General features: G+C 59.1%; 31 protein-coding genes (1 of these 31 cut by a window edge). 14 read left to right on the top strand and 17 right to left on the bottom strand.

Annotated features, from left to right (window positions below):
* Positions 1 to 448 carry the beginning of a glycerate kinase gene (locus tag AW06_RS06385; protein WP_138677257.1) on the bottom strand. It extends 767 nt beyond the left edge of the window, so the window shows 448 of its 1,215 coding nt (coding positions 1-448); the start codon lies at positions 446 to 448; the stop codon falls past the left edge of the window.
* A 343-nt stretch (positions 449 to 791) separates the two neighbouring features.
* Here AW06_RS06385 and urtA point away from each other — a divergent pair, with 343 nt between their 5' ends.
* The 8 genes from urtA to AW06_RS06425 all read left to right on the top strand — a co-directional run bounded on the left by urtA (position 792) and on the right by AW06_RS06425 (position 11,635).
* Entirely contained in the window at positions 792 to 2,060 is a 1,269-nt protein-coding gene (gene urtA / locus AW06_RS06390) for an urea ABC transporter substrate-binding protein (protein ID WP_034947471.1), read from the top strand.
* An 84-nt stretch (positions 2,061 to 2,144) separates the two neighbouring features.
* On the top strand, positions 2,145 to 3,740 hold the full coding sequence (gene urtB / locus AW06_RS06395) for an urea ABC transporter permease subunit UrtB (RefSeq protein ID WP_034947361.1): 1,596 nt from the start codon (positions 2,145 to 2,147) through the stop codon (positions 3,738 to 3,740).
* A gap of 87 nt (positions 3,741 to 3,827) precedes the next feature.
* Positions 3,828 to 4,919: an urea ABC transporter permease subunit UrtC gene (urtC, locus tag AW06_RS06400; protein ID WP_246148256.1), complete on the top strand. Its 1,092-nt coding sequence runs from the start codon at positions 3,828 to 3,830 to the stop codon at positions 4,917 to 4,919.
* Positions 4,916 to 5,758: an urea ABC transporter ATP-binding protein UrtD gene (gene urtD / locus AW06_RS06405; RefSeq protein ID WP_034947368.1), complete on the top strand. Its 843-nt coding sequence runs from the start codon at positions 4,916 to 4,918 to the stop codon at positions 5,756 to 5,758. The genes urtC and urtD overlap by 4 nt, the downstream gene beginning before the upstream one ends.
* 7 nt (positions 5,759 to 5,765) lie before the next feature.
* A complete protein-coding gene (urtE, locus tag AW06_RS06410) occupies positions 5,766 to 6,458 on the top strand; it encodes an urea ABC transporter ATP-binding subunit UrtE (RefSeq protein ID WP_034947371.1) in 693 nt (230 codons plus the stop codon).
* Positions 6,459 to 6,870: 412 nt separating this feature from the next.
* The gene (locus AW06_RS06415; protein WP_034947474.1) at positions 6,871 to 9,075 is read left to right on the top strand and encodes a SulP family inorganic anion transporter; all 2,205 of its coding nucleotides are present in this window, start codon (positions 6,871 to 6,873) and stop codon (positions 9,073 to 9,075) included.
* 394 nt (positions 9,076 to 9,469) lie between these two features.
* Positions 9,470 to 10,375 carry an ROK family protein gene (locus AW06_RS06420; RefSeq protein WP_034947374.1) on the top strand — a complete coding sequence of 302 codons (906 nt, stop codon included), beginning with the start codon at positions 9,470 to 9,472 and terminating at the stop codon, positions 10,373 to 10,375.
* A 60-nt stretch (positions 10,376 to 10,435) separates the two neighbouring features.
* Positions 10,436 to 11,635, top strand: coding sequence for an MFS transporter (locus tag AW06_RS06425; RefSeq protein WP_034947376.1), 1,200 nt, complete (start codon positions 10,436 to 10,438; stop codon positions 11,633 to 11,635).
* Between the two features lie 69 nt (positions 11,636 to 11,704).
* On the opposite strand, the gene AW06_RS06430 is transcribed toward AW06_RS06425, so the two are convergent.
* The 10 genes from AW06_RS06430 to rsmB form a co-directional block, all read right to left on the bottom strand.
* On the bottom strand, positions 11,705 to 13,057 hold the full coding sequence (locus tag AW06_RS06430) for a hypothetical protein (protein ID WP_034947379.1): 1,353 nt from the start codon (positions 13,055 to 13,057) through the stop codon (positions 11,705 to 11,707).
* Between the two features lie 27 nt (positions 13,058 to 13,084).
* Entirely contained in the window at positions 13,085 to 14,623 is a 1,539-nt protein-coding gene (locus AW06_RS06435; RefSeq protein ID WP_273704444.1) for an exopolyphosphatase, read from the bottom strand.
* 265 nt (positions 14,624 to 14,888) lie between these two features.
* The gene (locus AW06_RS06440) at positions 14,889 to 16,886 is read right to left on the bottom strand and encodes a primosomal protein N' (protein WP_034947382.1); all 1,998 of its coding nucleotides are present in this window, start codon (positions 16,884 to 16,886) and stop codon (positions 14,889 to 14,891) included.
* Between the two features lie 342 nt (positions 16,887 to 17,228).
* On the bottom strand, positions 17,229 to 18,305 hold the full coding sequence (gene hemE, locus AW06_RS06445; RefSeq protein WP_034947385.1) for a uroporphyrinogen decarboxylase: 1,077 nt from the start codon (positions 18,303 to 18,305) through the stop codon (positions 17,229 to 17,231).
* A 60-nt stretch (positions 18,306 to 18,365) separates the two neighbouring features.
* On the bottom strand, positions 18,366 to 19,820 hold the full coding sequence (locus AW06_RS06450) for a potassium transporter TrkG (RefSeq protein ID WP_034947388.1): 1,455 nt from the start codon (positions 19,818 to 19,820) through the stop codon (positions 18,366 to 18,368).
* A gap of 11 nt (positions 19,821 to 19,831) precedes the next feature.
* On the bottom strand, positions 19,832 to 21,271 hold the full coding sequence (gene trkA, locus AW06_RS06455; protein ID WP_324545106.1) for a Trk system potassium transporter TrkA: 1,440 nt from the start codon (positions 21,269 to 21,271) through the stop codon (positions 19,832 to 19,834).
* A gap of 26 nt (positions 21,272 to 21,297) precedes the next feature.
* Positions 21,298 to 22,560, bottom strand: a complete 1,263-nt coding sequence (locus AW06_RS06460; RefSeq protein ID WP_034947393.1) for a response regulator — start codon at positions 22,558 to 22,560, stop codon at positions 21,298 to 21,300.
* 2 nt (positions 22,561 to 22,562) lie between these two features.
* The gene (locus AW06_RS06465) at positions 22,563 to 24,716 is read right to left on the bottom strand and encodes an ATP-binding protein (protein ID WP_034947396.1); all 2,154 of its coding nucleotides are present in this window, start codon (positions 24,714 to 24,716) and stop codon (positions 22,563 to 22,565) included.
* A complete protein-coding gene (locus AW06_RS06470) occupies positions 24,713 to 25,336 on the bottom strand; it encodes a DUF4390 domain-containing protein (protein WP_046535051.1) in 624 nt (207 codons plus the stop codon). Before AW06_RS06470 ends, AW06_RS06465 begins: the two co-directional genes overlap by 4 nt.
* Complete coding sequence (gene rsmB, locus AW06_RS06475) at positions 25,311 to 26,546, bottom strand: 16S rRNA (cytosine(967)-C(5))-methyltransferase RsmB (RefSeq protein WP_034947398.1); 1,236 nt, start codon at positions 26,544 to 26,546, stop codon at positions 25,311 to 25,313. Before rsmB ends, AW06_RS06470 begins: the two co-directional genes overlap by 26 nt.
* Before the next feature lie 217 nt (positions 26,547 to 26,763).
* Between rsmB and AW06_RS06480 the strand changes: the two genes are divergently transcribed.
* Both AW06_RS06480 and AW06_RS06485 read left to right on the top strand, forming a co-directional pair.
* Positions 26,764 to 27,663: a cation diffusion facilitator family transporter gene (locus AW06_RS06480; protein WP_034947483.1), complete on the top strand. Its 900-nt coding sequence runs from the start codon at positions 26,764 to 26,766 to the stop codon at positions 27,661 to 27,663.
* Positions 27,653 to 28,588: a S1/P1 nuclease gene (locus AW06_RS06485; protein WP_273704445.1), complete on the top strand. Its 936-nt coding sequence runs from the start codon at positions 27,653 to 27,655 to the stop codon at positions 28,586 to 28,588. Before AW06_RS06480 ends, AW06_RS06485 begins: the two co-directional genes overlap by 11 nt.
* 67 nt (positions 28,589 to 28,655) lie before the next feature.
* On the opposite strand, the gene htpX is transcribed toward AW06_RS06485, so the two are convergent.
* The 3 genes from htpX to def all read right to left on the bottom strand — a co-directional run bounded on the left by htpX (position 28,656) and on the right by def (position 30,999).
* Positions 28,656 to 29,504 (bottom strand): zinc metalloprotease HtpX, encoded by an 849-nt coding sequence (gene htpX / locus AW06_RS06490; protein WP_034947485.1) that lies wholly within the window; start codon positions 29,502 to 29,504, stop codon positions 28,656 to 28,658.
* A gap of 68 nt (positions 29,505 to 29,572) precedes the next feature.
* Complete coding sequence (gene fmt, locus AW06_RS06495) at positions 29,573 to 30,499, bottom strand: methionyl-tRNA formyltransferase (RefSeq protein ID WP_034947406.1); 927 nt, start codon at positions 30,497 to 30,499, stop codon at positions 29,573 to 29,575.
* Positions 30,496 to 30,999, bottom strand: a complete 504-nt coding sequence (gene def, locus AW06_RS06500) for a peptide deformylase (RefSeq protein ID WP_034947409.1) — start codon at positions 30,997 to 30,999, stop codon at positions 30,496 to 30,498. The genes fmt and def overlap by 4 nt, the downstream gene beginning before the upstream one ends.
* Positions 31,000 to 31,170: 171 nt before the next feature.
* Between def and AW06_RS06505 the strand changes: the two genes are divergently transcribed.
* From AW06_RS06505 to AW06_RS06515, 3 genes are all read left to right on the top strand, one after another.
* A complete protein-coding gene (locus AW06_RS06505) occupies positions 31,171 to 32,187 on the top strand; it encodes a LysM domain-containing protein (RefSeq protein WP_034947412.1) in 1,017 nt (338 codons plus the stop codon).
* 2 nt (positions 32,188 to 32,189) lie between these two features.
* Positions 32,190 to 33,278 carry a DNA-processing protein DprA gene (gene dprA / locus AW06_RS06510; protein ID WP_034947415.1) on the top strand — a complete coding sequence of 363 codons (1,089 nt, stop codon included), beginning with the start codon at positions 32,190 to 32,192 and terminating at the stop codon, positions 33,276 to 33,278.
* 89 nt (positions 33,279 to 33,367) lie between these two features.
* Positions 33,368 to 35,968 carry a DNA topoisomerase III gene (locus tag AW06_RS06515; RefSeq protein ID WP_034947418.1) on the top strand — a complete coding sequence of 867 codons (2,601 nt, stop codon included), beginning with the start codon at positions 33,368 to 33,370 and terminating at the stop codon, positions 35,966 to 35,968.
* 73 nt (positions 35,969 to 36,041) lie between these two features.
* Here the strand turns inward: AW06_RS06515 and AW06_RS06520 are convergent, their stop codons facing one another.
* Positions 36,042 to 36,953, bottom strand: a complete 912-nt coding sequence (locus AW06_RS06520) for a hydrogen peroxide-inducible genes activator (protein ID WP_034947421.1) — start codon at positions 36,951 to 36,953, stop codon at positions 36,042 to 36,044.
* A gap of 70 nt (positions 36,954 to 37,023) precedes the next feature.
* Positions 37,024 to 37,731, bottom strand: coding sequence for a 16S rRNA pseudouridine(516) synthase (locus AW06_RS06525; RefSeq protein WP_034947424.1), 708 nt, complete (start codon positions 37,729 to 37,731; stop codon positions 37,024 to 37,026).
* Between the two features lie 97 nt (positions 37,732 to 37,828).
* Between AW06_RS06525 and AW06_RS06530 the strand changes: the two genes are divergently transcribed.
* The gene (locus tag AW06_RS06530) at positions 37,829 to 38,164 is read left to right on the top strand and encodes a DUF1840 domain-containing protein (RefSeq protein WP_034947427.1); all 336 of its coding nucleotides are present in this window, start codon (positions 37,829 to 37,831) and stop codon (positions 38,162 to 38,164) included.
* A gap of 98 nt (positions 38,165 to 38,262) precedes the next feature.
* On the opposite strand, the gene thiC is transcribed toward AW06_RS06530, so the two are convergent.
* Positions 38,263 to 40,179 carry a phosphomethylpyrimidine synthase ThiC gene (gene thiC / locus AW06_RS06535; protein ID WP_034947430.1) on the bottom strand — a complete coding sequence of 639 codons (1,917 nt, stop codon included), beginning with the start codon at positions 40,177 to 40,179 and terminating at the stop codon, positions 38,263 to 38,265.
* Between the last annotated feature and the right edge of the window lie 393 nt (positions 40,180 to 40,572).

Below are 40,572 nucleotides of genomic sequence, written 5' to 3' on the forward strand. Positions count from 1 at the left end.
CGAGTGCACGCGCCATGCCAGCGCCACCGTCGTTGGTGGCACTGCCGCCGATACCGATGATGATCTTGCGCAGGCCGGCATCGAGCGCCGCGCGGATCAATTCGCCAGTGCCGTAGGTACTGGTGACGCGCGGGTCGTGGCGGCTGGCATTCAGCAGCGTCAGGCCCGAAGCGGCCGCCATTTCGATCACCGCGCTCTGGCCATCGCCGAGAACTCCCCACTGGGCGGTGATTTTCTCGCCGCGTGGGTCGCTGACCTCGTGCACGCGCAGTTGGCCTGCGGTAGCGCTGACCAGCGCCTGTACGGTTCCCTCTCCGCCGTCGGCGATCGGGATCTTGCGCACTTCGGCCGTCGGGAAGACCTGCAGGATTCCTCGTGCCATGGCCTCGGCAACCGCCATCGCCGACACGCTGCCCTTGTATGAATCCGGTGCCACCACGATACGCAACATGTCTGCTTCTCCAGCTACGATTGAAAAGGATGATCTCCCTGGCAAAGAGAATCGCCCAGAGGCAGCCAACGATGAACACCGAGAGTTTGCCGTCGCCGGTCCCAATCCTGGCGCCGTCAGTTCCCTCTGGCCTCCAATTGTCTCATCCTGGTGCCCGTTTTGGGGCTACGCACCATTATGGTGCGCGATTCAGCTACCAGACCGGGCAAGGACACCCAGTCATCCCTCTGCTAGCATCCATTAGTTTCCGTGAAGGTCTGGCATGGTGGTTGCTTTGTTATCCGGACAGGAAGATTTCTTCCTTTCTTCCCAGTTCTTAACCTTCGAGGAGCCAAAACAGATGCTACGTCGTAATTTCATGAAGACGCTTTCAGCCGCCGCCATCACCACCGCTTTCGGACTCACCTCGGTCAGCGCACTGGCTGCGGAGACGATCAAGGTCGGGGTTCTACATTCCCTTTCTGGGACAATGGCCATTTCCGAGACGGCGCTCAAGGAGACTGTCCTGATGGCCATCGACGAGATCAACAGCAAGGGTGGCGTGCTTGGCAAGAAACTCGAACCGGTGGTTGTCGACCCGGCCTCGAACTGGCCGCTGTTCGCCGAGAAGGCACGCCAGTTGCTGAGCAAGGACAAGGTCGCGGTCACTTTTGGCTGCTGGACCTCGGTGTCACGCAAGTCGGTGCTGCCAGTCTACAAGGAACTCAACGGTCTGCTGTTCTATCCGGTGCAGTACGAAGGCGAGGAACTCGAGTACAACGTCTTCTACACTGGCGCTGCGCCAAACCAGCAGGCGATTCCGGCGGTCGAGTATCTGATGAGCAAGGACGGCGGTGAAGCCAAGCGCTTTGTCCTGCTCGGCACCGACTACGTCTATCCGCGCACCACCAACAAGATTCTGCGCGCCTTCCTCAAGTCGAAGGGCGTCGCCGATGCCGACATCATGGAAGAGTACACGCCTTTCGGTCATAGCGACTACCAGACGATCATCGCCAAGATCAAGAAGTTCTCCAGCGAAGGCAAGAAGACGGCGGTGGTCTCGACCATCAACGGCGACTCCAACGTGCCGTTCTACAAGGAACTCGGCAATGCTGGCCTGAAGGCCACCGAAGTGCCGGTGGTCGCCTTCTCGGTCGGCGAAGAGGAACTGCGCGGCGTCGATACCAAGCCGCTGGTCGGGCACCTGGCGTCGTGGAACTACTTCATGTCCTTGAAGAACCCCGAGAACGACAAGTTCACCAAGCTGTACCGCGCTTGGGCGGTCAAGCAGAAGCTGCCCAACGCCGACAAGGCGGTGACCAACGACCCGATGGAAGCGACCTATATCGGAGTCTATATGTGGAAGCAGGCGGTCGAGAAGGCCAAGTCTACCGACGTCGACAAGGTGATCGCGGCGATGGCGGGGCAGACCTTCAAGGCGCCGTCCGGTTTCACAATCAAGATGGACGAGAAGAACCACCATCTGCACAAGCCTGTATTCATCGGTGAAATCAAGGCCGACGGGCAATTCAATGTCGTCTGGAAGACTCCTGGTCCGATCAAGGCTGCACCGTGGAGCCCGTACATTCCGGGTAACGACAAGAAGAAGGATCAGCCGGAAGGCAAGTAAGCAGCGCGTGAGTCGCGGCCGCGACTCACGCAGCTTCCTCTGCCCCTCCCGGCTCCGGAAGAGGCAGAGGGATTAGGAGAAAGCATGCGCACCACTGGATTACTGCTTTGCGGATGGCTGTTGAATACGGCTTGCCTGGCGGCGATTGACCCGACTCTGCTCAAGCCACTCGCGTCCGAAGACTCGGAGACCAAGATCGCCGCGATTGCCGCGCTGGCGCAAGCAGCACCCGACGAAGCGCTGCCCGTCCTCAAGGCACTGGCCGACGACTCGCTGGCGCTGGCCGGCGAGCGGGTGGTGATCGTCGACGGCGCGCGTGTCCTCGACGCAGCCAGCCACACCGAAATCAAGCCGACACCTGCGGCGACCGAGACGATCGGCATCAACAACCGCGTGCGCCGTGAGCTGTCGGGCGCCCTCGCCGCGCTGCGGCTGTTCTCGAACGAACGCGCAATGCGCTGGCAAGCTGCCCAGGAGCTGACATTGAGCGCAGACGCCAAAATGCTGCCGCTGCTCGACAGGGCGCTGGCCATCGAAACTGACCCCGAGATCAGGACCCGCCTGCAATTGGCGCATGCGCAAGCCAGCCTCGGTTCGACCGAGGCTGAGGTGCGACTTGCCGCTGTCCGTATCCTCGGCGAAAGCAGCGACCCCAACGTCCGGCAAATGCTGCTGCCGCTGACCGAAAAGCGCGGCGACGCCTGGATCGAGCCCGACAGCGCAGTGCGCGCCGCGGCGGGGACATCGATCCGTTCGATAGAGCAGCGGCTGGCTTGGGCTGACAATCTCGGCCGCGCTTTCACTGGCCTGTCGCTCGGCTCGATCCTCCTGCTCGCCGCCCTTGGCCTGGCGATCACCTACGGCGTCATGGGTGTCATCAACATGGCACATGGCGAACTGCTGATGGTCGGCGCCTATTCGGCATGGGTGATGCAGAGCGTATTTCGAGCCCATCTGCCGGGGCTGCTCGACTGGTATCTGCTGGCGGCAATCCCGGTCGGCTTTATATCGGCAGCACTGGTCGGCATCCTCATGGAACGGATCGTCATCCGCCACCTCTATGGCCGCCCACTGGAGACACTACTCGCCACTTGGGGAATCTCGCTGTTTCTGATGCAGGTGGCGCGCACGCTATTCGGCGCGCAGAACGTCGAGGTCGCCAACCCGGTATGGATGGCCGGCGGCATAGAGGTCTTGCCCAACCTGATGCTGCCCTGGAACCGGATCATCATCGTCGGCTTCTCGATTGCCGTGCTCGCCGTGATGTGGGCGATTCTCAATCTCTCTCGCCTAGGGATGTTCGTCCGCGCGGTGACGCAGAACCGTGCCATGGCCGGCTGCGTCGGCGTGCCGACCGGGCGCGTCGATACCCTGGCCTTCGGCCTCGGTGCAGGGATCGCTGGACTCGGCGGCGTGGCACTGTCGCAAATTGCCAATGTTGGCCCCGACATGGGGCAGGGCTACATCGTCGATTCATTCATGGTCGTCGTTCTCGGCGGGGTCGGGCAGCTTGCCGGCGCAGTCTGGGCAGCCTTGGGTCTGGGCGTGTTCACCAAGTTTCTCGAGGGCTGGACGGGGGCAGTGGTCGCAAAAATCGTCGTGCTGGTGTTCATCATCATTTTCATCCAGAAGCGTCCGCAGGGGCTTTTTGCCCTCAAGGGCCGCTTTGTCGAATCCTAAAGTCCGGGAGATTTCATGCGCCCTTCGCCTGCACGAACCCCTTTGATCGTCCGCATAGGTCAGAGCTTCGACGCGCGCAGCTGGCAGATGGCGGGGTTGTTCGCAGCGTTCGCGCTGCTTGCCGTTCCGATCATGCACCTCGCGCTGCAACCCGACCATCCGCTGCATCTGTCGACCTACTTCATCACCCTGATCGGCAAGATTCTCTGCTACGCGATCGTCGCCGTGGCCATGGATCTGATCTGGGGGTACGGCGGCATCCTCTCGCTCGGGCACGGCCTGTTCTTTGCGCTCGGCGGCTACGCCTTCGGGATGTACCTGATGCGTCAGATCGGCCGTGACGGCAGTTACCAGAGCGACCTGCCGGATTTCATGGTCTTTCTCGACTGGAAAGAATTGCCGTGGTTCTGGGTCGGTAGCGACAGCTTCTTGTGGGTAGCGCTGCTGGTACTCGTGGTGCCGGCACTGATCGCTTTCGTGTTCGGTTACTTTGCTTTCCGTTCACGCATCAAGGGCGTCTATTTCTCGATCATCACCCAGGCCCTGACCTATGCGGCGATGCTGCTCTTCTTTCGCAATGAAACCGGTTTCGGCGGCAACAACGGTTTCACCGACTTCAAGCGCATCCTGGGCTACTCGATCACTGCCCCCGAGACGCGCGTCGTCCTCTTCGGCCTTTCAGCGCTGGCGTTGCTCGGCACCTTGCTGCTCGCCCGTACCCTGGTGACTTCGAAATACGGCCGCATCCTGACGGCAATCCGCGACGCTGAATCGCGGGTGATGTTCATCGGCTACAACCCGCTGTGGTACAAGCTTTTCGTGTGGACCTTGTCGGCGGTGTTGTGCGCCGTTGCCGGTGCGCTGTATGTGCCGCAGGTGGGAATCATCAACCCGTCCGAAATGTCGGTCGCCAATTCGATCGAAATCGCCATATGGGTCGCCGTCGGCGGGCGCGGGACACTGATCGGTCCGGTGATCGGCGCGTTCATCGTCAATCTCGCGAAGAGCTGGTTTACAGTGAGCTTTCCCGAATACTGGCTGTTCTTTCTCGGCACCCTGTTCATCGTCGCGACACTGTATCTCCCCCAGGGCATCGTCGGCCTGTGCCGGAAACTGCGCGCCGGGATGAAGCGTGATAGCCATCCCCTGGCACCGGCAGCAAAAGGAGTCCAGGCATGAACGCCATTGATCTCCAGTTGAACAATCATGACAACCCCGACTGGGACAGCGGCACCGCCGAACTCGGACACCTGCTCAAACCGGGTGAACTCGACCTGTCGCACAAGGTCATCCTATATCTCGAAGACATCACGGTCAGCTTCGACGGTTTCCGGGCGCTGAACAAGCTGTCACTGGCAATCGACGCCGGCGAGCTGCGCTGCATCATCGGGCCCAACGGCGCAGGCAAGACTACGATGATGGACGTGATCACCGGCAAGACGCGGCCCGACGAAGGAAGTGTCTTCTTTGGTCAGACGATTGATCTGGCGCGTCTCTCCGAACCCGAGATTGCGCATGTCGGGATCGGCCGTAAGTTCCAGAAGCCGACGATTTTCGAGAATCACACGGTCTTCGAGAATCTCGAACTGGCGATGAAGACCGACAAGCGTGTCTGGCGGAGCCTTTTTGCACAGCTCGATTCGGCGGCCGGCGACTGGATCGCAGAAACGCTGCAGTTGATTCGTCTCGATGCCCAGGCAGACCGGCTGGCCGGTCTGCTGTCGCACGGCCAGAAACAGTGGCTGGAGATCGGCATGCTGCTGATGCAGGAACCGAAGCTGCTGTTGCTCGACGAACCGGTCGCCGGCATGACCGATGAGGAAACCGAACGTACCGGCGAACTCTTCCTGTCGCTCGCCGGCAAGCATTCACTGGTCGTCGTCGAGCACGACATGGCTTTCGTCAAGCAGCTCGGCAGCAAGGTCACCGTCCTGCACGAAGGCAGCGTCCTTGCCGAGGGAACCCTCGAGGAAGTCCAGTCCGATGCGCGCGTGATTGAAGTCTACCTGGGGCGTTAGAACCACCATGTTAAATGTAGACAATCTGAATCAGTACTACGGCGGCAGCCACATCCTCCGCAACCTCAGTTTCACTGCCGAAGCCGGCAAGGTGACGGCGATTCTCGGGCGCAACGGCGTTGGCAAATCAACGCTGCTGAAGTCGTTGATGGGCTTGCTGCCGGCGAAGAGCGGGCGTATCGAGTTCGCCGGCCACGACCTCACCCGCGCCGCCTCGCACCAGCGCGTCAAGGCCGGCATCGGCTACGTGCCGCAGGGACGCGAGATCTTTCCGCGTCTGACGGTACAGGAGAATCTGCTGATGGGACTCGCCATCTGTCCAGGCCGCACGCCGATTCCTGAGCGCATCTTCGAAATGTTCCCGGTATTGCGGCAGATGCTGCGCCGACGCGGTGGTGACCTCTCGGGTGGGCAGCAGCAGCAACTCGCGATTGGGCGCGCGCTGGCGATGGCGCCGAAACTGCTGATTCTCGACGAGCCCACCGAAGGCATCCAGCCATCGATTATCAAGGACATCGAGCGCGCCGTACGCTCACTCGCCGCCAGCGGCGAAATGGCGATTCTGCTTGTCGAGCAGTACTATGATTTTGCCCGCTCGCTGGCGGATCAATATCTGGTCATGGAACGAGGCGAGATCATCATGCGCGGACGCGGCGAAGACATGGATAAGGACGGGGTCCTGGCGGCGCTGGCGGTTTAGCGGCAACCGCAACAAACGAGGAAGCGGAACAGCGCGCCCATTCGATCACCGAGACGACAGCCCCACCGTCACGTTTCTCTGGTCTCTCTATCTTCCGGCAAGCACACTGGGCGACGATAACATTCGTCGGCTCTCTGCCCGAACGTTCCATCGAAGAATCAAAATACTGACCGCTTGCCCGGATCCGTCTGACGATCGCTGGCTACCATCCACTGATGACTGCGATCAGTTCCAGTCATCGCCCGCTCTGGCGTCAAAAACCTGATCCGCCGGTGACACCGTGATACGATCGTAATTTGCTAGGCGAAATGCCTGGTCATTTGTCGCTTGTGCTTGAACAAGGGAGGGTATCGGAAAGAGGGTTTTTTGATAGCAAGAGTCTGAATGGAGGGCCTGTACCATGGATCTGGCAATGAGTTTCAAGAATGACAAGCTGGTCGGCGATTTCTGGGGAGGCCTCGCGGCGATGCTCGTCGCCCTGCCATCGGCGATCGCTTTTGGCGTCACCATTTATGCCTCGATTGGTCCAGCTTATGCCGGTTTGGGCGCACTCGCAGGGATTCTCGGAGCGGCCGCCCTCGGCCTGGTGGCGCCGAGTCTGGGAGGCACCAATCGACTGATCACGGCGCCGTGTGCACCCGCAGCAGCGGTACTCTCGGCGTTTGCCATCGAACTCGTCCAACAGGACGTAGACCCGGCGTTCATCGTGCTGCGGCTCACTGCCCTCGGCCTGGTGGCCGGACTGATTCAGCTTCTTCTGGGCTTGATGCGGATCGGCAGCCTAATCAAATACATTCCGTTTCCGGTGGTCAGTGGCTACCTGACCGGGGTGGGCCTGATCATCATTGGCAGCCAGATTCCAAAATTCCTCGGCGTGTTCGGCAACCAGTCCTTGTGGCGGACGCTGACCTCACCGCAGACATGGCAATGGCAGAGCGTACTGATCGGCGGCGTCACGGCAACTGTGATGCTTGGAGCGCCTTTGCTTACCCGCGTTATACCCGCAGCCATCCTCGGCCTGCTGGCTGGAGTGCTCAGCTATTTCGGATTGGCACTCTTCGTGGACGAGTCGATGCTGGTCCTTGAAGGCAACAAACTGATCATCGGGCCACTTGGCGGTTCCGCTGCTGGCATGCTTGAGGCGGTTACCGGACGTTGGCGGGACATCGGCGAACTCAAGCTCGGCCAGATCGCTTCTCTCATGGGGACTGCACTGACGCTGGCCGTGTTGCTGTCCATCGATACGCTCAAGACGGCCGTCGTGCTCGATGCACTCACGCGCAGTCGCCACGATTCCAACCGCGAACTGATCGCGCAAGGTCTCGGCAATGTCGGCTCGGCCTGTATCGGCGGAATGCCAGGGGCAGGACAAATGGGCGCGACCCTGGTCAATCTTGCGAGTGGCGGTCAGACACGCATCTCCGGAGTCGTTGAAGGCGTACTGGCGCTGCTCGCGTTTCTCGCCCTGGGAGCGTTCATTGCCTGGATACCGGTCGCTGCCCTGGCGAGCATTCTGATTGTCGTGGGGATCAGGATGATCGACATCAAGAGCCTCCACCTGCTCGAATCCTCGTGGACGATGCTTGACTTCGCGGTGATCATGGCCGTGGTAGCCGTGGCGCTCGCCTACAGCCTGATCGCAGCGTCAGCGGTGGGCATTGCCCTGGCGATGTTCCTGTTCATTCGCGAGCAGTTGATGAGCACGGTCATTCGCCGCAAGGCCAGTGGTAGAGAACGTTTCTCGAAGCGGGTGCGTCTGGGACAAGAGATGGACCTGCTCGAACAGCGCGGAGACCGGACCACCATCCTGGAACTGCAGGGCAGCCTGTTTTTCGGCACCAAGGACCAGCTTTACACTGCCCTCGAGCCTGAATTGAGCAAGCGCAACTACATCGTGCTCGACATGCGCCGTGTCCAGTCGGTTGACGTCACGGCGGTGCATCTCCTGAGTCAGATCAGGGACTCATTGATTGAACGTGAGGCTTTCCTGGTCTTCAGCGGCTTGACGCATACCCTGCCCAACGGAAAGAACCTTGCCGAACTGTTTGAACAGATGGAACTCACGACCAATACCGATCATGTCAAGATATTCGGAGAACTCGACGATGCGGTCGAATGGGTTGAAGATCAGGTTCTCGCGGAGAACTTGATGCAGGTTGCCGAGGTGCCGCCGCTCGAGATCTATGAAATGGAAATCTTCAAGGACTCCAAGGAAGATTCACTGATCGCGCTTGTCGAGTGCCTCGAACGTTGTTCGGTGGCCAAGAACGAGAAGGTGTTCTCTACCGGCGATGCGGCGGATCGTTTGTTTCTCATACGCAAGGGTGCCGTGCGCATCACCACGCCCGTTCCCGGGACGAGCAGCAGCCGCCACCGCCTGACCTATGGGCGTGGCGATTTTGTTGGCGGCCTGTCCTTCGTCACTCGGGCGGTCAGCTTCAGCGCCGATGCAACGGCCATGGAGGATACCGAACTCTACGTGTTGCACCGGGAGAGCTTCGAGAAACTGTGCGAAGAGCACCGACGGCTCGCCTTTCACTTGATGCAGGCCATTGCCCAAGTGCTGGCATTGCGCCTGAGCTACGCCGACAAGGAACTGCTCGCGATGCAGGAGTAGAAGAGACCTGGCGCATCATCGGGTTGGGGGCCGGCATAATGATCAAGGCCAGCAAGTCAATCTGATGAGCGACCATGGGTTTTCTCCCAGAGCCATGGCGATGAGCATCCCGCCAAAGGTACTATAGTCCAATCCCGCCGCTGTGCATTGTAGTAACAGCAATCATGGATCCCTCGCGGTACCGAAAGTCTGAGGTGATAGAGACGAACATGGCGCAGACCAGCGCAATGATGCGGGCGTTATTCGAGTACTGACAGTTGCCGAGGAACTGGGGAACAGCGTCCTATTGCAAGGCTCGCAAGACAACTGCGAAATTCACGACTGCGCGTGCTATCGTAGCAAATCTCCAATCCACCCATGCCGAATAGGGCTATCCTTATCTATATCATTCATCATGTTACGAATTGGAATCGACCTCGGCGGCACAAAGATCGAACTGGTGGCCCTGGATGAATCGGGTCGCATGCTACTACGTCGACGCCGGGCAACGCCGCAGGGCGATTACCAGAAGACCATCGAAGCAGTCGCGGAAATGGTTGAAGCGGTCGAAAACGAACGTGCGCAAAGGGATAGTCGTGTCGGCTTGGGCATCCCCGGTGCCGAGTCTGCGCTTGACGGCAGAATCAAGAATGCCAATTCCACCTGCCTGATCGGCAAGGCGCTGCGGTACGACCTGGAAGAGCGCTTACAACGCAAGGTCCGCTTGGCCAATGATGCCAACTGTTTCGCTCTCTCGGAGGCAGTCGATGGTGCCGGATATGGCGCAGAAGTTGTATTCGGGGTCATCCTGGGAACCGGCGTGGGCGGTGGCATTATCGTTCACCAGCGCGTACTCACTGGCGCCAATCGCATTGCTGGCGAATGGGGCCATAATCCGCTGCCGCTGCTTGAGGAGGAAAACCAGATGCCGCCAAAGTGTTACTGTGGACGCTACGGCTGCATCGAAACTTGGCTCTCGGGTCCGGGAATGTGTGCTGACCACCTGCGTCATGGCGGTCCATCGCTAGCAGCGGAGGAAATCGTGGCGCGTGCCAGTGCAAGAGACCCCAGCAGTGATGCCACACTCGGACGCTACGAGCGGCGTCTGGCCAAGGCACTCGCGCAGGTGGTCAATATCATCGATCCGGACGTGATCGTGCTCGGCGGAGGCCTATCGAACATCGATCGCCTCTACCGCAGGGTTCCAGAACTGTGGGCCGCGCATGTCTTTTCCGATGTGGTAAACACGCGCCTGTTGCGCAACGTTCATGGCGATTCCTCCGGCGTGCGGGGTGCCGCCTGGCTCTGGAACGAGCGTTGAGGTGGCAACCGTCCAGTTGCTCGGCGGCGGACTGACGGACATCGACGCAGGAACTCTGACATGCTGTGGCTGAAGCTGTTCCTGCCCTTTGCGGGCGCCTACTTCCTTTCGTATCTCTACCGGACGGCCAATGCGGTGATCGGTCCGGTACTGACGCAGGAACTCACCCTGGGCGCGGGTGGACTGGGCCTGCTGACCAGCGCCTACTTCCTCTCCTTCGCTGCTGCACAACTTCCCCTCGGCATGCTGCTCGACCGTTTTGGGGCGCGCCGTGTCGAATCCGGTCTGTTGTTGATTGCCTCGGCTGGCGCCACGGTTTTTGCCCTTGGTCAGAGTGTTGCTGAACTGGCGATTGGCCGCGGTTTGATCGGTCTCGGCGTTTCGGCATGCCTGATGGCCGCGTTCAAGGCGTTTTCCCTGTGGTTTCCCCCCTCTCGACAGGCTTCACTGACCGGCTGGATCATGACTTCGGGTGGCCTCGGAGCACTGGCGGCCACGGCACCGCTTGAATTCGCCCTGCAGGTTTCCGGCTGGCGTGAGATTTTCTTCGCCTTGGCCGGCCTGACTCTCGCCGTCGCCATCTGGCTATTCTTCAGCATTCCGGAGCAGTACAGCCAGAGCAAACCCGAGTCCCTTGCTGCACAGTTGGCCGGCGTCAAGGCGGTGTTCGGGAGCGCACATTTCTGGCGCTTCGTGCCCATAGGCCTGACGCTGACCGGTGGCTTCATGGCCGTGCAAAGCTTGTGGTCGATTTCCTGGCTGATGCAGGTGAACGGCTACAGCCGCGCAGCCGCCGCCGACCATATGGCCGGCATGAGCGTCGCCATGTTGACTGCCTATATCCTGATTGGCCTGCTGGCGACCGGTCTGGCCAGACGTGGCATCCAGCCGGTGATGCTGCTCGCTGCCGGAGTCGGCCTTTCCTTGCTGATGCTCGCCCTGATCGCCACCGAAGCGCTTTCCCAAACACACCTGCTCTGGATCGCCTACGGCACTTTCTCGAGCTTTGGCACCCTGGTCTATTCGCAGGCGGCAGCCGGTTTCCCGGTAGCGCTCTCGGGTCGAGTCAATACTGCCCTGAACCTGATGGTTTTCATCGGCGCCTTTGGGGTGCAATGGGGACTCGGTCTGTTGATCGACCTGCTACAACAGCTGGGGCAAAATCCGGCCCTGGCTCACCGCAGCGCTTTTCTGGTCCTGCTCGGAATACAATCGACCGCCTATGCTTGGTTCTGCATTGCCAGCCGCCGACCGCGCTAAGCAGACGCGGCAGGAACCGTGGATCGGAATCCGGATGCTTCGCGAGAACCCCGAAGCGCAACAGTTCAGTCAGCGATACAGGGGCAGATCGGCCAGGCGACGCTCGATCTCGGCCGTCTGTTGTGAATAGGCATTCGGGTCGCCAAAACGGCGCTTGAACTCGGCTTCCGACAGGTACTCGGGAAACCCGGCAAGGGAGGGAAGCAGGTCCGCGTCCGTCACGGTCCCGCTTAGCACCTTGTACAGGCGCGGATAGTCATCGACCACAAGCTCGCCAAAGCGTGTTCCTGCACGATCTGCCGCCAGATCGGCAAACGAGAATCCGCTCCCTTTCCGGGAGTCATCGATTTCCTTGTAAACCCCGATCGCATTCGCTGCCGGCTCGCCGGCCCAGGCAGCCAAGGCAGCCGAAATTCCGAAATGCTGGGCACTGTCTTCACGGCCGAGCAGGGTCAGTTTCACTCGGCGCGCACGCGGCCACCCTGTTGCTTCCGGCAGCAGCATCGCCAAGTTCTTTTCCGCCAGATAGCTTGCCAGAACCAGCAGTGTCGCGCGGTTATCCGGAAGGGTCCGGTCGCTTGCGGGGGCCAGCAGCGGAGCCAGGATTTGGCTCAAGGGAACACGAGCGCGTGCAGTATAGTGGTCGAGAAGGCCCGCTAGAGCCATCTGGGCAGCGTACATGTGAACGATATCCTGCGGCGTGAACGCCATCGACCTGGCACGGTCGAGCAGGCGCGGTTCCCAAACGTAGGTCAGCTCGACACTGTCACGAGCGGGCTCGAAGGCCAGACGCCGGATGGCCTGCCGGGCAATCGTCCACTCCTCCGAAAAACCGGCGATACTGATTGCCGAGGCGATCAACCATTCGGCCAGCGCAGATGGGATCGGGAAGGCGCCAAGCGAAGCGGCGACTATCCGTGGTTCACCCCTTGCCTCCTGGAAGAGCGCGCTCAGATTGAAGTAGCGGGGTCCAGAAATTCCAGGTGCCCGAATGGTCAGCCGGATTTCGGCGTGATCATCACCCAGGATGAAGGCAGCGCGCCCCCGCAGGCTGCGGCTTGCGAAATAGTTGATCGCGGTATCAATCAACGCCGCTGGAATGACTGCCGTTCGCTCATCACCCCGCCGAAGCCGGCGCGGGTCATTGCTGACCAACAGGCGTCTGGCTGCGGCAACCGACGTTGGCAAGATCGCTTCGTCTCGGCTGACCAATGGTGCCGGATCACTGGCGGCGAGCAAAAAGAAACTCATGGCGATAGGCAGCGATAGCAGCGCAAACACCCAGCGACGACGACACATCAGAGATACGGCCCAGTACCGGGCAGGGACGTTGTCATCGCAGGCGCAATCGGCGGCGGCCCTCGCCCTGACCAGGAAACGCACGGCCAGGTTGACACGGCCGATGTGCTGGCACGCTGGCATACAGCAGAGTCGGCACGTAGCGCGCACTCATTCTGAGGCATCTGACGAGAGTGCAGGCAGCGATAGCGCCGCGGCACTGCCAAGCTGCAACTCGAAGCCGGCCTTGCCAAGCAGGCGAGCTTCGATCTGCAGGTCGGCATGGGTCAGCGGGTGTTTGTCCAGCCAGGCTGGCGGAAAAGACAAGTACATTCTCTGCTGCTCCACCTGTAGACCGATCGCTGGCAGTGGATCGTTGCTGCGACCGCGATGCAGCACTACCGCCAGACGCAATAGGGCGCACAGACGAAGGGCACGGCGCTCCCAGTCCCTGGGCAGATCGGCAAAGGCGTCGGAGGGAAATGAGCGTCGGTGGCGTCTGACCAGCGCCGCCAGTAACTGCTGGTCGTTACGCGAGTAGCCAGGCAGCTCGGCATGTTCCAGTACATAGGCCCCATGCTTGTGGTACTGGTCATGGGTCAGCAACAAGCCAACCTCGTGCAGACGCGCCGCACGTTCGAGCACGCTCCGGGCTTCCTTACCGGCCAGCTTCCAGGGTACGCGAACCTGCCGCAGCAGATCGAGCGCAGACGCGCTCACGCGCTCCGCCTGGGCCTCGTCGAGATCGAAGCGCCGAATGACGTCAGCAATGGTGCGGTCGCGGACATCTTCATGGCGGATGCGGCCGAGAAGATCATAGATCAGGCCTTCGCGCAGGGCCCCTTCCGAAACATCCATCTGTGCGACGCCAAGCGCCTCACACAACCCGTGCAGGACCACGAAACCGCCCACGAAGACGCGCGCACGCGCCGGTTCCAGATGCCACCGGCGAGCCACCCCCGTGCTGTCGCGTACTTCGAGCAAAGCCGCACGCAGCTGCCGCAGTCCTTCGAGCGTGATTCCCTCGCGGCTCCAGCCTTCGCTGATGAGGACATCCTGGATGGCCTTGATCGATCCGGATGCGCCGGTGACTGTCTGCAGGCCGTGTACCAGGTACTCCTCACGAACGGGTTCGAGGTTCAGTTGGACGAGCAGTTCAGCCTTGCGCAGACGCGCAGCGGTAACTCGACCGTCGGTGAAGCAGGCACGGGTCAGGCTGACGCAACCCATGCGCAAACTCGCCAAGTGTAGGGGGTCGAACTGTTCGCCGATGATCAGTTCCGTGCTGCCGCCACCAATATCGACAACTAGGCGCTGAGCGGCAACGTCGCCGACGCTGTGCGCGACGCCAAGATAGATCAGCCGCGCCTCTTCCTGACCGCTGACAATCTCTACCCGGTGGCCGAGAAGTTGTTCTGCGCGGGCGACGAATCCGGCGCTGTTGCGTGCCTGTCGCAGTGTGTTGGTACCAACGATGCGCAGGCGCGCCGCCGGAATGTGCCGCAGTCGCTGGCCAAAACGTGCTAGGCAATCGAGCGCCCGCTGTTGCGATTCCGCGGATAGTCGGTTGTGTCTGTCCAGACCAGCAGCAAGCTGAACCATCTCGCGCAAACGGTCAAGAATCTGCACATGTCCATTACTGATGCGGGCAACGATCATGTGAAAGCTGTTCGAGCCCAGGTCGATTGCCGCTACAAAATTGGATGACACCTTGGCTTTTCTCCAAATGGTTCAAGCAATACCACTATTCGGCTCCTGCACTGCCAAGTCTGAGCAGCACAGAACATATCTCTAACCTAAGGATCAGTAAGCATAAGGGCTCGGTTCTCGCCACAACGTGAAATTCCGCACATTCAAAAGCAGCCATGCGCATCCTTAGCAGGAGTATCTCTACCCCCGGGCCGAAGTCAATCTCGGCGGCCGTAGGCACTGCCGGGAAATGCACAAAGCCTCGGCGACGGCTCTCAGGCAACGCTCAGAACTCCAGGGGGTCGACTTCCAGGTGCCATCGTAGTCGGGAGGGTGCCCTGATGGTTTCGAGCCGGGTCACCCAGCGGGCGAGGAATCGCTGTAAGACTCGCCGTGATGGCGACTCGACCAGCAACTGAGCTCGTTCAAGGCTGGCTCGTCGCGCAAGGCGCATGGGCACTGGATCGTAATGGATTACCAGCGGGTCATTTTCCGACTCCGGGCAGGCGCGTGCAGCAGCAAGAAAGTTCAGAGCTTCAGCCATCCGGGGAGCTTCTGCGCGCAGCATGGCTTGATGGGTATAGGGCGGAAAGCCGGCACTTTGCCGCTCCTTGAGCTGCGTGGCAGCGAAAGCCGGATAGTCATGTCGAACCAGCGCGGCATAAAGCGGATGTTCTGGAAACTGTGTCTGCAGTAACACTTCTCCTGGTCGGTCTGCACGGCCAGCACGGCCAGCCACCTGCATCAACTGTGCGAACAGTCGCTCTGGGGCACGCCAGTCTGCGGCAAACAAGGCGGCATCCGGAGCGATTGCTCCTACCAGTGTGAGTTTCGGAAAGTCATGTCCCTTGGCCAGCATCTGTGTGCCAACTAGAATGTCGGCTTCGCCCCTCTGAATAGTCGCCACGGAGGCTTCCCATTGCTTGCGGCTTCCTGCGGAGTCACGATCGACGCGCAGGATGCGTGCCTGCGGGAAGCGCTCGGCAAGGACCGCTTCGATCCGCTGCGTACCACGACCGAAGGTATTTAGGTCCTGGTTTCCACAGGTCGGGCATGGTTTTGGGATGCGCTCCTCGAAGCCACAGTGGTGGCAGCGCAGGCAGTGGTCAGCGAGATGCAGAACCAGGTTGGCGGCACAGCGATGGCAACGAGATGTCCAGCCGCAGGCGGTACAGGCCATCACCGGAGCATATCCGCGCCGATTGAGGAAGATCAGACTCTGCTCGGCACGCTCCAGACGTTGCTCGATGGCCAGCAGCAATGCTCCGGAGAGTCCATCCTTCAACTTGTCGAAGCGCGTATCGATACATCGCAGTAACGGCAGGCGAGCACCTTCGAAGGCCCGCTCGCGAAGCGAGAGCAGGTGGTAACGGCCGGTCCCGTCATTGGCGTTGGCCCAACTCTCCAGTGAGGGAGTCGCTGACCCGAGGACGATCGGAATGGCACTATCGTGGGCTCGGAATACGGCCAGGTCACGTGCCGAATAGCGAACCCCATCCTGCTGTTTGAACGACGGGTCATGTTCTTCATCGACGATGATCAGACCAAGCTCGGGCAAGGGAGTGAACACTGCAAGGCGGGTGCCCAGGACGATACGCGCCTCGCCGGTCAGTGCGGCCCGCCAGTTACGGCTGCGTGCAGTCTCGCCCAACTCGCTGTGCAGGCTGACCAGCCCAGCATTCGGGAAGCGAACCGTGACCCGGGCTTCGAGTTGCGGTGTCAGGTTGATTTCCGGCACCAACAGGAGAGCCTGTCGTCCTGCCGCCAAGCAGCGTTCGATCAAGCGCAGATAGATTTCGGTCTTGCCACTGCCGGTCACACCGTGCAACAGGTAGGCACGGGCATCCCCTGCTGCCAGTAGAGTCAGCGCGGCTTTCTGTTCGCAGGTCAGAACCGGCGCCGGCTGTGCTGGCAGGTCACCGATCCGTTGACAGCGTGGCCTGGCTTTCGGTGGAGCAAGCGAACGCAGTCCGGCTGGCAAGGTAGACAGCATCACCTGCCCAAGCGGCGCGTGATAATAGTCCGCACAGAATTCGGTCAGACGGAACCAGGCGGCCGGCAACGGCGGCAACTCGCGAAGAATGCTGTAAACCGGTTTGAGTTGTGCACGCGGAACGTCCGTTGCGGTGGGGATCCCGACAAGGATACCGATCTTCTGGCGTAGACCGAAAGGTACACGAACCCTACAGCCAATGTCCGCCACCGACAACTGCTCTCCTTCGGGAACTTGGTAGTCGAAGAAGCGGCGCAGCGGCACGTCAAGAGCGACACGGGCAATCTGCATGCAATGGATCCGATCCGGGAAATGCTGATTTGCTGGGGGTCATCGCGCTTTTCCAGCAGGGAAAAGATCTCTCTACTCCTCGTGATGCGAGCTAAGGCATTCAGTTATCTCAGCTTTCCGGCCTATACACAATTCTGTGGATAACTCTGTGGATCAGCTTGCCGAAAAGTGGAGCAAAGGCTCTGTTCACAAGGGTTTCAGCCGATCGCTGGAAAAATAGGCGATTACAAAATCATTTTAAATCAATAAACTAAAAAAACATGCCGGGGGTTCCAAGGGGCTCTCAGCAGACAGCAAAAGTGGTGGGCATTTCTGTGAATAAGTCAACCGGTAGACCACGATTTATTCGTTTTTTATACGCAGGAGACGGCTATGGGTATGTACTGCATCGACCAGAGCGGCCACGTTTTCGGGTGGCGTAAACTGGGAAATCCCGTGCCCAAGATTAAAGACATGACCGGTGTTGTACGGACCGTAACTGTCCAGCACGCTCCTGGCCTCGGCGGCTATCCGATCGGGAGAGGCAAAGAGCACGCCAGGATCGAGATTGCCTTGCAGGGCGACCCGCTGACCCACCCGCCGGCGCGCGTCACCTATATCGATCATCCAGTCGAGGCCGATTGCATCACAGCCGATGTCTGCAATCGATTCCAGCCACAGTCCCCCTCCTTTGGTGAACACGATCGACGGAACATATTCCCCTGCTCGTTTGCGGATCAGACTACCGACGATGCGTCGCAGGTAGGGTAACGAGAATTCCTGATAAGCGGCTGCCGAAAGCGAGCCGCCCCAGGAATCGAAAATCATCACTGCCTGTGCTCCGGACTCGATCTGGGCATTGAGGTAAGCGCTGACGGCATCGGCAGTGACCGACAGAATGCGATGCAGCAGGTCCGAACGATCGTAGAGCATGCCCTTGATGCGCCGGTAATCGCTACTCGCGCCACCTTCGACCATGTAACAGGCGAGAGTGTAAGGGCTGCCGGAGAAACCGATCAGCGGCACGGTATTGTTCAGCGCCCGTCTTATTTCAGCGACGGCGTCCATCACGTAACGCAGATGATCCCAGGGGTCCGGCGCGGTCAGATCGCGGATCGCCCATTCCTCGCGCAGCGGACGTTCGAAGCGTGGTCCTTCACCGTCGGTGAAATAAAGCCCGAGTCCCATTGCATCGGGCACCGTCAGGATGTCCGAGAAAAGGATTGCAGCGTCGAGATTGTAGCGCGTGAGCGGCTGCAGGGTGACCTCGCAGGCCATGGCCGGACTCTTGCACAACTGCAGGAAACTGCCGGCACGCCGGCGCGTTTCGCAGTATTCGGGCAGATAGCGGCCCGCCTGCCGCATCAGCCAGACCGGGGTGTACTCGGTCGGTTCCTTGAGCAGGGCGCGCAGGAAAGTGTCGTTGCAGGGTCGGGTCACATTGGGCTCCGCCGCAGCGGGAAATATGCTGCGAAACCGCGATTATCCGCTTTTTCGCTTCTACTTGCGCCAGAAAGCCGGAGTCATGACCACCAGCAAGGTGAAGATTTCGAGGCGCCCAAGCAGCATGGCGAAGGTACACACCCAGGTCTGGAAGTCGCTCAGACCGCTGAAGTTGTTCGCCGGACCGACTTCGCCGAGACCTGGCCCAGTATTGTTGATGCTCGCGACGACCGCCGAGAAGGCGGTGATGATCTCGAGCCCGGAGAAGGAAAGCGCCAGCGTCATCGAGACAATGCACACCATGTACATGAAGCCAAAAGCTAACACCGCGAAGAGAATGTTGGGAGGCACCACTTCGCTGCCGATTTTGATCGGATGCACGGCGTTGGGATGCATGGCGCGTGTCAGTTCGCGGTAGACCTGCTTGTAGAGCACAATGGCCCGGATCATCTTGATACCACCCCCTGTCGAACCCGCGCTGGTCGCAAAGCTCGACAGAAACAACATCCACAACGGAGCAAACATAGGCCACAGGGCATAGTCAGTGTTGGCATATCCCGTGGTCGTCGCGATCGAGACGACATTGAAGGCGGAAAACCTGAGCGCATCGACAAAGCTCGGATAAACCTCATGCTCATAGAGAAAGACGGCGATCGCGACGACACTGCCGAGGGTGACCAGGAGAAAGGACCCGGCTTCCGGATCGGTCACATAAGGGCGCAGCGAACGACCTGAAAGAACGATGTAGTGGGTCGCGAAATTGCAGCCCGCGATCAGCATGAACGCGATACTGACGGCTTCGATCGTCGGCGAATCAAAGAATCCGAAGCTCGCGTCGTGGCTGGAGAAGCCGCCGAGCCCCATGGTGCTGAACATGTGCATGATCGCATCGAGCCAGGACATGCCGGCCCAACGGTAGCCCAGAATGCAGCCGATCGAGATCAATGTGTAGACCAACCACAGGCCCTTTGCCGTTTCAGCCATGCGCGGAGTCATTTTCGAGTCCTTCATCGGCCCTGGAGTTTCCGCCTTGAACATCTGGCGGCCACCGATTCCGAGTAAGGGCAGGATCGCCACCGCCAGAACGATCAAGCCCATGCCTCCGAGCCAGACCAGTTGGCAACGCCAGAAATTGATCGACACAGGTACCGCGTCCAGTCCCTCGAAAACCGTTGCACCGGTCGTGGTCAGACCAGAGACCGCTTCAAAATAGGCATCCGTAAAACTCGCACCAAGTTGTAAGACCAAGGGCAGTGCGGCGTAGACCGGCAAGACCGTCCATACCAGCGCGACCATCAGGAAACCGTCGCGAATCGTCAGGTCACGCTTTTCCCTGCGAGTCGCATACCACAACCCAAGACCGGTCCCGACCGTCAACACGACAGCCTCGTCGAAGGCACTCTCGGCACCGTCCTGCGTCGCCCAGGACAAGGCCAGGGGAAGCAGCATGGTCAGGCCAAACATGCAGATCACCAGCGAGAGAACCCGAATCACCGGATAATAACGTTGCATGGCGGGGCCTCTCAGAAGAAATGGAAACCGACTGCGAACAGTTTCTCCACCTGCTTGACCACCTTCTTGTCGAGGCAGAAGACGATCACGTGGTCTCCGGACTCGATCATCACGTCCTTGTGGGCGATCAGTACGTGGCCCATCTGCTTCTGTCTAGCCAGGCCGAAAAAGCCGACCTCCTGGCTCTTGTCGAGATCGCGTACGATCGCCGCGATGAATGCGCCCGCAATCTCCGGCAACTCACCGATGCGCCGGCCAACCACTTTCGAATTCTTCTGCTCACCGTGTGCGACGATCTCGAGCGCTTCGGCAGCACCACGGCGCAAGCTGTGAACCTGTGCCACATCGCCATGACGGACGTAGGTAAGTAGTGTACCGATCGATACCTGTGCCGGCGAAATCGCGATGTCGATCGGCCCGCCCTGGACGAGTTCGGCATAAGCGCGCCGGTTGATCAGCGCCACCACGCGCTTGCTGCCCATCCGCTTGGCAAGCGACCCGGCCATGATATTATCTTCATCGTCGTTGGTGAGCGCCAGGAAGAGATCCATTTCATCGATCGCTTCCTGCTGCAACAACTCCTCGTCGGTGGCGTCACCGCTGAGTACCAGCACCGATTTTAGAGCGGAGGCGACAAACTCAGCTCGGCGGCGGTCAAGTTCGACAACCTTTACCTCGCACTTGCTCTCGAGCGCCTGGGCGACACGTAGCCCGATATTGCCACCGCCGGCGATCATCACCCGCCGGACAGGCTCCAGAGAGCGCCGGAGTTCTCTCATCATGGTCCGGATATGTTCTTCGGCTGCCAGCAGGAAGACTTCATCTCCATCTTCGATGATCGTTTCGCCGGTCGGCGTGATTGCCCCATCGCGACGAAAGATCGCCGCGATGCGCCCTTCGATTCCCGCCGGCAGATGATCGGACATATCCTTGATCGGGCGCCCAACCAGCAGGCCACCAGCGTAGGCACGAACGGCGACGAGCGCCAGACGGCCGCCGCCAAAACTCAGAACCTGCAATGCTTCTGGAAAATCGACCAGGCGCGCAATATACTCGGTGATGACCTGTTCTGGACACAAGGCATAATCGACAGCGAAATTTTCCGAGGACAACAGCTTTTCACTGTCCAGGAAGTCGCGAGCACGCAGCCGGGCGATCCGCGCCGGAACGTTGAAGATGCTGTGTGCCACCTTGCAAGCAACGAGATTGGTCTGATCGCTCTGCGTAACGGCGATCAGCAGATCGGCGTCACGCAAACCGGCATTTGCCAAGACCGATGGATGCGCCGCGTTGCCAACCACCGTCTGCAAGTCAAGGCGATCTTGCAAATGCGCCAGCCGTTCATGATCGCTATCGACCACCGTGATGTCGTTGTTTTCAGAGACGAGACTTTCGGCAACGCTGGCACCTACCTGGCCAGCACCGAGAATGACGATGTGCATTTTCTTGATCCCCCGATAACCCTCAAGGTTAGACTTTACTCGCGCTCGTCACCACGCCGGCCAACATTGAGCCCAAGTTGCTTCAACTTGCGGTAAAGGTGGGTGCGTTCAAGGCCGGTCTTTTCTGCCAAACGCGTCATACTACCGCGTTCGCCGGTCAGGTGATATTCGAAATACATCCTTTCGAAGGCCTCGCGGGCTTCGCGCAGCGGTTGATCGAAAAAAATCGCCGGCAGGGGTGCAGAGGCACCGATCTGTCCGCCCTCGATCTGCAGGATACGGGCGACGTCATCGGCACTGATTTCTTCGTCGAGCGCCGAGAGTGCGAGATTCTTGACGGTCGTCAGCAGTTCTGCCCACTCACCGTGCCAATGGTGCAAACGGAGTGAGTTCTGGGCGCCGCTGGAGAAATGCCTGAGCGGGACCTCGCCACGCTCGGCAAGATGGGCCAGCAACATGGTGGCAATCTCGGGAACGTCGTCGGCGTGGCCTGAGATCTGTGGTAGCGCTACCCAGACTTCACCCAGGCGATTGACCAGCCCCGGATCCCAGCCGGCGTCGACCAGGTTTGCCAGTTGCCGGGTCGACGCAGCAACCAACTGCAGATTGTGTCTTTCGAGCCTTTCAAGCGCAAAGATCAGATTCATCTGCTGCAGCTTTCCGAGCTGTGCTAGATCGGAGATGAAAACGATACCGCCGCTAGCGTTCTGCAGCATTTCCTGCGTCAACGGCGCGCTCGATGTCGACAGATCCAGCCAGGGTGCCCGGTGTGTCTGCAAGGTTCGCGCGCAAATTTCGGCGATGCTGCCGGAGGCACTCTTGAGGAGCAGTACCGAGGTTTTCGCTGCAGCCTGCTCGAGGCGCTTCTTGAGATCCTTGAGCAATGGGGAGCGAGCGAAAGCATCGAGCGTCAACGGTTTCTTGAGCATCACCGTTTCGTGTTTGAGCGCTTTCTTGACAGTGAGCAGCAGCTTTTGCAGAGCGATCGGTTTTTCGAGAAAATCGGTGGCGCCAATGCGCGTCGCCTCGACTGCAGAGTCGATCGTACCATGACCCGACATCATCACCACCGGCATCGTCAGAAGGCCGCCCGCAGACCACTCCTTGAGCAGTGAAATTCCATCGGTATCGGGCATCCAGATGTCCAGCAGGACCAGATCGGGCCGTTTATCGGTGCGCAACTTGCGCGCCGCAGCAGCGTTCTCGGCCAACCACACCGAGTGGCCTTCATCGGCCAGAATCTCGGACAACAATTCGCGAATTCCCATTTCGTCATCGACGATCAGTATTTGCGCCATGATCAGACCTCGGAAGGAAGTTGGCTTGCGCGTCGCCGGGGTGCCGGCAGAGCTGCCAGCGGCAACATGATGCTGACCTCGGCACCGATTGGCTGACGATTGTTGATCCTGATGCGGCCATGATGCTCATCAACGATCTTCTTGACGATCGCCAGGCCCAGGCCGGTACCGCGTGCCTTGGTCGTGACATAGGGCTCGAAGACTCGCGCCATGATTTCTGGTGGAAAACCTGGTCCCAGATCACTCACCAGCAGTTCGACCATATGATCGGAACGGCGTGTGCTGATCGCGATACAGGGTGAATCTACGGCCTCCTGCGCCTCTTCGGCGTTGCGCAGCAGATTGTGGATGATCTGCCTCAACTGGGTGGTGTCTCCCCAAACCGGAGGCAGTCCGGCGGCGAGATTCCGTTCGATCGAGGCGCGTGAAGTCTCGTAGAGACCGAGCACTTCGACGACCAGTACGTTGAGGTCGACTACCGCCAGTTCGGGCGCGGGCATGCGCGCATAATCGCTGAAGTCATTGACCATCCGCTTCATCGCCTGCACCTGCATGATGATGGTTTGGGTCGAGCGAGCGAGCATCTCGGCATCGGCAGCGCCGAGCCGGTCGGCAAGCTTCATTTGCAGACGCTCGGCGGATAACTGAATCGGCGTCAAGGGGTTCTTGATCTCATGCGCCAGCCGCCTGGCCACTTCACCCCACGCGGCACTGCGCTGGGCGGCGACGAGTCGCGTCACATCGTCGAAAACAACGACATAGCCACCGTGCGATTCATCCGGGAGCTGAGTCCCTCGCAGGAGCAGGATCTGTGGTGGGCCATCGGGATGCTCAAGCTCGATCTGCTCCTGCCATTCCGTGCGTTGGCCCTCGGCAAAGGCATCAATGATGGCCTGGCCCAACACCTGCTGGCGAGGCCAGACTGCTACAACCTCCCCGCGCAGACCGGCAAAGTCGTCAACAAGGATGGTCAGTGCGCCCTCATTCACCGTCCGCAGTACGAAGCGCCGGTCGAAGACGAGGACGCCGGCAGACAGGTTGGCCAGAATCGATTCCAGGTAGGCGCGTGCGGCTTCAAGCTCGGCGCGGTGGCGTTCGTTATCGCGTCGCGCCTCATCCAGCTGGCTGGTCATCTGCTTGAATGAGCGCGTCAGGATGCCCAGTTCATCACGGCTGTAGATCGCCTGCCGAGGAGTGTAGTCGCCAGCCGCCACAGCCTGGGTGCCCTCGGCGAGGATTGACAGGGGTGCCGAAAGACGACGGGCCAGCACAAAGGCCAACGCGATGGCGGTGAACAACGCCAGAAGAACGGTAAGGGTGAGGGTCATCGCATAGATCCGGGTCAGCCCTTCACGCCCCAAGGAGAGTTCTTGATAATCAGCATACACGGCCTGCACACTGTTGGCATTTAGTGCGAGCGCACTCGGTACAGGCTCCGTGAGTTGCAGAATGCGCGTTTCGGCGCCGAGCCCATGCGGCGCGACGGGCACCAGAACATGCAGGCTGAAGTCCTTCTCACCATTGCTTTCAATGACCGTGTACCTGCGCTCGCTGCGCGCACGACGCAACTGTTCGGGTGACGGCTGTGCGGGCAGCCGGTTGGCGAGATCACCCGTGGCCGTTGCCAGCAACTCGCCACTGGTCGAAAACAAGGCTGCAGATTGCACTCCATTCTGCTCACGCAAGCGACCGAGCTCGAATCGCCGCTGCGCTTCCGAACGTTCACCTAGTTCCATCGCCATCGCCTGCCCTTTGACCGCAAGGTCTTCGAGCAAGGATTCAAGCGCACTGCGACCGAGATTCAGGCCTGCTTCAAGGGCCTTCTCGACGCGAACGTCAAACCAGGTTTCAATGCTTTTGGTGACGAACTGTACCGACACCGCGTAAATCAGCACCCCGGGCAAGACAGCCATGAGACCGAACATCAACATCAGGCGAAGTTTGAGGCGCGAACCGAACACCTGCGCCCGATGTTCTCGCCAGAGTGCTTGTAATTGCCAGGCAATCAGCGCCAGCAGCGACAGGGCAACAATCGCGTTCAACCCGAGCAACCACGGGTAGTGACTGGCGAAGAGCGCGGTATTGGCGCTTGCCGATGCCAGAAGAAACAGCAGGATGCCGCCAAACGATGCTGCGGCAACGATCAGTGCTTTCATTTGGCGTCCATGCCAGGCGCCGCCAAGGTCGGAGTACCTGCTGCTGTGAATGGGGTTGTTTCGACAGGTGTGAAGTTCCAGCGTGCCCAATCGGAAGAAAGGTTCCAGTCCCGGTTGGCCAGGGCGTTGACCTGAAAGGTCTTGGGCATCTGCGACAGGTCGAGACGCATGCGCACAGCGGCGAGATAAGTCTGGTCGACCTTGAGCGATCCTTTGTCGAGAACCTGCCAGTTACGCAATCGCGATAGAATGCGTTGCGCATCGTCGAGCGAGGTGAAGCTCTGGTGCAAGGCACCGCTCGACAAACGATACTGGCGCGTCAGCGCATGGTAGGAAAGCTGATAAGTTTGGCTGCGGCTGATCACCTGTTCGTCCAGCCAGTACCAGCGCGAACGACTCAACTCGAAATCGACGACAAAATACAGGGTAATGCCCCTGGCTATGGCCTCGTCGAGTCGGGCGTTGAGATTGATGTTGAAATCTGCGGCCAGTGTATAGCCGTCGTCGCCTGCGGAAATGTTCGGGTTGCGGACGCTGATGTCGGCAGCCCAACAGCCAGCCGAAACAGACAGCAGCCATCCCAGGAGCAGGGCGCTAAACCGCTTTCCGTAGCAAGGCATAATAGAATCCGTCATGTTCTTCCTGAGGCAGGAGTCTTTCTTCGTCCAGGCGCCTGGCGGTTGGCTGGCGAAAGAGGAAGGCGTCGATCTGCGCACCGTTCTCTTCTGGGAAAACCGAACAGGTCGCGTAGAGCAGTTTGCCGCCCGGTTTCAGCAGTGGCCAAAGCTTGTCAAGAATTTCAGTCTGGATGCGAGCGAAGCGTCTGATATCGCTCTCCCGTCGCAGATATTTGATATCCGGGTGCCGACGCGCAACGCCCGACGCCGAGCAGGGCACATCGACAAGAATGGACTCGAACGGCCGGCCATCCCACCACTGATCGGTCGCTCGACAATCGGCTACCCGTACCTTCGCCTGCAGGCCAAGGCGCTGCAAATTATCCTCGATTCGACGTGTGCGATTGCCGTCGATGTCGAGCGCCAGCAGCTGGATGTCCGCCATTTCAAGCAGATGCCCGGTTTTTCCGCCTGGTGCCGCACACGCGTCGAGTACACGTTGGCCATCGAGGGGTGCAAGGAGGTGTACAGCACGTTGGGCGCCGAAATCCTGGATCGATACCAGTCCGTCGACGAATCCTGGCAAGGCATCGACCGAGACCGGTTTGGCAAGGATCAGTGCGTCGCCTCCCGCCGTCCGGGCCGACAAACCGGCGTTCTGCAGACGTGTTGCATAATCAGTCAGCGTGGCACGTCGCCGATTGACACGCAGGGTCATCGGTGGCGGGAGATTGCCGACCGCAACGATGTTCTGCCAACTCTCCGGATAACAACGCCGCAGACGTGCCAGCCACCAGCCAGGATGCTGTTGCGCGGCTTCATCATCATCGAGCATGGCTGCATGCAGGACCTCTCGCTGGCGCAGATAATTTCGCAGCACGCCATTCACCAGACCCTTGAAGCCGCCGCCCGCTAGTTCGCTAGCCGCCGCCACGGCCTGATCGACCACCATGTAGCCGGATTCAGGACGCGTTTGCAAACGGTACAGCGCTCCCAGCAGGAGTGCCTGCACTTCTGGATGCGGCAGCGATCTTTGCAGCAGGCGCCGCAGGATGAACTCACCACAACCGTACCGGCGCAAGCTGCCGTAAACCACGTCCTGGGCTGCAGCACGGGCTGCTGGCTCCGTTTTGCCGAGGATGGCCAGCGCCTGCGTCAGGCTCTGTCCGGCGTGCACGCGTGCCATCACCCGCGCCGCCAGCGACAGGCTCAAAGCTAGTGAATCCGGTGCAAGCGTGGATGGTGCCGGCCCGTCCAGGCACGGTGAAGAACCGTTCTCAGGAAGCGTTGGTTTGCGCACGCGCAGCGCGCGCGGCGAAGGGGAAGAAGTGGAAGGCAAGGCCGGGAATTTGGTTGCGATTTGGGATCCTACGAGTTTAGCACGATGCCTGGCGATGGCGAGATCGTCGCTGACAGACGATAATACGTGCATGGCTTCGCCCCCACTCAAATTCTACGCATGGCTGTCGATCGCCGCAGCGCTCGCTACGCTCACGCTGAAGGGATTGGCCTGGCTACTGACAGGTTCAGTCGGCCTACTCTCGGATGCCCTCGAATCGGTGGTCAATCTGGCTGGCGCGGTGATGGCGCTGGCGATGCTGACGGTCGCCGAACGGCCCGCAGATGAGGGACACGCCTTTGGCCACGGCAAGGCCGAGTACTTCTCGAGTGGATTTGAAGGACTTCTGATCCTGCTTGCCGCTGCGACCATCGCCATTGCCGCGGTTGAACGCCTTCTTCATCCGCAGCAACTCGAGCAAATAGGGCTTGGACTGATGGTATCGGTGTCGGCCTCGCTGATCAATCTTGTCGTCGGCCGCATCCTGCTTCTTGCTGGTCGGCGTCGGCGATCGATCACCCTCGAGGCCGACGCATACCACCTGCTGACCGATGTCTGGACATCGGCAGGCGTGATTCTTGGCGTTGCCGGAGTGGCCGCCACGGGATGGCTGTGGCTCGACCCGCTACTGGCCCTGCTGGTCGCCAGCAATATCGTGTGGACTGCCTGGCGCCTGCTGCAACGTACGACCTCCGGGCTGATGGATGGCAGCCTGCCGCAGGAGCAGTACGCACTGGTACTCACCATCCTGGATCGGTACCGTGCGCAGGGCATCGACTATCATGCCTTGCGTACCCGCGAGTCCGGCGCGCGCCGCTTCATTTCCCTGCATGTTCTCGTACCGGGAGAGTGGAGCATCGACCGTGCTCATCAACTTGCCGAGAATATTGAACGCGATATTCGTCAAACACTCCCGCATACGTCGGTATTCACCCATCTCGAACCGCTGGACGATCCAGCCTCACAGGACGATATCAACCTTGACCGCTAGGCAAACTATGGCCGCGAGAGTCTTTGGGCGGCTGTTGCCGCTGAGCCTGCTGTGGGCGTTGGCTTTGCCGGCTGCTGCCTGGAATGCTGCCGGGCATCGGATCAGTGCCATGATCGCATGGGAATCCATGGACGTGCCAACTCGTGATGCAGTTGCTACAATCCTACGGCAACACCCGGATTTCGAGCAATGGCTGTTGCGGGCCAATGGCGCCGACCCTGACCTGACAGCATTTCTCGAAGCTTCGACCTGGCCCGACGACATTCGCCGCGACAAGCGCTTCTACACTTCAGGCAGCGAGGAACCCACTCCGACCCAGCCAGGTTTCCCCGATATGGAAAGGCGACTGAACTGGCATTTCGTCGATCGCCCCGTGGGCCGATACGAACGTCTGCTGCCGTCGCCAGGCGTCATCGATCAACAACTGGTGGCGCTCGCCCGAACCGTCGGCGACCGCAAGGAAAAGCTCAGCGCACGCGCCTACGCGCTACCCTGGCTGATCCACCTTGTTGGCGATGCACATCAACCACTGCACGCGGCAAGCCGCTATGGCCCGGACGGACAAAGCGATCAAGGCGGAAACAAGATGACGATCAGCAACCCCTTGCATGCACACGCTTCATCGATAAGTCTGCACCGGTATTGGGATGATCTGCCGGCCCCTCCCTGGCTGAACGGCAGCAGATTGCACAGCACAGTCATTGCCCTGATCAGCCGCCACCCGGCCCCTGCGGCCACGGGGACACCCGAGCAATGGATCGATGAAAGCTGGCAGATTGCCAGCGAGCACGCCTATCCACCGGAAGTCGATGCCGTGCCAACGATCACCGCCGACTTTCACAATCAAGCGCTGACCATCGCCAATCGTCGTGTCACCGAAGCAGGCTACCGTCTTGCCGCGCTATTGCGACAGTTGTTGCGATAGTGCGATCGGCAAGACGGCTCTAGCCAGCAATCAACGTTTCACGTGAAACAAGAACGGCCTGTTGACCTTAGCCGCTAACCATGGCGCGTAGCCGAGCCACCCTTTCTTCGGTTGGCGGATGGGTGCTGAATAGACCAGCAATCGCACCTCCCGACAAGGGGTTCATAATCATCATCTGTGCAGTTTCAGGATGCGCCTCAGCCGGCGCCAAGGGAATGCCGCGAGCGTAGGCTTCAATTCTTATCAAGGCATCGGCGAGCGCCCTCGGATCACCACAAATTTCGGCACCCCCACGGTCGGCCTCAAACTCGCGCGCCCGAGAGATGGCCATCTGAATCAGCGACGCAGCTAGCGGCGCCAGCAGGGCGACAAGGATGCCGGCCACGGGGTTGCTTGGACGCCCTTCAGTATCACGACCCCCAAAAAATACCGCAAAATTTGCCAATGCGGAAATGGCACCAGCCATGGTCGCTGAAATCGTAGAGATCAGGATGTCGCGATGCTGCACGTGCGCCAACTCATGTGCCATGACTCCACGGATCTCGCGTGCCGACAATAACTGGAGAATTCCCGTCGTCGCAGCGACCGCAGCGTTTTCCGGGTTACGACCAGTAGCAAATGCATTTGGTTGCGCTTCGTCGATCAGGTAGACTTTCGGCATCGGTAGTGCGGCACGCCGAGAAAGCTCCCTGACCATGCCGTAGAACTGCGGCGCCGAGCTTTCATCAACCTCGCGAGCATTGTACATTCTGAGCACCATCTGATCCGAGAACCAGTAGGCAAAGAAATTCATCGCGCCGCCAAAGAGCAGCGCCAACAGCATTCCCGACTTGCCGCCCATGAGCGCCCCCACGGCGCCGAACAACGCGACAATCGCGGCCATCAGGATAGTCGTTTTCAGCCAGTTGCCGAGCATCTCAAAATCCTCCATCCATACCGCTTGTTTCTCATCTGCACATCCAGATGGGGTGTCGATGTCACATTTCAAGGCATGCTCAACGCACACCGGGAACCCGGCACGACCGGCGTACCGGCAAGGAACTGCGCCGCGGTGAGCCGCTTGCCGCCCGCTTTCTGCAACTCGACAAGACGCAGCGCCCCTTCTCCACAGGCGACGACGATGCCTCTTCGCTGTACGGCAAGAATCTCTCCGGGAAGGCCAACGCCATCCACCAATTCGGCACGCCAGACCTTGAGCAGATTGCCGTCGAAACAACACGACGCACCCGGAACGGGGTTGAAGGCTCGCACCTGCCGTTCCAGCTGAATCGCTGGAAGACGCCAGTCAAGCGCCGATTCCGCCTTGTTGATCTTGGCCGCGTAGGTAATCCCTGCCTGTGGTTGCGACTGGGCCTGCAGTGGCAAGCAGGCCAAAGCCTCGACAATCAGCAAGGCGCCCTGCTCGGCCAAACGATGCTGTAGAGAAGAAGCCGTATCGTCCTCGTTGATCGGCTGCCGTGCTGACAAAAGGACCGGGCCGCTATCGAGCCCGGCGTCCATCTGCATGATGCACACGCCGGTCTCCTGGTCACCAGCGAGAAGCGCACGCTGCACCGGTGCGGCACCTCGCCAACGTGGCAGCAACGAAGCATGAATGTTGATACAGCCAAAGCGTGGCATGTCGAGCACTGCTTGTGGGAATATCAGCCCATAGGCGGCAACGACGATCGCTTCGGCTTCAGCCGTGCGTATCCGCTCCTGTACCAAGGCATCCCGTAAGGTCGGCGGCTGAAAGACCTCGATTCCCGATGCCTCCGCCAGTTGTTTGACTGGCGACGCATGTAGTGCAAGCCCGCGCCCGGCAGCGCGATCCGGCTGGGTCAGAACCAATACCACCTGATGTCCCGCGGCAATGATAGCCTGCAGGGAAAGCGCAGCGAATTCCGGCGTGCCGGCAAAGACGAGTTTCATGCGGTGATGCGGGCCTGCTTGGCGAGCTTGTTCCTGATGCGCGACTGTTTCAATTGCGACAGGTGGTCGACAAAGACGCGCCCTTGCAAATGATCGATTTCGTGCTGCAGGCATACCGACAACAAACCCACTGCCTCGACAATCTGTTCGTGTCCGGTCAGATCAAGGTAGCGAACAACGACACGTTCCGCCCTTTCGACCTTGTCGTAAATCCCGGGTACCGACAGGCACCCTTCTTCACAGACCTGTAGGCCATCCTGCAGAATGATTTCCGGGTTGACCAGGGTCAGCAACTGATCTCTGGTTTCGGAGGCATCAATGACGATCACGCGTTGGTGTACATCCACCTGCGTGGCAGCAAGACCAATCCCGGGCGCTTCATACATGGTTTCGGCCATGTCACGGGCCAAGCGACGAATGCTGTCGTCCACCTCTTGAACGCACACCGCAAGTTTCTTCAGGCGAGGATCGGGAAAGCGGAGTATCGGTAGTAGAGACATAAAAAGCTTGATCGAAGAAGTAACTACGTGCAAAATCCAGCACGGTGTCTTGGCAATGCCGACGTCGTTGGCACGGCGCCAGCGATGACTTTGGCGCAGACTGGGTAAATGACCGTATGGGACAGAAATCTCGACCGGGAGTTCCCCAACCGCTCCTACGAGGATAACACGATGATCCGCATTATGTCCGCGTTCATTCTGGCCATGATCAGTGCGCTCTGTGGCGCCGTCGGGCAGGAAATCCAGTTGGCCGAGGGTGCCCCGAACCGCCATATCGTAGTGCCGGGTGATACCTTATGGGGCCTTGCCGGAAAATTCCTGAAAGAACCCTGGAGATGGCCAGAAATCTGGCGAATGAATGAGGAAGAGATCAGCAACCCGCACCGTATCTACCCCGGCGATGTGATTGTTCTCGAACGCGATGTGCAGGGCACACCCCGGTTGCGTCTGCAAAGCATCCGGCTAGTACCTCAGATATACTCGACGGGTGTCAAGGATGAAATCCCTGCGATTCCACCCAACCTCATCAGGCCATTTCTCTCAGACCCGCTGATCGTCGAAGTCTCCAGCCTCGACCGAGCAGCACGCATCGTTGCAACGCAGCAGGACAGAGTCTACCTTGGCAATGGAGACCTCGCCTACGTCGCCGGCGCCGACCCGTCCAGGCCAGACTGGCAAATCTATCGCAACGGCAGGCCATTACACGACCCTGACAATAACCAGATCCTCGGTTACGAAGCTTTCTATCTTGGCACCGCAAGGCAGCTCGAACCTGGCAACCCCGCAACCTTTGAAGTAGTCACGATGAAACAGGAGATCGGCCGTGGCGATCGCCTGCTGCCGGCGATACGTCCCCCGCTGGTTGCCTACGTGCCACACAAACCTAGATTTCAGGTCAATGGTCGAGTGATTTCAGTCTATGGCGGCGTCGACACCGCAGGCCGAGGGTCAATTGTCACGCTCAACCGTGGAGCCAGGGACGGGATCGAGATTGGGCATGTCCTGGCGCTCGAACGTAATCGTACGGTAGTTGAACGTGATGAGAACGATACAAAGGTGAGGGTACCGATCCCTCCGGAACGGATTGGCTTGCTGTTCGTCTTTCGGATATTTGAGCGTCTATCGTACGGTTTGGTAGTTCAGTCTGAGAGTACCGTGGACGTCAACGACTTCGCTCGTACACCCTAGGAATGAATGCGGCCGAGTCGTTGGCGAACTGGCTACGACTGACGCTGATTCCGGGCATTGGCGGCGAGACCCAGCGCAAGCTGTTAAGCGCTTTCGGACTTCCGGAAGCCGTCTTCCTTGCGAGTCGCAGCGCGTTGCGCAATGTTGTGGGCGACAAGACCGCAAGCCTGGTGCTTGATACCGACAATCAGCTCATGATTGAGGAAGCTTTGCGCTGGTCGGAGAAGCCTGGTCAGCACCTGCTGTGCCTGGCCGACGCCGAATATCCCCAGTCGCTGCTGCAAATACCCGACCCACCGACGCTGCTCTATGTTCGTGGCCGTCTCGATCTGCTCAATACGCCTGCCTTGGCAATAGTCGGTAGCCGCAACCCTACACCACAAGGGATTAGTAATGCCGAACGCTTTGCTGCCGCCCTTGCCGATGCCCAGCTGACGATTACCAGCGGCCTTGCCCTGGGGATAGATGCAGCCGCTCATCGCGGCGCACTGAGGGTTTCGGGCAACACCGTTGCATTCATCGGCACCGGTATTGATCGCCTCTACCCGTCCGCAAACCGAGGCCTGGCGCACGAAATCGAGGACTATGGCACGATCATCTCGGAGTTTCGCTTGAGCACTCCCGCCATTGCCGCCAACTTCCCTCGCCGAAACCGCCTGATATCGGGTTTCTCGCGCGGTGTGCTGGTAGTCGAAGCAACGACCGAAAGTGGCTCCTTGATCACCGCACGCCTGGCCGCCGAGCAGGGTCGCGAAGTCTTTGCCATTCCCGGATCGATTCACTCCCCGCAGGCACGCGGCTGCCATCAATTGATCAAACAGGGCGCGAAGCTTGTCGAAACCGTACAGGATGTACTCGACGAGCTACATTGGTTCAGCATTTCTCCCCGGCAAAAAGTTTCCCCGGCAAGTGGTGACCAGACTAACGATCTATTGCTGAGCATGGGTTTTGATCCTTGCGCCCTGGACGAACTCGTAGAACGCAGTGGCTTGACGGCTGACGTGGTTTCGGTGATGCTGCTGCACTTGGAAATGAATGGCCAGGTTGGCAGTTTGCCTGGAGGCCGCTATCAACGCATTTCCCACAACTGAGAGCCTCTCCGCCAGAATCATGATGACCCACTCAGCCAATCCTCCGATGACTGATTTCGCCACCCTCCCCGGCTGATGAAGACCCCCCCATGAGCAAGAAACTGATCATCACCGAGAAGCCTTCCGTCGCCGCCGACCTTGCGCGCGCCCTGGGTGGATTCGTTCGGCACGAAGACTACTTCGAGAATGACGATTACGTCCTTTCGTCGGCCATTGGTCACCTGCTGGAACTGGCTTGTCCCGAAGAATATGAGGTCAAGCGCGGCAAATGGTCATTCGCCCATCTGCCAGTGATACCACCCCACTTTACCTTGCAGCCAATTGCCAAGACCGAGTCGCGCCTCAAGCTATTGATCCGTCTCATCAAGCGCAAGGACGTGATCAGTCTGGTAAACGCCTGTGACGCTGGACGTGAAGGGGAATTGATCTTCAACTACATCACCCAGCATGCTGGCAATGGCAAACCTGTAGAGCGCTTGTGGTTACAGTCAATGACTCCGCAAGCCATCAAGGAAGGCTTCATGCACTTGCGAAAAGGCGAAGATATGCGAGGACTGGGGGACGCTGCGGTATGTCGATCGGAATCCGACTGGCTGGTCGGAATCAACGGTACGCGCGCGATGACCGCCTTCAACTCCAAGACTGGCGGTTTCCACCTGACTACTGTCGGTCGCGTTCAAACACCATCACTCGCACTGATCGTCGAACGCGAGGATCGCATACGCAAGTTCAAACCTCGCCCCTACTGGGAGCTTGAGGGAGTCTTTGTCTGTGACGCCGGAGAGTACCGAGGCAAATGGTTCGACGAAAAATTCAAGGGCAAGGAGGAAGACGAACATGCACGCGCTGATCGCCTCTGGGATGAGACCAGAGGCCTCTTGCTGCAAGAGAAATGCGCAAGCAAGATGGGGGAGGTCAGCGAGGAATCGAAGGCTTCGACACAACTATCACCGTTGCTGTTTGATCTGACCAGCCTTCAACGCGAGGCCAACGGGCGCTACGGTTTCTCCGCCAAGCTCACCCTTGGCCTGGCGCAGGCGCTTTATGAAAAGCACAAGGTCCTCACCTATCCACGTACCGATTCGCGCGCGCTACCCGAGGACTATATTTCGACGGTCAGCAGCACGCTCTTGATGCTTACCGGAGAGGGAGTCGGCAAAGGTCACGACGAAGCGGTGCTGGCTCGCTATGCGCCTTTTGCAAAAAAGATCCTGGACAGTCACTGGGTCATTCCGAACAAACGGATATTCAACAACGCCAAGGTTTCAGATCATTTCGCGATCATTCCTACGCTCCAGGCTCCAAAACATCTGTCCGAACCCGAGTCGAAACTGTACGACATGGTAGTCAAGCGCTTTCTGGCCGTATTCTATCCGGCTGCGGAGTTTCTGATCACCACCCGCATTTCGCGTGTCCAGTCCGAGCCATTCAAAACCGAAGGCAGGGTTTTGGTCAACCCGGGTTGGCTGGCAGTCTATGGTCGTGATGCGCAGTCTGATGGCGAAGGCAATCTGGTTGCCGTTGCACCAGGGGAGAAAGTCATGGCTACAGAAATGCTGTTGAGCGCCCATCAAACCAAACCACCGGCCCGCTACTCAGAAGCCAGCTTGTTGACGGCCATGGAGAGCGCCGGCAAGGCCATGGACGACGAAGAGTTGCGGGCGGCAATGGCAGGTCGCGGCCTGGGTACCCCAGCCACACGCGCCCAGATCATCGAAAACCTGCTTTCCGAACAGTACCTTCTTAGAGAAGGCCGTGAACTTCAGCCAACTGCCAAGGCATTTTCACTGATGACACTCCTGAACGGTCTGGGTATCCGCGAGTTGACCGCTCCCGAACTCACCGGCGAATGGGAATGGAAGCTTGCGCGCATGGAACGAGGAGAGATGTCGCGCAGAGAATTCATGAAAGAGATCGCGGCAATGACTCAACATATTGTGGACCGCGCAAAAAGTTACGACAGCGACAGCATTCCCGGGGATTTCGGAGCACTTGCGACCCCTTGCCCAAAATGCGGTGGATTGATCAAGGAGACCTACAAGAAATTTCAGTGCCAGGCTTGCGATTTCGCTCTATGGAAAATTGTCGCCGGCCGACAATTCGAAGCAACCGAGATCGAAGAATTACTCACCAAGCGCAAAATCGGCCCCTTGAGCGGCTTTAGGAACAAAATGGGTCGACCTTTCAACACCATCGTCCTCCTTAACGCTGAAAACGCTCCGGAGTTTGACTTCGGGCAAGGTGCCGCCAGCGATGAAGGTTCCGTCGAAGCAGTCGATTTCTCAGACAGTGAATCCCTGGGTGCCTGCCCTAAATGCGCGGCACGCGTGTTTGCTCAGGGCATGGCCTATGTCTGCGAGAAATCTGTTGGGCCAGTGAAAAGCTGTGACTTCCGTTCAGGAACGATCATTCTTCAACAACCGATTGAACCCGAACAAATGCGGAAACTTCTTGACACTGGGCGTACTGATTTACTCAGAGATTTCATCTCTGCACGTACTCGTCGAAAATTCTCGGCTTACCTGGTACGCGGAGCCGATGGAAAGGTCGGCTTTGAGTTCGAGAAGCGTACGCCAAAATCAGCAGCAAAATCGACCAAGGGAGCACCTGCCCCGACAAGCTCCACGATACCGTCCAACGCTTCTGCGGCAACAGCGAATCGCAGGAAGACCTCTGGTCAGGCCACGTGAAACAGGCCGACACCTGTTTCACGTGAAACATGGCAGCGCAGGCTGCTTGCCGAGTTGCCAAGCGCCTGCGCTGTCATGCTCGAAGCACCCCTGGCGGAGGAGCGTCCAGGATGGCTGCCCGCAACACGTCGATTGCCTGCGGCCTGGGGAAAGTCGCTCGCCAGGCGATGACTACCCTCCGCACAGGGACAGGCTCAGTGAAATGGCGAAACAACAGCAAGGGATCTTGCTGGGGCCACGATGCTGCGGCCGATGCCGGCACGATCGATATACCCGCGCCGCTAGCCACCATGTAACGAACCGTTTCGAGAGAACTTCCTTCAAGCGCACCCACTGTTCCGCCAGGCGCCGAAAGCTGTGGGCAAGCCTGTACGACCTGATCCCGAAAACAATTGCCAATCCCGAGAAGCAAAAGATTTTCCGCAGCCACATGCTCGGGAGCGATCAAGGACTCCATGGCTAAAGGATGTCCGGTCGGCATCACAACATAAAATGGCTCCTCATACACCACTCTAGAGACAATCCCCGGCTCATCAAATGGCAAGGCCACGACAATCACATCGAGATCACCCCGACGCAACTGCGCCGTCAGGTTGACGGTAAAGTTCTCGTGTAGATAGAGTGGCATCCGCGGTGCGCGGGAATGCAAGGACGGAATCAGACGCGGCAGAAGGTAAGGCGCAATAGTATAGATGACGCCAAGGCGCAATGGCCCAGACAAGGGATCCTTTCCCTGTGCAACGATCTCCCTGATCCTGCCTGCTTCCTCAAGCACCCGCTCAGCCTGTATCGCAATCTGTTCGCCAATCATTGTCAGCCGTACATCAGCGGATGAACGCTCGAACAGGATGACACCATGCCGCTGCTCGACCTTTTTCAGTGCTACCGAAAGCGTTGGCTGGCTGACGTGGCACTTCTCGGCTGCGCGCCCGAAGTGCCTCTCTCGGGCAAGCGTAACGATATAACGCAGTTCGGTCAGTGTCATCGCAATGAACCCTGGTTCGGATTACTCATGAGCTGGATCAATTCCGGCGGCAAGCTTACCGGCCATTGCCTCATCCCCGTTGCGCCAGAAGCTCCAGCTCTGGCGACCCCAGCCACATCCACTGGCCTACTGGCAATGCCAGTGGTAACGAAAATCCACCCACCGTTATGCGATGCAGGGCCTCCACACGATTGCCGGCAGCGGCAATCATCCGCTTCACCAGATGGTATTTCCCCTCGGTAACAGTCAAACGCAATCTCTTTTCGTCCATCCTAATGCACGCCACCGCTCCGACCGGTTTGGCATCGTCATGTAATTCCACGCCGTTGAGTAGGGCCATCACCTGTGCATCATCGACCATATGCCTAGTCGTGACCTCATACACTTTAGGAACCCGCTTGCGTGGCGAGGTAAAAGTATGGATGAATTGACCATCGTCAGACAGCAGCAGCAGGCCCGTGCTGTCCTGGTCAAGGCGACCAACTGTCTGGACGCCTCGTGTCACCAGCGGCTGCGGAAGCAGCGAATAGACGCTAGGGTAATGTTGTGGTCGACGCGAGCATTCATAACCCGCTGGCTTGTTCATCGCAAGGTAGACAAACTCGCGATAGTTCCACGGCTCGCCATCGACGGTAAAGCTCAGCCCCGCCGGTTCGAAGTGCGCGTAGGGATCTACGCAGACATCTCCGGCGACCTTGACGCGGCCTGCGAGGACTCGAACACGGCACTCTGCCCGGCTGCCAAAGCCCTGCGATCTGAGCAAGCGTTCAAGTTCCATTCAAGACCAATAATACGCCCATGGCTATTGTTGTCTGATCCGTCAACTGCAACAATAGATATCGTTGCCATCCATCAATTCCACGGAGATTCCCCTCATGCTGGTCAAGTTTACATCAAGCACCTCCGGTCAGATCATGATGTTTGCCCAGGTTGCCCGTCAATTGCTCGAGCTGGTCGGTAAGGACTGCAGCGCCCGCGGCGTCATCACCACCGAGCAACTGCCCGAAGCGATCGAGCGTCTGCGTGTCGCCAGCGTGGAACACACGAGTCATTCCACCAACCATAGCGAGGCTGACAACGAAGATGGCAGCAACGAGCAAGACCCCTCACCAATCGGATTTGGCCAACGCGCCTACCCAATGATCGAACTGCTCGAGTGGACCCGAAAAGAGGATGGCTTCGTCCTTTGGGAGGCTGCCAAGGACTTCTGAAGCGCAGGGCGGGGAAGACCGACCCGCCTGTCATCGGCATCACTGCCAGCCTTGATGTTAGTTGACTGAATGTATTGCCGGCATCGGTTGCTGACGGTTCAGATCTTTCGGTATACCTCAGCGCCGGCCTCGACGAATTCGATGGCTTTGCCTGCCATTCCCTTCGCCAGCGCCTCGGCTTCGCTCACCCCCTGCTCAATGGCAAACTCCCTCACTTCCTGAGTAATCTTCATGGAGCAAAAATGAGGACCACACATCGAGCAAAAATGCGCGACTTTCGCCGAGTCCTTGGGCAAGGTTTCATCATGAAACTCACGCGCCTTGTCAGGGTCTAGTCCCAGGTTGAATTGATCTTCCCAACGAAATTCGAAGCGCGCCTTGGATAAGGCGTTGTCACGGATCTGCGCACCAGGATGACCCTTGGCTAGGTCGGCAGCATGAGCAGCCAGCTTATAGGTGATGATCCCGGTCTTGACATCGTTCTTGTCAGGAAGACCCAGATGTTCCTTGGGGGTCACGTAGCAGAGCATGGCTGTACCGAACCAACCGATCATCGCCGCACCGATACCGCTGGTGATATGGTCGTAACCGGGCGCAATGTCAGTCGTCAACGGTCCCAGAGTGTAGAAAGGGGCTTCCTTGCAGTAAGCAAGCTGCAGATCCATGTTCTCCTTGATCATGTGCATCGGTACATGGCCGGGCCCCTCGATCATCACCTGCACATCGTGCTTCCAGGCGATATCTGTAAGCTCCCCAAGAGTCTTCAACTCACTGATTTGGGCCTCGTCGTTGGCATCGTAGATCGACCCCGGACGCAATCCATCACCGAGGCTGAAGGATACATCATAGGCCTTCATGATCTCGCAGATTTCCTCGAAGTGGGTGTAGAGAAAGCTTTCCCGGTGATGGGCAAGACACCACTTCGCCATGATCGATCCCCCTCGCGAAACGATTCCGGTCAGGCGTCCGGCAGTCAGTGGCACATAACGTAAAAGCACACCAGCATGGATCGTGAAGTAATCCACCCCCTGCTCGGCTTGTTCGATCAGCGTGTCGCGGAAAATTTCCCAGTTCAGGTCTTCGGCTTTGCCATTGACTTTTTCGAGAGCCTGGTAGATCGGTACCGTTCCGATCGGCACCGGACTGTTGCGAATGATCCACTCGCGTGTTTCATGGATATTCTTCCCGGTCGACAGATCCATCACGGTGTCGCCACCCCAGCGGATGGCCCAGGTCATTTTTTCAACTTCCTCCTGGATGCTCGAACCAAGCGCCGAGTTGCCGATGTTGGCATTGATTTTGGTAAGAAAGTTGCGGCCAATGATCATCGGCTCGCTTTCCGGATGGTTGATGTTGCACGGTATGATCGCCCTGCCCTGCGCAACTTCAGAGCGTACGAACTCCGGACTGATTTCGTCCGGAATACTGGCGCCATAACTGTTGCCGGGATGCTGACGACAGAGAATTTCGGAAAGACGTATCCCTTGCGGACCCGAAGCCTGGAGCTGCTCGATGTAGCTGCGGCGGTTGTTATTTTCCCGGATCGCGACAAACTCCATCTCCGGTGTGATGATGCCTCGCCGTGCATAGTGCATCTGGCTGACATTGGCCCCTGCCCTGGCACGCCGGGGGCAACGCTGCAGGCCTGGAAAGCGCAATTCTTCAAGGGCACTATCGGTCGCGCGGAGGCGACCGAAGGCAGAACTCAAGCCGGACAGCGGCTCGCTATCAGCTCTCTCGGCAATCCACTGCGCACGCAGGGCCGGCAGCCCCTGGCGGATGTCGATGCTTGCCTGTGGCTCGGAATAGGGTCCGGAACAGTCATAGACATAGATTGGCGGGTTTTTCTCTCCTCCAAAAGCCGTGTCGGTGTCCGACTGCGCAATCTCGCGCATCGGTACGCGAATGTCGGGACGGCTGCCGACCACGAAAATCTTGCGGGAATTGGGCAGCGGCTTGATCGCGGCCTCGTCCACATGAGCGTCGGCGGCAATGAATTTTTCGTTAGCGTTCATGGTGTTTCCTTGCGAAGGAGTATGGCGAAAGCGCTGCTGAAACGTACGGTAGACAAGGGCTTAGCGAAACGACTGAGGCAAACCAAATAGCGCAACCAACCGGATGCATCCATCCGCCTCCCTGCGCCACACGACCCGTACAGGTTCGAGAACTCTCGCCTTGATTGACTTGGCACCCCGATATGTCCGCGCAACTTACTGGAAATGCCAGGCTTTAGCAAGAATATCGACAGCCCACGGAAGCGTCGGAACGACGTGTGGAAGAGGAGTTACATGGGGGCGGGAAACAGGTGGAAGGAGCTAATGGTCGCTGCCTGGGGCCAATGACCACAGAACGCTGGCTTTCCGGCAGTCGCAGCGAGCCTGCTTGACTTGGCGTCCCCACGGGGATTC

The organism is Candidatus Accumulibacter cognatus (assembly GCF_000584975.1).
GTDB classification, from domain to species: domain Bacteria; phylum Pseudomonadota; class Gammaproteobacteria; order Burkholderiales; family Rhodocyclaceae; genus Accumulibacter; species Accumulibacter cognatus.

Coding starts and splice junctions, on each gene's coding strand:
- urtA (WP_034947471.1), top strand. CDS start 792: ATGCTACGTCGTAATTTCATGAAGACGCTTTCAGCCGCCGCCATCACC.
- urtB (WP_034947361.1), top strand. CDS start 2,145: ATGCGCACCACTGGATTACTGCTTTGCGGATGGCTGTTGAATACGGCT.
- urtC (WP_246148256.1), top strand. CDS start 3,828: ATGGCGGGGTTGTTCGCAGCGTTCGCGCTGCTTGCCGTTCCGATCATG.
- urtD (WP_034947368.1), top strand. CDS start 4,916: ATGAACGCCATTGATCTCCAGTTGAACAATCATGACAACCCCGACTGG.
- urtE (WP_034947371.1), top strand. CDS start 5,766: ATGTTAAATGTAGACAATCTGAATCAGTACTACGGCGGCAGCCACATC.
- AW06_RS06415 (WP_034947474.1), top strand. CDS start 6,871: ATGAGTTTCAAGAATGACAAGCTGGTCGGCGATTTCTGGGGAGGCCTC.
- AW06_RS06420 (WP_034947374.1), top strand. CDS start 9,470: ATGTTACGAATTGGAATCGACCTCGGCGGCACAAAGATCGAACTGGTG.
- AW06_RS06425 (WP_034947376.1), top strand. CDS start 10,436: ATGCTGTGGCTGAAGCTGTTCCTGCCCTTTGCGGGCGCCTACTTCCTT.
- AW06_RS06430 (WP_034947379.1), bottom strand. CDS start 13,057: ATGCCAGCGTGCCAGCACATCGGCCGTGTCAACCTGGCCGTGCGTTTC.
- AW06_RS06440 (WP_034947382.1), bottom strand. CDS start 16,886: ATGCAGATTGCCCGTGTCGCTCTTGACGTGCCGCTGCGCCGCTTCTTC.
- AW06_RS06450 (WP_034947388.1), bottom strand. CDS start 19,820: ATGCAACGTTATTATCCGGTGATTCGGGTTCTCTCGCTGGTGATCTGC.
- AW06_RS06460 (WP_034947393.1), bottom strand. CDS start 22,560: ATGGCGCAAATACTGATCGTCGATGACGAAATGGGAATTCGCGAATTG.
- AW06_RS06465 (WP_034947396.1), bottom strand. CDS start 24,716: ATGAAAGCACTGATCGTTGCCGCAGCATCGTTTGGCGGCATCCTGCTG.
- AW06_RS06470 (WP_046535051.1), bottom strand. CDS start 25,336: ATGCCTTGCTACGGAAAGCGGTTTAGCGCCCTGCTCCTGGGATGGCTG.
- AW06_RS06480 (WP_034947483.1), top strand. CDS start 26,764: ATGGCTTCGCCCCCACTCAAATTCTACGCATGGCTGTCGATCGCCGCA.
- htpX (WP_034947485.1), bottom strand. CDS start 29,504: ATGCTCGGCAACTGGCTGAAAACGACTATCCTGATGGCCGCGATTGTC.
- fmt (WP_034947406.1), bottom strand. CDS start 30,499: ATGAAACTCGTCTTTGCCGGCACGCCGGAATTCGCTGCGCTTTCCCTG.
- def (WP_034947409.1), bottom strand. CDS start 30,999: ATGTCTCTACTACCGATACTCCGCTTTCCCGATCCTCGCCTGAAGAAA.
- AW06_RS06505 (WP_034947412.1), top strand. CDS start 31,171: ATGATCCGCATTATGTCCGCGTTCATTCTGGCCATGATCAGTGCGCTC.
- dprA (WP_034947415.1), top strand. CDS start 32,190: ATGAATGCGGCCGAGTCGTTGGCGAACTGGCTACGACTGACGCTGATT.
- AW06_RS06515 (WP_034947418.1), top strand. CDS start 33,368: ATGAGCAAGAAACTGATCATCACCGAGAAGCCTTCCGTCGCCGCCGAC.
- AW06_RS06520 (WP_034947421.1), bottom strand. CDS start 36,953: ATGACACTGACCGAACTGCGTTATATCGTTACGCTTGCCCGAGAGAGG.
- AW06_RS06525 (WP_034947424.1), bottom strand. CDS start 37,731: ATGGAACTTGAACGCTTGCTCAGATCGCAGGGCTTTGGCAGCCGGGCA.
- AW06_RS06530 (WP_034947427.1), top strand. CDS start 37,829: ATGCTGGTCAAGTTTACATCAAGCACCTCCGGTCAGATCATGATGTTT.
- thiC (WP_034947430.1), bottom strand. CDS start 40,179: ATGAACGCTAACGAAAAATTCATTGCCGCCGACGCTCATGTGGACGAG.